At 63.5% G+C, this 55,689-nt stretch carries 55 protein-coding genes and 1 other RNA gene (1 of these 56 only partly in view); 14 read left to right on the top strand and 42 right to left on the bottom strand.

The annotated features are described in order from the left end of the window. Positions 1–183 precede the first annotated feature (183 nt). From F6X61_RS20430 to colR, 5 genes are all read right to left on the bottom strand, one after another. Complete coding sequence (locus F6X61_RS20430) at positions 184–414, bottom strand: hypothetical protein (RefSeq protein WP_125462744.1); 231 nt, start codon at positions 412–414, stop codon at positions 184–186. Further along, positions 411–1,112 (bottom strand): lipopolysaccharide kinase InaA family protein, encoded by a 702-nt coding sequence (locus F6X61_RS20435; RefSeq protein WP_153788183.1) that lies wholly within the window; start codon positions 1,110–1,112, stop codon positions 411–413. Before F6X61_RS20435 ends, F6X61_RS20430 begins: the two co-directional genes overlap by 4 nt. A 6-nt stretch (positions 1,113–1,118) precedes the next feature. After that, on the bottom strand, positions 1,119–1,799 hold the full coding sequence (locus F6X61_RS20440) for a class I SAM-dependent methyltransferase (RefSeq protein ID WP_125462742.1): 681 nt from the start codon (positions 1,797–1,799) through the stop codon (positions 1,119–1,121). Between the two features lie 107 nt (positions 1,800–1,906). Then, positions 1,907–3,235 carry a HAMP domain-containing sensor histidine kinase gene (locus F6X61_RS20445; protein ID WP_153788185.1) on the bottom strand — a complete coding sequence of 443 codons (1,329 nt, stop codon included), beginning with the start codon at positions 3,233–3,235 and terminating at the stop codon, positions 1,907–1,909. Next, positions 3,225–3,908: a two-component system response regulator ColR gene (gene colR / locus F6X61_RS20450; protein ID WP_153788186.1), complete on the bottom strand. Its 684-nt coding sequence runs from the start codon at positions 3,906–3,908 to the stop codon at positions 3,225–3,227. The genes F6X61_RS20445 and colR overlap by 11 nt, the downstream gene beginning before the upstream one ends. 170 nt (positions 3,909–4,078) lie before the next feature. Between colR and F6X61_RS20455 the strand changes: the two genes are divergently transcribed. After that, positions 4,079–4,807 (top strand): phosphatase PAP2 family protein, encoded by a 729-nt coding sequence (locus F6X61_RS20455; RefSeq protein ID WP_153788188.1) that lies wholly within the window; start codon positions 4,079–4,081, stop codon positions 4,805–4,807. A 178-nt stretch (positions 4,808–4,985) separates the two neighbouring features. Here F6X61_RS20455 and groL read toward each other — a convergent pair whose 3' ends face one another. The 5 genes from groL to F6X61_RS20480 form a co-directional block, all read right to left on the bottom strand. Next, the gene (gene groL / locus F6X61_RS20460) at positions 4,986–6,626 is read right to left on the bottom strand and encodes a chaperonin GroEL (RefSeq protein ID WP_125462739.1); all 1,641 of its coding nucleotides are present in this window, start codon (positions 6,624–6,626) and stop codon (positions 4,986–4,988) included. Positions 6,627–6,674: 48 nt separating this feature from the next. Next, positions 6,675–6,968 (bottom strand): co-chaperone GroES, encoded by a 294-nt coding sequence (locus tag F6X61_RS20465; RefSeq protein ID WP_016488938.1) that lies wholly within the window; start codon positions 6,966–6,968, stop codon positions 6,675–6,677. Positions 6,969–7,257: 289 nt separating this feature from the next. Continuing rightward, complete coding sequence (locus F6X61_RS20470) at positions 7,258–7,719, bottom strand: FxsA family protein (protein ID WP_110991597.1); 462 nt, start codon at positions 7,717–7,719, stop codon at positions 7,258–7,260. Between the two features lie 66 nt (positions 7,720–7,785). Next, a complete protein-coding gene (locus tag F6X61_RS20475; protein ID WP_153788190.1) occupies positions 7,786–8,517 on the bottom strand; it encodes a HugZ family protein in 732 nt (243 codons plus the stop codon). Positions 8,518–8,609: 92 nt separating this feature from the next. Then, entirely contained in the window at positions 8,610–9,617 is a 1,008-nt protein-coding gene (locus F6X61_RS20480; RefSeq protein ID WP_153788192.1) for a DUF481 domain-containing protein, read from the bottom strand. A 153-nt stretch (positions 9,618–9,770) separates the two neighbouring features. Here F6X61_RS20480 and F6X61_RS20485 point away from each other — a divergent pair, with 153 nt between their 5' ends. Then, positions 9,771–10,124, top strand: a complete 354-nt coding sequence (locus F6X61_RS20485) for an MGMT family protein (protein WP_153788194.1) — start codon at positions 9,771–9,773, stop codon at positions 10,122–10,124. Between the two features lie 43 nt (positions 10,125–10,167). Next, positions 10,168–11,715: an AmpG family muropeptide MFS transporter gene (locus F6X61_RS20490; RefSeq protein ID WP_110991601.1), complete on the top strand. Its 1,548-nt coding sequence runs from the start codon at positions 10,168–10,170 to the stop codon at positions 11,713–11,715. Positions 11,716–11,807: 92 nt separating this feature from the next. Here F6X61_RS20490 and F6X61_RS20495 read toward each other — a convergent pair whose 3' ends face one another. From F6X61_RS20495 to F6X61_RS20505, 3 genes are all read right to left on the bottom strand, one after another. Further along, on the bottom strand, positions 11,808–13,052 hold the full coding sequence (locus F6X61_RS20495; protein ID WP_153788196.1) for an MFS transporter: 1,245 nt from the start codon (positions 13,050–13,052) through the stop codon (positions 11,808–11,810). A 170-nt stretch (positions 13,053–13,222) separates the two neighbouring features. Then, positions 13,223–14,062: a mechanosensitive ion channel family protein gene (locus tag F6X61_RS20500; protein ID WP_153788198.1), complete on the bottom strand. Its 840-nt coding sequence runs from the start codon at positions 14,060–14,062 to the stop codon at positions 13,223–13,225. Positions 14,063–14,180: 118 nt separating this feature from the next. After that, positions 14,181–14,666, bottom strand: coding sequence for a YajQ family cyclic di-GMP-binding protein (locus F6X61_RS20505; protein WP_153788200.1), 486 nt, complete (start codon positions 14,664–14,666; stop codon positions 14,181–14,183). A gap of 102 nt (positions 14,667–14,768) precedes the next feature. On the opposite strand from F6X61_RS20505, the gene F6X61_RS20510 reads away from it, so the two are divergent. From F6X61_RS20510 to F6X61_RS20520, 3 genes are read left to right on the top strand one after another with little or no spacing between them, the layout of a single operon-like run. After that, a complete protein-coding gene (locus F6X61_RS20510; RefSeq protein WP_153788201.1) occupies positions 14,769–15,686 on the top strand; it encodes a putative 2-dehydropantoate 2-reductase in 918 nt (305 codons plus the stop codon). 36 nt (positions 15,687–15,722) lie between these two features. Next, positions 15,723–17,744, top strand: coding sequence for an ATP-binding protein (locus tag F6X61_RS20515; RefSeq protein WP_153788203.1), 2,022 nt, complete (start codon positions 15,723–15,725; stop codon positions 17,742–17,744). 1 nt (position 17,745) lies between these two features. Further along, on the top strand, positions 17,746–18,309 hold the full coding sequence (locus F6X61_RS20520; protein ID WP_153788205.1) for a cob(I)yrinic acid a,c-diamide adenosyltransferase: 564 nt from the start codon (positions 17,746–17,748) through the stop codon (positions 18,307–18,309). A gap of 98 nt (positions 18,310–18,407) precedes the next feature. Here the strand turns inward: F6X61_RS20520 and F6X61_RS20525 are convergent, their stop codons facing one another. From F6X61_RS20525 to secA, 4 genes are all read right to left on the bottom strand, one after another. Beyond that, complete coding sequence (locus F6X61_RS20525) at positions 18,408–19,352, bottom strand: Nudix family hydrolase (RefSeq protein WP_153788207.1); 945 nt, start codon at positions 19,350–19,352, stop codon at positions 18,408–18,410. Beyond that, complete coding sequence (locus F6X61_RS20530) at positions 19,349–19,981, bottom strand: glutathione S-transferase family protein (RefSeq protein WP_153788209.1); 633 nt, start codon at positions 19,979–19,981, stop codon at positions 19,349–19,351. The genes F6X61_RS20525 and F6X61_RS20530 overlap by 4 nt, the downstream gene beginning before the upstream one ends. A gap of 107 nt (positions 19,982–20,088) precedes the next feature. Beyond that, a complete protein-coding gene (argJ, locus tag F6X61_RS20535; protein WP_125462728.1) occupies positions 20,089–21,306 on the bottom strand; it encodes a bifunctional glutamate N-acetyltransferase/amino-acid acetyltransferase ArgJ in 1,218 nt (405 codons plus the stop codon). Between the two features lie 162 nt (positions 21,307–21,468). Next, positions 21,469–24,204: a preprotein translocase subunit SecA gene (gene secA, locus F6X61_RS20540; RefSeq protein WP_153788211.1), complete on the bottom strand. Its 2,736-nt coding sequence runs from the start codon at positions 24,202–24,204 to the stop codon at positions 21,469–21,471. 362 nt (positions 24,205–24,566) lie between these two features. On the opposite strand from secA, the gene F6X61_RS20545 reads away from it, so the two are divergent. Continuing rightward, on the top strand, positions 24,567–25,022 hold the full coding sequence (locus F6X61_RS20545) for a DUF721 domain-containing protein (RefSeq protein ID WP_153788212.1): 456 nt from the start codon (positions 24,567–24,569) through the stop codon (positions 25,020–25,022). 109 nt (positions 25,023–25,131) lie between these two features. Here F6X61_RS20545 and lpxC read toward each other — a convergent pair whose 3' ends face one another. From lpxC to rsmI, 18 genes are all read right to left on the bottom strand, one after another. Next, positions 25,132–26,043 (bottom strand): UDP-3-O-acyl-N-acetylglucosamine deacetylase, encoded by a 912-nt coding sequence (gene lpxC, locus F6X61_RS20550; RefSeq protein ID WP_153788214.1) that lies wholly within the window; start codon positions 26,041–26,043, stop codon positions 25,132–25,134. Between the two features lie 114 nt (positions 26,044–26,157). After that, entirely contained in the window at positions 26,158–27,354 is a 1,197-nt protein-coding gene (ftsZ, locus tag F6X61_RS20555; protein WP_110991615.1) for a cell division protein FtsZ, read from the bottom strand. A gap of 55 nt (positions 27,355–27,409) precedes the next feature. Continuing rightward, complete coding sequence (gene ftsA / locus F6X61_RS20560) at positions 27,410–28,672, bottom strand: cell division protein FtsA (RefSeq protein WP_110991616.1); 1,263 nt, start codon at positions 28,670–28,672, stop codon at positions 27,410–27,412. A 14-nt stretch (positions 28,673–28,686) separates the two neighbouring features. Continuing rightward, the gene (locus F6X61_RS20565) at positions 28,687–29,556 is read right to left on the bottom strand and encodes a cell division protein FtsQ/DivIB (protein ID WP_153788216.1); all 870 of its coding nucleotides are present in this window, start codon (positions 29,554–29,556) and stop codon (positions 28,687–28,689) included. 5 nt (positions 29,557–29,561) lie between these two features. Beyond that, positions 29,562–30,518, bottom strand: coding sequence for a D-alanine--D-alanine ligase (locus F6X61_RS20570; protein ID WP_153788218.1), 957 nt, complete (start codon positions 30,516–30,518; stop codon positions 29,562–29,564). Beyond that, a complete protein-coding gene (gene murC, locus F6X61_RS20575) occupies positions 30,515–31,963 on the bottom strand; it encodes a UDP-N-acetylmuramate--L-alanine ligase (RefSeq protein ID WP_153788220.1) in 1,449 nt (482 codons plus the stop codon). The genes F6X61_RS20570 and murC overlap by 4 nt, the downstream gene beginning before the upstream one ends. Beyond that, positions 31,956–33,035, bottom strand: a complete 1,080-nt coding sequence (gene murG, locus F6X61_RS20580) for an undecaprenyldiphospho-muramoylpentapeptide beta-N-acetylglucosaminyltransferase (protein ID WP_153788221.1) — start codon at positions 33,033–33,035, stop codon at positions 31,956–31,958. Before murG ends, murC begins: the two co-directional genes overlap by 8 nt. Further along, a complete protein-coding gene (gene ftsW, locus F6X61_RS20585; RefSeq protein ID WP_110991621.1) occupies positions 33,025–34,239 on the bottom strand; it encodes a putative lipid II flippase FtsW in 1,215 nt (404 codons plus the stop codon). Before ftsW ends, murG begins: the two co-directional genes overlap by 11 nt. Beyond that, positions 34,236–35,582 carry a UDP-N-acetylmuramoyl-L-alanine--D-glutamate ligase gene (gene murD, locus F6X61_RS20590; protein WP_153788223.1) on the bottom strand — a complete coding sequence of 449 codons (1,347 nt, stop codon included), beginning with the start codon at positions 35,580–35,582 and terminating at the stop codon, positions 34,236–34,238. Before murD ends, ftsW begins: the two co-directional genes overlap by 4 nt. 6 nt (positions 35,583–35,588) lie before the next feature. After that, positions 35,589–36,671 carry a phospho-N-acetylmuramoyl-pentapeptide-transferase gene (mraY, locus tag F6X61_RS20595; RefSeq protein ID WP_110991623.1) on the bottom strand — a complete coding sequence of 361 codons (1,083 nt, stop codon included), beginning with the start codon at positions 36,669–36,671 and terminating at the stop codon, positions 35,589–35,591. Further along, entirely contained in the window at positions 36,671–38,038 is a 1,368-nt protein-coding gene (gene murF, locus F6X61_RS20600) for a UDP-N-acetylmuramoyl-tripeptide--D-alanyl-D-alanine ligase (protein WP_153788225.1), read from the bottom strand. Before murF ends, mraY begins: the two co-directional genes overlap by 1 nt. After that, positions 38,031–39,521, bottom strand: a complete 1,491-nt coding sequence (locus F6X61_RS20605; RefSeq protein ID WP_371923737.1) for a UDP-N-acetylmuramoyl-L-alanyl-D-glutamate--2,6-diaminopimelate ligase — start codon at positions 39,519–39,521, stop codon at positions 38,031–38,033. The genes murF and F6X61_RS20605 overlap by 8 nt, the downstream gene beginning before the upstream one ends. Beyond that, positions 39,518–41,251 carry a penicillin-binding protein 2 gene (locus F6X61_RS20610; RefSeq protein WP_178125865.1) on the bottom strand — a complete coding sequence of 578 codons (1,734 nt, stop codon included), beginning with the start codon at positions 41,249–41,251 and terminating at the stop codon, positions 39,518–39,520. Before F6X61_RS20610 ends, F6X61_RS20605 begins: the two co-directional genes overlap by 4 nt. Then, on the bottom strand, positions 41,251–41,544 hold the full coding sequence (gene ftsL / locus F6X61_RS20615; protein ID WP_153788229.1) for a cell division protein FtsL: 294 nt from the start codon (positions 41,542–41,544) through the stop codon (positions 41,251–41,253). Before ftsL ends, F6X61_RS20610 begins: the two co-directional genes overlap by 1 nt. Further along, complete coding sequence (gene rsmH / locus F6X61_RS20620) at positions 41,541–42,488, bottom strand: 16S rRNA (cytosine(1402)-N(4))-methyltransferase RsmH (protein ID WP_371923738.1); 948 nt, start codon at positions 42,486–42,488, stop codon at positions 41,541–41,543. Before rsmH ends, ftsL begins: the two co-directional genes overlap by 4 nt. Then, complete coding sequence (gene mraZ / locus F6X61_RS20625; protein ID WP_021784148.1) at positions 42,485–42,940, bottom strand: division/cell wall cluster transcriptional repressor MraZ; 456 nt, start codon at positions 42,938–42,940, stop codon at positions 42,485–42,487. The genes rsmH and mraZ overlap by 4 nt, the downstream gene beginning before the upstream one ends. Before the next feature lie 309 nt (positions 42,941–43,249). Next, an RNA gene (gene rnpB / locus F6X61_RS20630) (RNase P RNA component class A) lies at positions 43,250–43,609 on the bottom strand. Between the two features lie 67 nt (positions 43,610–43,676). Next, complete coding sequence (rsmI, locus tag F6X61_RS20635; RefSeq protein ID WP_178125863.1) at positions 43,677–44,519, bottom strand: 16S rRNA (cytidine(1402)-2'-O)-methyltransferase; 843 nt, start codon at positions 44,517–44,519, stop codon at positions 43,677–43,679. Between the two features lie 221 nt (positions 44,520–44,740). Between rsmI and F6X61_RS20640 the strand changes: the two genes are divergently transcribed. From F6X61_RS20640 to F6X61_RS20660, 5 genes are all read left to right on the top strand, one after another. Continuing rightward, positions 44,741–46,558, top strand: a complete 1,818-nt coding sequence (locus F6X61_RS20640) for a penicillin-binding protein activator (RefSeq protein ID WP_153788233.1) — start codon at positions 44,741–44,743, stop codon at positions 46,556–46,558. Next, the gene (locus F6X61_RS20645; RefSeq protein WP_153788235.1) at positions 46,558–46,929 is read left to right on the top strand and encodes a YraN family protein; all 372 of its coding nucleotides are present in this window, start codon (positions 46,558–46,560) and stop codon (positions 46,927–46,929) included. Before F6X61_RS20640 ends, F6X61_RS20645 begins: the two co-directional genes overlap by 1 nt. Before the next feature lie 86 nt (positions 46,930–47,015). Next, positions 47,016–47,609: a phosphoheptose isomerase gene (locus tag F6X61_RS20650; protein ID WP_011535550.1), complete on the top strand. Its 594-nt coding sequence runs from the start codon at positions 47,016–47,018 to the stop codon at positions 47,607–47,609. Beyond that, on the top strand, positions 47,606–48,184 hold the full coding sequence (locus F6X61_RS20655) for a BON domain-containing protein (RefSeq protein ID WP_153788237.1): 579 nt from the start codon (positions 47,606–47,608) through the stop codon (positions 48,182–48,184). Before F6X61_RS20650 ends, F6X61_RS20655 begins: the two co-directional genes overlap by 4 nt. Positions 48,185–48,245: 61 nt before the next feature. Continuing rightward, positions 48,246–48,464 carry a YgdI/YgdR family lipoprotein gene (locus F6X61_RS20660; protein WP_110991629.1) on the top strand — a complete coding sequence of 73 codons (219 nt, stop codon included), beginning with the start codon at positions 48,246–48,248 and terminating at the stop codon, positions 48,462–48,464. Positions 48,465–48,619: 155 nt separating this feature from the next. On the opposite strand, the gene F6X61_RS20665 is transcribed toward F6X61_RS20660, so the two are convergent. The 7 genes from F6X61_RS20665 to rplM form a co-directional block, all read right to left on the bottom strand. After that, on the bottom strand, positions 48,620–49,051 hold the full coding sequence (locus F6X61_RS20665) for a ClpXP protease specificity-enhancing factor (protein ID WP_153788238.1): 432 nt from the start codon (positions 49,049–49,051) through the stop codon (positions 48,620–48,622). 12 nt (positions 49,052–49,063) lie between these two features. Then, the gene (locus tag F6X61_RS20670; RefSeq protein ID WP_110991631.1) at positions 49,064–49,687 is read right to left on the bottom strand and encodes a glutathione S-transferase N-terminal domain-containing protein; all 624 of its coding nucleotides are present in this window, start codon (positions 49,685–49,687) and stop codon (positions 49,064–49,066) included. Between the two features lie 117 nt (positions 49,688–49,804). After that, positions 49,805–50,584: a cytochrome c1 gene (locus tag F6X61_RS20675; RefSeq protein ID WP_125857530.1), complete on the bottom strand. Its 780-nt coding sequence runs from the start codon at positions 50,582–50,584 to the stop codon at positions 49,805–49,807. Then, positions 50,584–51,795, bottom strand: coding sequence for a cytochrome bc complex cytochrome b subunit (locus F6X61_RS20680; protein WP_110991633.1), 1,212 nt, complete (start codon positions 51,793–51,795; stop codon positions 50,584–50,586). Before F6X61_RS20680 ends, F6X61_RS20675 begins: the two co-directional genes overlap by 1 nt. Beyond that, on the bottom strand, positions 51,795–52,388 hold the full coding sequence (gene petA / locus F6X61_RS20685) for a ubiquinol-cytochrome c reductase iron-sulfur subunit (RefSeq protein WP_125462712.1): 594 nt from the start codon (positions 52,386–52,388) through the stop codon (positions 51,795–51,797). The genes F6X61_RS20680 and petA overlap by 1 nt, the downstream gene beginning before the upstream one ends. A gap of 261 nt (positions 52,389–52,649) precedes the next feature. After that, positions 52,650–53,042: a 30S ribosomal protein S9 gene (gene rpsI / locus F6X61_RS20690; protein ID WP_003260797.1), complete on the bottom strand. Its 393-nt coding sequence runs from the start codon at positions 53,040–53,042 to the stop codon at positions 52,650–52,652. Positions 53,043–53,056: 14 nt separating this feature from the next. Continuing rightward, positions 53,057–53,485, bottom strand: a complete 429-nt coding sequence (gene rplM / locus F6X61_RS20695) for a 50S ribosomal protein L13 (RefSeq protein WP_003260798.1) — start codon at positions 53,483–53,485, stop codon at positions 53,057–53,059. Positions 53,486–53,742: 257 nt separating this feature from the next. Here rplM and F6X61_RS20700 point away from each other — a divergent pair, with 257 nt between their 5' ends. Next, positions 53,743–54,783, top strand: coding sequence for an NADP(H)-dependent aldo-keto reductase (locus F6X61_RS20700; RefSeq protein WP_153788240.1), 1,041 nt, complete (start codon positions 53,743–53,745; stop codon positions 54,781–54,783). A 200-nt stretch (positions 54,784–54,983) separates the two neighbouring features. Further along, a protein-coding gene (locus F6X61_RS20705; RefSeq protein WP_178125866.1) for a GlxA family transcriptional regulator crosses the window boundary here: on the top strand, positions 54,984–55,689 show its 5' portion. The gene runs 191 nt beyond the window's last position; only the first 706 of its 897 coding nucleotides appear in the window; it begins with the start codon at positions 54,984–54,986; its stop codon lies beyond the right edge, outside the window.

Here is a 55,689-nt window from a genome sequence, read left to right on the forward strand (position 1 = left end):
TGGTTACTTTGGCCAAGACCAAAGTAACCCGCCGTAAGGGCGGAAAGGTGACTACGCGTCGACATCACAAATGAATGCACATACAACTTTCAATACAAACACCAAAAACCAAAAACCAAAACGCCAGAAGTCCACATAAACTTCTGGCGCCTAAATCAAACAACCAAACAACCAAACAACCCATCAACCAAACGGCCGCAGCCCCTGCCTCATCCCAAACAGAAACAACAAAAAATCATGATCCGGCTTAACGGACACCTGCTCGACCTTCGCCTCCCGCGGCAGCGGGCACAAACCACCGACCTCGGCCTTGCTGAACACCGTCAGCCCCGGCTGCTCCCAGGCAGCCGCAGCCACCGTGGTCACCGCCAGTGCCCCAACAAGAAACAAAGCTCGAGCGATTTCTAGTTTCATTGCTCTAACCCTTTGACAGCGCTGCCAAACGCCATCTGGTAAAAATAGAGCAAGGTCTGCCATTCCGCGTCGGTGATCGACGAATGGCGCCGCAACTGACGCAAATCGTTGTACGCCGCCCGTTGGCAGCTGATTCGCCGCCGGCACTTCTCCAAGTCGAGCAAGGCCACTTCAACCCGGGCCTGCTCACCCGTGCCGATCACCTTGACGAACACATGCTTGCCATAGAGGCAGCCATGCTGCCAGTGCCCCAGGTGCATGCGCGCCAGGTTGTCGGCAAGGTCCTTGAACATCCGCTCATGGACAGCCTGGGGATAACGTTCACGTGCGCCTTCGCCGTACCAGGTATCCAGGTCGACAAAACCGTCCAACGCTTCGCTGACCAGCAGCGCACGCCACTGGTGATCGGCATCGCGCTCGGCACCGGCAAACACGATACGTGGCACGCGCACACCCAACTGCTCGAAACTGTTCAAGGCATCGAGTTCGCGCAACACCGTGGGCCGACCGAACGGGTGCAGCAGGCTCCGGTAGATATGGCCGACCTGGCGCTTGGCGTACAACAGCTGGCCGCTGGCGTCGCACAGACGTTGCACGCCGCTTTCGCCACCACGCCGCTGGTTGGGTTCCTCGACCCATTCGCCCTGCTGCTGCCAGTAGAAATCAAACTGCCCGGACTCGTTCTGCACTGCCGCCATCTATCACTACCCCTTACGTAAAACGTATACGCGCCACATCGCGTAGAACGGCAGAAAGTCGAGCCGCTCCTGAATTCTGAAACCTGCAGCCGTAAATTCTTCTTCTACTGTAGCCGCCGGTAACACAAAGCGGTTCTGGTAGCTGTCCTGCTGGGCTCTGACACTGCGTCGAGCTTCAAGTTTCTTGCGTCGCCATGCTTTGAAGTTGCCATCCACCCACAGTGACAGGATGACACTGTCACGGCTAACCCTTTGAAATTCAGAGAGAATTGTTTTGCGGTGGGCCGGGTCACCAATATGGTGGAACAGCCGCATGCAGAAGATGCTGTCGACCGCGTTGTCTGGCAAGTCAATGGCAAAGGCGGAAGTCTGCAAAGGGCGTACCCGTGCCACCACCTCTGGCGGTTGTGCTGCACAGGCTGTCTCGATCATCGCCGCGGAATTGTCAGCACCAATGATCACCCGGTTGGGCTTTTCCGCTAACAGGGGCCAGAAACGCCCGGCACCGCATGGCAAGTCCAGAACCAGGCCTGGCTCGCCGGCCAAGGCCAAGGCATGTCGGGCCATCTGCTCATCGCGCTTGTGCGACAGCCGCCTGGCCAAGCCATCCTGATGCTTGAGGAAGTAGTCGCGGGCATGATCCCGATCATACTTTTCGGAAAATTCGAGTTTGATGGGGCTACGCATCGAGCATCTCCTGATTCCAATGCGTGCACGTTAGGCAGGTACGCGTAGGAATCAGGTCATGCCGATGTGAAAAATCTGTGATCAAACAGAACAGGTGTTACAAGACGTTAATTCGGATCCAGAACCTTACTGTCGCCCTGGCCCTCGTCGAGCACCTTGCTGCCTTGGCTCAGGTCTACCTGGAAGCGGCAACCGTGGGGCAGCGTGGTGCTCAGGGTGACCCTCCAGCCCTGGTCATCGCAGATCCGCTGCACCAACGACAGGCCCAGGCCCAAGCCCTCGCCACGGCGCTCGTCACCGCGCACAAACGGGCGGAACATCGCTTCGCGCTGCTCTTCCGGGATACCCACCCCACTGTCCTCGACACTGAACCCGTTGGGCTCCAGGCTCAGGCGGATATAGCCGCCATCGGTGTAATGGGCGGCGTTGCGCAGCAGGTTGCCCATGACCGATTGCAGGAAGGTGGCGTTGTACAGCGCCGGACCGGCACTCACCCGACCATCGTAGTAAAGGGCCAGTCCCTTCTGCTCAATGGTGTCACGCCATACGGCGGTCAGATCATCGGCCACTTCACGCAGGGTCGCCTGGGCGGCGATTGCGCCTTCATCACGTTGCGCGCGGGCCAGCATGAGGAAGGTCTTGACCAGCTCACGCATCTCCTCGATGGCCCGTGCGATGCGCTCGACCTGGCTGCGCGCACGGCTGTCCAGGTTGGGGTTTTCAATCAGCAGCTCGCACGAGGTGGCCAGCACCATCAATGGCGTACGCAGTTCATGGCTGACGTCGCTGGTAAACAGCCGTTCACGGGTCAGCGCATCACGCAGCCGGCCCAGGGTATCGTCGAAGGCCACCGCCAGCTGACCTACCTCGTCCGCCGCGTAATCCGGCGCCAGCGGTGGCGCCAGGCCGAGCAACTGGTCGCGATGACGCACCTGGCGAGCCAGGCGGATCACCGGCGCCATCACCCGTCGCGCCAACACCCAACCGAGAATCACCGCCAGCGCCAGGCTGAGCACGAAGCCCACCACCACCACGGCGAACAGCACCCGCTCACGCTCCTCGAAATCGCTCTGGTCCTGCAGCAGCACATAGCGCCGGCCATCGACGATCTCGACCATCGCGTGATACGACAACTGGTCGCGGAACACCTCATGGAAGCCCGCTTCCAGATGCCGCAAGTCCTTGGGCAGCTCGAAGTCATCCCGCCCGCCGCTGAAGTAGAACAGCTGGTCCGGGCGCGGCCGGTGGCTCCAGTCGCTGACACTGTCCATGCGCAACAGACGCTGCAGGTCGCCGCCGAGCACCGAGGAAATCAGGCGCTCCTCGACCAGGTGCACGGTGGCGACAATGCCGAAGGCAAAGGCCCCGGCCACCAGCGCGCTCATTAACGCAAAGGCGATGATGATGCGCTGGGCAAGGCTCTGCTTAAACTCCATCGCGGCCCTCGGCGAGGCGATAGCCGACGCCATGGACGGTATGCAGCAGGGGTTTGTCGAACGGTTTGTCGATCACCTGGCGCAGCTGATGGACGTGGCTGCGCAGGCTGTCGCTGTCGGGGCAATCATCGCCCCACAGGGCCTCTTCCAGCACTTCGCGGCGCAGCACGTGGGGGCTTTTCTGCATCAGCACGGCGAGCAGCTTGAGGCCCACCGGGTTGAGCTTGAGCAAGCGGCCCTCACGGGTCACTTCGAGCGTGTCGAGGTCATAGCTCAGGTCGGCCACCTGCAAGGTACGCCGACCGCCGCCCTGAGCCCGACGCAGCACCGCTTCAATGCGCGCTGCCAGTTCGGACAAGGCGAATGGCTTGAGCAGGTAATCATCGGCACCGGAGCGGAAGCCCTGCAGACGATCATCCAGCTGGTCGCGGGCGGTGAGCATGATCACCGGGGTATCGCGCCGGGCATCCTCGCGCAGGCGCTTGCACAGCGTGTAGCCGTCGATGCCGGGGAGCATGATGTCGAGCACGATCAGGTCGTAATGCTCGGTGGCGGCCAGGTGCAGCCCCGACAGACCATCCTGGGCGCAGTCCACCGTGTAGCCCTTCATGCCCAGGTAGTCGGCCAGGTTGGCCAGGATGTCGCGGTTGTCTTCAACCAAAAGAATACGCATCGGGGTCTCCTGTACCGCGCTTCGCTCGGCGGCAGCTTAAGGCCATCGCCCGCGCTGTGCCAGCCCTTGGCAAAATTCACCAGGCTTGACAGTTTTTTCACCGAACCTTCACGGACACAGGATAGCGGGCACCCGACAATGCCCGGTCTTTTTCCACCCCTGGAGCTGTCATGCAGGAAACCATTCGCCCACGCCCGATCAATCCGTGGCTCTACCTGGGCATCCCTTTCGTCACCATCGTCGCGTTGATCCTGCTGGAATGGACATCGGTAGACATGGACCTGGCCAACCTGTTCTTCGACCGGGCTGCCGGGGAGTTCATCGGTCGCCACAGCTACGTGCTGGAAACCATCCTGCACGACCGGGTCAAGCAGGTGGTCATCGCCTTGAGCCTGGTGGCCGTCGCAGCGTTCATCGCCAGCTTCTTCTGGCAACGCCTGCTCGGCTGGCGTCGTGAACTGGGCTGCCTGGTGCTGGCACTGAGCCTGTCCACGGCCTTCGTCACCCCGCTCAAGCAACTGACCCAGGTGCAGTGCCCGTGGAGCCTGAGCCAGTTCGGCGGTAGCGAAACCTACAGCAAGCTGCTCGAGCCACGCCCGGCGACCGACAAGGCTGGCCTGTGCTGGCCGGGTGGCCATGCGGCGACCGGTTTCTGCCTGTTCGCGCTGTTCTTCGTGCTGCGCGATCGTCGGCCGCGCCTGGCCAAGGCGGCGCTGGGGCTGGCGTTTGTGGCAGGGTCGGTGCTGTCGGTGGGCAGGATGATGCAGGGTGCGCACTTTCTCTCGCACAACATCTGGACCGCGGTGTTCTGCTGGCTCATCGGGCTGGGGTGTTACTACCTGGTGCTGTATCGCCGGGGGATGGCGCAGGCGCCCGTTGGCGAGCGCAGCGTTGCCTGATGCGGAGGCCGCTTCGCGCCCCATCGCCGGCAAGCCGGCTCCCACCGGTCAAGATCTGCGCGGTCCGTGTGGGAGCCGGCTTGCCGGCGATGGGCTGCGCAGCAGCCCCAAAGACAGCTTCAAACAAAAAGCCCCGCACTAGGCGGGGCTTTTCATTACAGCTGGGGGTAAGGCTGGCTTACATCATGCCGCCCATGCCACCCATGCCGCCCATGTCAGGCATGCCAGCAGCTGGCTTGTCTTCCGGCAGGTCGGCAACCATGGCTTCGGTGGTGATCATCAGACCGCCGATCGAAGCTGCGGCTTGCAGAGCCGAACGGGTGACCTTGGCTGGGTCCAGGATGCCCATCTCGATCATGTCGCCGTATTCGCCGGTAGCGGCGTTGTAGCCGTAGTTGCCCGAACCTTGCTTGACCTTGTCGGCCACAACGCTTGGCTCGTCGCCGGCGTTGGCAGTGATCTGGCGCAGCGGGGCTTCGACAGCGCGACGCAGCAGGGCGATACCGACGTTCTGATCTTCGTTGTCGCCTTTGAGGTCAGCGATGGCCGACAGGGCACGCACCAGGGCAACACCGCCGCCAGGCACCACGCCTTCTTCGACGGCTGCACGGGTAGCGTGCAGGGCGTCTTCAACGCGGGCTTTCTTCTCTTTCATTTCAACTTCGGTGCCAGCACCGACCTTGATCACGGCAACACCGCCAGCCAGTTTGGCCAGACGCTCTTGCAGCTTCTCACGGTCGTAGTCCGAAGAGGTTTCTTCGATCTGGGCACGGATCTGTTTGACGCGGGCTTCGATCTCGGTGTCGGCGCCAGCACCATCGATGATGGTGGTGTTTTCCTTGGACAGGATGACGCGCTTGGCGTTACCCAGGTGCTCCAGGGTGGCGGTCTCCAGGGACAGGCCGATTTCTTCGGAGATGACCTGGCCGCCGGTCAGGACGGCGATGTCCTGCAGCATGGCCTTGCGGCGGTCGCCGAAGCCCGGTGCCTTGACCGCAGCAACCTTGACGATGCCGCGCATGTTGTTGACGACCAGGGTAGCCAGCGCTTCGCCTTCGACGTCTTCGGCAACGATCAGCAGCGGGCGGCCGGACTTGGCAACGGCTTCCAGTACTGGCAGCAGTTCGCGGATGTTGGAGATCTTCTTGTCGACCAGCAGCAGCAGCGGGCCTTCCAGCTCGGCAACCATGGTGTCCGGCTTGTTGATGAAGTACGGCGACAGGTAGCCGCGGTCGAACTGCATGCCTTCTACGACGGACAGTTCGTTTTCCAGGCCCGAGCCTTCTTCAACGGTGATCACGCCTTCTTTACCGACTTTTTCCATGGCTTCGGCGATGATTTCACCGATGGAGTTGTCGGAGTTGGCGGAGATGGTGCCGACCTGGGCAATGGCCTTGGAATCGGCGCACGGCTTGGACAGGTTCTTCAGCTCGGCGACGACGGCGGCGGTGGCCTTGTCGATGCCGCGCTTGAGGTCCATCGGGTTCATGCCGGCAGCGACGGCTTTCAGGCCTTCGTTGACGATGGCTTGAGCCAGGACGGTAGCGGTGGTGGTGCCGTCACCGGCAGCGTCGTTGGCCTTGGAAGCGACTTCCTTGACCAGCTGGGCGCCCATGTTCTCGAAGGCGTCTTTCAGTTCGATTTCTTTGGCGACGGAAACGCCGTCCTTGGTGATGGTCGGGGCGCCGAAGCTCTTGGCCAGGACCACGTTGCGGCCTTTCGGGCCCAGGGTCGCTTTTACCGCGTCAGCCAGAACGTTGACACCAACCAGCATTTTCTTACGGGCGGAATCGCCGAATTTTACGTCTTTAGCAGCCATGATCGTTTAATCCTTGGAATTCTTTGGAGTAACGGGAAGTCGGGGAAATCAGCCTTCGACAACGGCCAGGATTTCGTTTTCGGCCATGACCAGCAGGTCTTCGCCATCGACTTTCACGGTGTTGCTGCCCGAATAAGGGCCGAAAACCACTTTGTCACCCACTTTCACGGCCAGCGCGCGAACTTCGCCGTTGTCCAGGATGCGACCGGTGCCGACAGCGACGACTTCGCCGCGGTTCGGTTTTTCAGCGGCCGAACCCGGCAGGACGATACCGCCAGCGGTTTTCGATTCTTCTTCGCTGCGACGGATAACGACGCGGTCATGCAGAGGACGAAGCTTCATTGTCGATCTCTCCCAAATAGTGGTTTTCATCGGCCGGTGTCAGCACCGGCGGGTTGATGCGGTCCGGCGTTGCCGGGGGTGGCCCGCGAAGGGCGAACCACCTGTGTCATGTCTGGTGTCACCACCAGAAACCTTGCGGTGACCACATACATGAGGCCGGCTTATTCGATTACAAGGCTTGCAACGCAAAATTTTTACCAAGGTTCGCAAAATCAATCGTGGGAGCGGGCTTGCCCCGCGATCAAGCCTGAAGAGGCCCCATCGCGGCAGCTGCCGAGCGTTGATTGGCTTACTTGTCGCGGCGCTCGTACTCGCCTTCGATCACATTGGGGCGGTGGCCGGGATCTCGGGGCTGGGCCTGGAATGGGTCGTCCTGGAACGCCCGCTGGCGCAGGGCCTGCTCTTCGGCGCGGCGGCGCAGCTTGCCGGCCACCAGGCGGCGGGTGAACGGCAGCAGGCACAGCAGGCCCAGCACGTCACTGATGAAGCCCGGCAGCAGCAACAGGCCACCACCCACCGCCATCATCAGCCCCTGGAACATTTCTTCGGCGGGCAACTCGCCGCGCTGCAGGCTCTCACGGGCACGCAGGGCGGTCGCAAGGCCGGCGACGCGCATCACCAGCACACCCAGTGCGGAACCGGCGATGATCAGCAGCAGCGCCGGAAAGAAACCGATGGCGGCGCTGACCTTGACGAAGACGAACAGCTCCAGCACAGGGAAAAGGAGAAACAGCAGTAAAAAGGCACGCATCACGAATTCCTCGACGGAAGAACATCTTCCTGTAGGAGCATCAGATGGATGCGTGCAGGCGTTTTTTCAACCCTCGGCGCGCGCCAGCGTCGGCCACTGTTCGGCGCGAGCCAGCAGCACCAGGGCTTCACGGACTTGTGTCGGGGTATTACAAGTTGTTGGGAAGGCCAGCCAGTACACCGCCTGGCCGATACGCAGGTGCATGCCTTCGCTGTCGATGCCGACCATTTCAGCCGCTGTCGTGCTCGGCAGGCCGCTCAGCGCGACGTAATGGGCGATCGCATTGGCATGGTCGCTGTTCATGTGCTCGATCATGCTCGCTTCAGCAGCGCCGGCGAAGGGGTTGGCCAAGGTGACCTGGTCAAGCCAGTGAATCGCGCCGAAACCGCCGATGTAGCGGTGGCGCACCGGTAGCAGGACCCAGAAGTCGAAATCGTGGGCCTTGTGGTAGTTCGCCGACTCCGGAAAGTAGCGGTAGTAGCGCGCGGCGGCTGCTTCGATGGCCGCCTCGTCGCTGAGCTTGTGCGCCTCGGCCATCACCGTCAGGCGCCCTACTGCCTGCACGTCCTCGGCCTCACGTTCGCCCACCAGCAGCGAACACTTCGGGTCCTTCTGCAGGTTGTGGGTGTGCTGGGCGATGCGGCTGATAAGAATGACGGGGTGCCCATCGGCGTCCAGGCAGTAGGGGACCACCGAACCGAACGGGAAGCCCGGCATCGACTTGGAATGGGTGGAGAGCACGCCACGGTACTCCTTGAGCAGCAGTTCCCGGGCTGGGCGAAGGGCGTTGGTACTCACGAAGGGGCTCCTGGCGATGGGCGGGGTGACAGACAAGATAAGCATTATCACCGCCAGGTGCCAGACAGGCCGGTCGCGTACCGGCCCGGGACCTACCAGGTCACGCCGAAACCGGCGGTGTAGCGGGTCTTGTCGAGATCACGATCATCGGTGCCCTTGATCAGGTCTTTTTCCGCCTTGAGGTTGAGCGAAGCCCATTCGGTGACCTTGTAGCGCAGCCCCATTTCCGCATCGAGGGCGTAGTCGGCGACGCCACCAAACGGCTTGCCGACCTCGCCATTGGTGAAGAACTGCACTTTCTTACCGATCAGGTAGCGGATGTAGTCCCACTTCACGGCTGCGGCGTAGAAGTTGTCCTTGCCGCCATCGCGATACTGGTAATCGGTGCGGTTGATCAGCGAGCCCAACGAGAACGCCCCCAGTTCGTCATCCCAGAACTGATAGCCCGGGCCGGTACCGACGGTGCGCTGGCGCGCCAGCTCTTCGATCTGGTCGCGCTTGTACTCCAGGCGCCCCTGCCAGAACCATTTATCGGTGATGAACCGGTCTAGGGCATATTCCGCGCTCCAGTTGTTGGCGGTGGTCGCCTCGTCCTTGCTCTCGCGGTTGTATTCGCCTTCGGCGTTGTGCCGCCAGCGACCGTGGCGCGCGGTGGTCTTGAAGCTGACGTCGTAGTCATCGGTGTCGTTCTCGGCGCGCTTGTAGTCCAGCGCCACGTCGACATTGCCTTTCCACAGGAAGTCCTCGACCAGCGGGCGGGGCTTCATGATCTGCTCGATGCTGGCAAGCTCCACGGTCTTGGGTGCATCACCGTTGGCCAAGGTTACCTTGCCCGGTTCAGCAGCCTTGAGCGACTTGGCCTTCTCGCCGCTGTAGGCGTCCTGCTTGACCAGCAGTTCCTGGTCGCTCTCAAGGGTCTTCACCTGTTTCCAGTCCAGGGCGATCGAACCACCGTATGAGGTCTCCAGCAGCAACTTGCCGCCGTCGAAGACGGTGATCTTGCCACTGAGTCGATCGCCGTTCTTCATCCACACGGTATCGGCCAAGGCCGAGGTGCAAAGCGAAACAGCGAAGAAGCAGAGCAGAATTCTTGAGAACATAAGTGGACTACGGATTCGATTTGCCGAAAAAAGCCGGGCATTATCCAGATGCCCACGCCATGAGCAAGGACAGACCCAGACCATGCCGATGAGTTCCACTCTTGTTTGCCGTTGCCATCCGTCCGGTTTCATCTACAGGCCAGGGGGGCTCTGATGTCTGCCACCTCTGCTCCCCCACCGGAAGATGCCGAAGCCCGACGAATGGCTCTGTATTCGGTGCTCGGCCAGGTACCGCCGGGCAAGGTGGTCAGCTACGGCCAGCTCGCCGAGCTGGCGGGCCTCGGCCGCGCGGCACGCTGGGTTGGCCGCACCCTCGGGCAACTGCCCGCGGACACCCGCCTGCCGTGGCACCGGGTGCTCGGCGCGGGGGGGCGCCTGAGCCTGGCCCTAGGCACCCCATCCGGCGACGAACAGCGTGCCCGTCTGCGCGCAGAAGGCGTGAATGTAGCCAATAATCGTGTGGATATGGCGCGCCATGGCTGGCGCCCGATGGAGCACAGCGGTTAGAGTGCGCGCTTTGTTTTCGCAAACTTGAGGCAGATGTTGGCCCATGCCCCGTAAAACCTGGCGCGCTGCGCTCGCTGCCTATGCCAGCCCGTCAACCTTGGTACTTCTGCTGCTCGGATTCGCCGCCGGCCTGCCGTACATGCTGGTGTTCTCGACCCTGTCGGTCTGGTTGCGCGAGGCGGGTGTGGCGCGCGAAACCATCGGTTACGCCAGCCTGATCGGCCTGGCGTATGCCTTCAAGTGGGTGTGGTCGCCCCTGCTCGACCAATGGCGCCTGCCGCTGCTCGGCGGCATGGGCCGGCGCCGTTCGTGGTTGCTGCTGTCGCAGGTGCTGGTGGTGCTGGGCCTGGTCGGCATGGGCTTCTGCGACCCGCAGAAACACCTGTCGTGGCTGGTTGCGCTGGCCGTGCTGGTGGCTTTTGCCTCGGCTACCCAGGACATCGCCGTCGATGCCTATCGCCTGGAAATCGCCGACGACCAGCGCCAGGCTGCTTTGGCCGCCAGCTACATGGCCGGCTACCGGGTCGCCGCCCTGCTGGCCACGGCCGGCGCACTGTTCTTCGCCGAGTGGTTCGGCTCTACCGGTTTCAGCTACCTGCATCAAGCCTGGACCGGCACCTACGTGCTGTTCGGCGTGCTGATGCTGCCGGCGGTGTTTACCACGCTGATCATGCGTGAACCCCCAGTTCCGCTGCGCACCCAGCTGTCGGCGGCGCGCTACGGGCTGATGCACCAGTTGGCATCGGTGTTCGTACTGATCATCCTGCTGGTATCAGTACCCGCCAGCTTCACCCAGATGTTCAACACCGACTGGGCAAGCGTGCTGTTCGGCGACGCCACCCCGCTCGACCTGCTGCTCGAAGACCGCGCCTTCCTGCGCCTGCTGCTCTATGCACTGCTGAGCTGGGCGTGCCTGTCGTCCCTCGGTCGTCGCGGCCTGGCCCCGGTGCTCACCCCGGTCAACGACTTCATCAGCCGCTACCGCTGGCAGGCCCTGTTGCTGCTCGGGTTGATCGCCACCTACCGCATGTCCGACACGGTGATGGGCGTGATGGCCAACGTGTTCTATATCGACATGGGCTTCACCAAGGACCAGATCGCCAGCGTCAGCAAGATCTTCGGCCTGATCATGACTCTGGTCGGTGCCGGTGCCGGCGGCCTGCTGATCGTGCGCTTCGGCATCCTGCCGATCCTGTTCATCGGCGGCGCGGCGTCGGCGGCGACCAACATCCTGTTCCTGATGCTGGCCGACATGGGGCCGAACCTGGAAATGCTGGTGGTGACCATCTCGCTGGACAACTTCAGCTCGGGCCTGGCCACCTCGGCGTTCGTCGCCTACCTGTCGAGCCTGACCAACCTGAAGTTCTCGGCCACGCAATATGCCCTGCTCAGCTCGATCATGCTGCTGCTGCCGCGCCTGATCGGCGGCTATTCAGGGGTGATGGTGGAGAAGTTCGGCTACCACGACTTCTTCCTGATCACCGCCCTGCTGGGCGTGCCGACCTTGATCCTGATCGCCTTGCAGTGGCGGCAGGAAGCCGGTCGGGGAAAGCCGGTGCCGGTGGAGAGCCCGGCAGCTGAACAGAACTAGGCCTTCAAGGGCCTCATCGCGGGGCAAGCCCGCTCCCACGCTGTGAGCCTTTAGGATTGCTAGCGTGGGAGCGGGCTTGCCCCGCGATGCTTCTACCGTGCCACGGCCCCTTCATCAGGACGGCCACCCACCACGAACCACAACGGCCACAGCGCCAGCGCCCCTGCAATGCCTGCTGCCAGGGCAAAGTGCATCAGGCTCGCGCCCGCACCCAGCATAGCCAGCAGTGCGCCTCCCAACCCCAGCAAGGCAATGGTGATCATCCCCAGCATCGCCGACACCAGCCCCTTGCTCTGTTCGCTGGCGAACAACGTCATGCGGTACAGCACCGCGTTGGCCACACCCAGCCCCAGCGCGTACAGCGACATGCCGGCGACCACGCTGGTCACTGTCGGCCAGTACCAGGTTGCCGCGACCATCAACGACAGGCCCGCCAGGTAAGGCCAAAGGGCCCCGCGCACCAGTGCCGGCAGCGGGTAACGGTCTGCGATGCGGTTGATGATCAGGTTGCCGAGGATCAGCCCGGCGAACACCGGCAACTGCCACAGCGCGTATTCCATCGTGCTCAGGCCTTCGTCGTGGATCAGCAGCACCGGCGACAGGCCGATCCAGCCGATTAGGGGCAACCCGACCAGGCCCAGCGCCGCGCTGCCCGCGACAAACCGGCGGTTGGCCAGCAACTGGCCATAGCCGGCCAACAGCGGCAGCAGGTGGATCGGCGTGAACGGCAGGCATGAGCCGTCGCGGCGTTCCACCCCCAGGGTTTCCGGCATCAAGCGGTACAGCAACAGCCAGCACAGCACCGCGCCGACGGCGAACGCCACGAACAGCCAGCGCCAGTCCAGCCACTGCAACATCAAGGTGCCCACCAGCGGCCCGAGCAGCGGCGACAGCAGTGCAATGTTGGCCAGCAACGCCATCATGCGCACCGCGTCGGCCTCGCTGAACGCCTCGTTGAGGGCCGGGTAGCTGACCGTGACCACGAAGCCCAGGCCGATGCCCTGCAACAGGCGCAGCAGGTTGAACAGGCCGATGTCATGCACCCAGAACGTCGCCAGGCAGGCCACGCCGAAGAACAGGCAGCCCGTCAGCAGCAGCGGGCGCCGGCCGTAACGGTCGGCGAGCGGGCCGATCAGCCATTGCAGCACCACCCCGCCCAGCAGGTACAGGTTGAGGGCGTGGGGGATGAATTCCGGGCTGGCGTCCAGGTCGCCGACCACGACCGGCATGGCGGGCATGACGGCATCGCTGGCCAGATAGGTCAGCAGCTCGAACAGCGCCAGGGTCAGGCCGAACAGCAAGGCTCGCAAGGGGGTGATGTACAGCAGTGGTTTCATGATCGGTATCAGGTGTGCACGGGTGGGGTCAGGCTATATGCCAGAAATGACGGCGGATTGCTGTGAGCAAGTGTAAGGGGAGCAAAAAGCATCGCGGGGCAAGCCCGCTCCCACGCCCCTTACAAGGTGCGTGGGAGCGGGCTTGCCCCGCGATTGGTGTCGCTGCCGGGTTACTGCAGGGCAGTCTCCTGCACCACACGGATCACCCGCTGCGGAAAGGGAATGTCGATCCCCTCGGCCTTGAGACGGTCACGGGCATGCTCGTTGAGCATGAACATCACGTCCCAGTAGTCGGCAGTCTTGGTCCAGATGCGCAGCGACACGGTGATCGAACTGTCACCCAGGGTCGACACCACCGCCTGCGGCGCCGGATCCTGCAGCACACGCGGGTCCTGGGCCAGCTCCAGCAGCACATTGCGGGCCTTCTGCAGGTCGGCGTCATAATCGACACCCACGTCGAACACCACCTTGCGGGTCGGCTGACGGTTGGTGTTGGTGATGATGCCGTTGGACAGGCTGCCGTTGGGCATGATCACCGTCTTGTTGTCACCGGTACGCAGCACGGTGTGGAAGATCTGGATGCTGTCCACGGTGCCGGCGACGCCCTGGGCTTCGATCCAGTCGCCGATGCGGAACGGGCGGAACATCAGGATCAGCACACCCCCGGCGAAGTTCGCCAGGCTGCCCTGCAAGGCCAGGCCGATGGCCAGGCCGGCGGCACCGATGGCGGCGACGAACGAGGTGGTCTCGATGCCGATCATCGACGCCACGCTGACCATCAACAGCACTTTCAGCACGATGTTGGCCAGGGTGCTGATAAAGCCCTGCAACGCCGCGTCGGCCTTCAGGCCAACCAGTTTGCCCAGCCGCTCGCTGACCCGGCTGATGATCCACCAGCCAATCGCCAGCGTCAGCAAGGCCAGCAGCAGGCGGCTGCCGTATTCCATGATCAGCGGTAGCCAAGTCTGCGACTGGCGAACCAGCTGGTCGACCTCTGCATTCAAATCCATCGTTATCCACTCCTGATGCCAAGCGGCAAAAAACATATTGAAACGGGCCGCACAGCATTCAGCGACCGCAGGAACCGATGGACATCATTGAGCCATCAAGGTTCCTGCCCTGTCCCGATCAGTCGCGGAAGTTGTTGAACTGCAGCGGCATGTCGAACTCCTTGGCGCGCAACGCAGCGATCGCCTCCTGCAGGTCGTCGCGCTTCTTGCCGGTGACGCGTACCTGCTCGCCCTGGATCGAAGCCTGGACCTTGAGCTTGGCGTCCTTGATGTGGGCAACGATCTTTTTCGCCAGGTCCTTGTCGATGCCTTCGCGGAACTTGGCTTCCTGCTTCATCTCCTTGCCGGACGGATAGGCGTCCTTCACTTCAAGGCACTTGACGTCGATCTTGCGCTTGACCAGGGCCAGACGCAGGATTTCGACCATCGCCTCGAGCTGGAACTCGGCTTCGGCGGTCAGCAGCACGGTCTGCTCCTTGTCCTTGAACTCGATGGTGCCCTTGCCCTTGAGGTCATAGCGGCGGTCCAGTTCCTTCACCGCGTTGTCCACCGCGTTGGTGACTTCGTGCTTGTCCAGTTCCGATACCACGTCGAACGAAGGCATGGGGGTTCTCCATAAAAAAACAGCGCGCTCAGCTTGAAGATGGAGCGCGTCGGGGTTAGGGGGTTAAAATGCGGGCTCATTATAACGGGTTGCGAAACGCAGATGAGCAGCACCTGGCATATTCTCGGCGCCGGTAGCCTCGGCAGCCTCTGGGCCTGCCGCCTGGCCCGCGCCGGCAAGGCGGTCCGCCTGATCCTGCGCGACCAGCAGCGCCTGGCGGCCTACCAGGCCGTCGGCGGGCTGACCCTGGTCGAACAGGACCGCAGCAGCCTCTACGCGATCCCCGGCGAAACCCACGATGCCCCCGGCCCAATCCACCGCTTGCTGGTGGCCTGCAAGGCCTATGACGCGGCCCCCGCCGTGGCACGCCTGGCCCCGCGGCTGGCCGAAGGTGCCGAGCTGGTGCTACTGCAGAACGGCCTGGGCAGCCAGGATGAAGTGGCCGACCAGGTGCCCCATGCCCGTTGCATCTTCGCCTCCAGCACCGAGGGCGCGTTCCGCGAAGCGGACTGGCAGGTGCGCTTCGCCGGCCATGGTTTCAACTGGCTGGGCAACCCGCTCAACCCCGCCGTGCCGGAGTGGTTCGACGACCTCCACGACGCCGGCATTCCTGCCCAGTGGAGCCTCGACATCCTCTCGCGGCTGTGGCGCAAACTGGCGCTCAACTGCGCCATCAACCCCTTGACGGTGCTGCACGACTGCCAGAACGGCGGGCTGCTCGGGCACCTGACCGAAGTCGACCAGCTGTGCGACGAGCTGGCCAACCTGCTGCTGCGCTGCGGCCAGCCCGAGGCCGCCAACGACCTGACGGAAGAAGTGCAACGGGTGATCCTCGCCACCGCCGCCAACTACTCTTCCATGTACCAGGACGTGCGTCATGGCCGGCGCACCGAGGTCCATTACCTGCTGGGCCACGCCTGTCGCGTCGCCGCCCGCCACGGGGCAAGCGTGCCGCAGCTGGAACACCTGCAACGGCGCCTGGTCGATAGCCTGAAGGCCCGCGGCCTGCCCAGCGACTGACTGGCCCATCCACCGGACATGGATACCCCCTGACTCATGAGCCTGCGCCAACGCCTGGAAAACCTCCCGGTCGGGCAGAAACTGCTGGCGGCCCTGCTGGTGCTGCTGGTCACCATATTGCTGGTCGCTAACCTGGCGTTCATCAGCGCCGCCTACTGGATCACCCAGGAAAGCATGGCGCCCCAGGCGCTGCAGACCATCGGCAAGCTGGTGTCCAACCCGCAGTTGTCCTCCCGGGCCGGCGACTCCCCGGAGACCGCCAGCGCCCTGCTCAAGGAGCTCGACAGCTACTCGCCGTTGCGCGCGGCGGCCATCTACGGTGGCGATGGGCAGATGCTCGCCCAGCTCCAGCACGGCGACGCCCTCACCCTGCCCAAGCGTTATCGCAACATCGACGGCTGGCGCCTGATGGAGTTTCGCAGTACCCAGCTGATCCGCCTGCCGCGCAACGCCAACCCGCCCGCGCACCTGCTGCTGGTGGCCAGCAGCGAGCTGCCGATGGCGTTCTACACCGGCACCCTCTCCGCCAGCCTGGCGATCCTGGTATTCAGCATCCTGCTATGGCTGGTCATCGCCCGGCAGATCAAGCGCTTGATCACCCTGCCGATCAACAACCTCGAAGAACTGTCGCGCCAGGTCACCCGGGAAGAGAGCTACGCCCTGCGGGCCCAGCGCGGCAACGATGACGAGATCGGCAGCCTGGCCGATGCCTTCAACACCATGCTGTCGCGCATCGAAGCCCGCGAGCAGCAGCTCAAGGGTGCCCGCGACGAGTTCCAGCAGGCCTACGACCAGGCCCAGGGCCTGGCGGAAGAAACCCGCCACACCAACCGCAAGCTGGAGCTGGAAGTCCAGGTGCGCAGCAAGATCGAAAAGAAACTCACGGGCTTCCAGAACTATCTGAACAGCATCATCGACTCCATGCCCTCGGCGCTGATCGCCCTCGACGAGCAGCTCTACGTCACCCAGTGGAACCACGAAGCCACGGTGCTTTCCGGCACGCCGCTGGACGAAGCGCTGAACCAGCCGATCTTCCTTGCCTTCACGCCGCTCAAGCCGTTCTTGCCGCAGCTCAAGGAAAGCGTCGAGAAGCACCGGGTGGCGAAGATCGAGCGGGTCACCTGGCCCAAGGGCGATGACCTGCGCCACTACGCCCTGACCTTCTACCCACTGACCGGCGGCGGCGGCCGTGGCGTGGTGATCCGTATCGACGACATCACCCAGCGCCTGTCGCTGGAAGAAATGATGGTGCAGTCGGAGAAGATGCTCTCGGTCGGTGGCCTGGCGGCGGGCATGGCCCATGAGATCAACAACCCGCTGGGGGCGATCCTGCACAACGTGCAGAACATCCGCCGGCGCCTGTCGCCGGAGCTGCCGCGCAACCTGGAACAGGCCACCGAGCTGGGCCTGGACCTGCCGGCCGTCAACCGCTACCTGGACAGCCGCGAAGTGCCGCAACTGCTCGACGGCATTCAGCAGGCCGGTGCCCGGGCGGCGAAGATCGTCACCCACATGCTCAGTTTCAGCCGCCTCAGCAACCGTCAGCTGGCGCCTTGCGACCTGCCGGCGCTGATCGACCAGGCGGTGGAGATCGCCGGCAACGACTTCGACCTGGCCATCGGCTTCGACTTCAAGGGCCAAGCCATCGTCCGCCAGTTCGACCCGCAGCTCGGCGCTGTGCCCGGCACCGCCAACGAGCTGGAGCAGGTACTGCTCAACCTGCTGAAGAACGCCGCCCAAGCCATCCACCAGCGCCCGCAGCCCAGCGAGCCGGGGCGCATCACCCTGCGCACCCGGCTTAACCCGCCCTGGGCGGAAATCCAGGTGGAGGACAATGGCGTGGGCATGCCCGAGGCCGTGCGCAAGCGCACCTTCGAGCCGTTCTTCACCACCAAGGAGATCGGCCAGGGCACCGGCCTTGGGCTGTCGGTCTCGTACTTCATCATTACGAACAACCACAAAGGGCAGATGGAAGTGCACTCCACGCCCGGCCAGGGCACCTGCTTCACCCTGCGCCTGCCCCTCGGCCTGCCGGCCACCAGCAAAACGGAGACGTGATATGGGCTATCGCCTGTCGAAGATCTACACCCGCACCGGCGACAAGGGTGAAACCGGCCTGGGCGATGGCCGCCGGGTGCCCAAGGACCATCCGCGGATCGAGGCGATCGGCGAGGTGGACAGCCTCAACAGCCAGCTTGGGGTGTTGCTGGCAGGATTGGCGGAGGCCGGGCTGGATGAGCTGGTCGAGGTGCTGGCGCCGTGTCAGCACCGCTTGTTCGACCTGGGGGGCGAACTGGCCATGCCCAGTTATCAGGCATTGAACGCTGCCGAGGTCGAGCGCCTCGAAGCGGCCATCGATCACTGGAACGACGAAGTGGGGCCGTTGAAGAACTTCATCTTGCCGGGCGGTTCGACGCTGGTGGCCCAGGCGCATGTGTGCCGCAGCCAGGCGCGGGCGGCGGAGCGGCGGTGTCAGCAGTTGAATGCGGTGGAGCCGTTGGAGGGCGTGGGGTTGGCGTATATCAACCGGCTTTCCGATCTGCTGTTCGTCGCAGCGCGGATCATCGGGCGGCGGCAGGGTGTAGCCGAAGTGCTGTGGCAGGCAGCCACAAAGCCTGCCTGAAAAGCATCGCGGGGCAAGCCCGCTCCCACGCTAGAGTGTGTAACTAGCGTGGGAGCGGCGGTTCGGCGCCCCGACTTGCCCCGCGATTGCCAGCGCACTCAGATCTCAGGCCAGAACGCCCGAATCCCCGCTACGCCCTGAGCACCGGCATCCCATGCCTGCTCCCGCTCACCCGGCCCGACCCCACCCAACAGGAACACCGGGCGGCTGATCGTGCCAATCAAGCGCTGCGCCTCATCCCAACCGAGCGGTGTGGCATCCGGATGGGTCTGGGTCGCCTGCACCGGCGACAGGGTGACGAAATCCACGCCCATCTGCTCGGCCAGCGCCAGCTCTTCGGCGCTGTGGCAGGACGCCGCCAGCCAGCGGTTCTCCGGGAACGGTCGGCCCTTGGCGGCGTACTTGCGCAGCTGCGCCGCAGTCAGATGCCAACCTGCCGCCGGGAAGTCGCCCAGCCACTCCAACGGCCCCTTGAGCATCAGCTGTGCCTTGCCTGCGCACAGGCCGACCGCATCCACGGCAACGTCACGGTACTTGGGGTCGTACATGTCCGGGGCACGCAGCTGGATCAGCTTGATCCCACTGGCCACGGCCTTCTGGATGCCCTTGAGCAGCTCCGGCACCTCCAGCCCGTCCGGCGTGATCAGGTACTGATCCGGCAGGCGCGCGGCGGCGACGATCGGCTTGTTGGCTTCAGGGAAGTCGTACTGGCCCAGGTCGCGTGGCGCCACCCAGGCCAACGGCTGGCCTTCCGCGCCATGGGGCTCGCCGGTGAAGGCATCCACCTCGCGCACGTCCAGCAGCACCTGCTTGTCCGGGTAGTCGTGGCTGACCTTGATCAGTGGCCGCGAACGGCTGACCTCGATACCCAGCTCTTCACGCAGCTCACGGGCCAGCGCCGCCTCGACGCCCTCGCCCTCCTCCAGCTTGCCGCCGGGAAACTCCCACAGGCCGCCCTGGTGCTGGGTGTCGGCACGGCGGGCGATGAGAATGCGCCCGTCGGCGCCACGAATGACCGCTGCCACTACATGAATCCGTTTCACCCTTCACGCTCCGCCAGGCCAGCTTTCTGCCAGGCCTGGAAGGCTGGCCATTGGTAAATGGTCTCGATGTAGGCGGCCGCTTCGGCGGGCACTTCAACGCGGTAGGTGCGCAGGCGCACGGCCACCGGGGCGAAGAACGCATCGGCCAGGGTCGGGCGGCCAAACAGGAACGGACCATTGTCCTTGGCCACCACGCGGCATTCGCTCCACAAGGCGACCATGCGGTCGATATCGACCTGCACGTCCAGTGGCAGCTCATCCAGCGCCTGATCACGGGCCAGGTCGAACGGCATGGTACCGCGCAGGGCGAAGAAGCCGCTGTGCATCTGCGCGCAGGCCGAACGCGCCTGGGCACGGGCGGCAACGTCCTCGGGCCAGAGCCTGGCCTCGGGGTGCTGCTCGTTGAGGTACTCGGCGATGGCCAGGGAATCGGCGATCACACCGTGTCCGGTCTTGAGCAGCGGCACCTTGCCGGTGGCCGAGAACGCGAGAATGCGCTGACGGGTATCGGGCTGATTGAGTTTGATCAGGGTTTCTTCGTAGGGGACGCCGGCCAGTTCGAGGGCCAGGGCGCCGCGCAGCGACCAGGAGGAATATAGCTTGTCGCCGATGATCAGGTGATAGCTCATGGGGCGGCTCCATGTTGCATGGCAGAGGGAGCATCGCGGGGCAAGCCCGCTCCCACGCTAGAGTGGGTAACTAGCGTGGGAGCGGGCTTGCCACTCGATGGGGCGGATCAGGTGCGGTATTCGGCGTTGATCTTCACGTATTCGTGGGACAGGTCGGTAGTCCAGATGGTTTCGCTGCACTGGCCACGGCCCAGCTCGATGCGGATGGTGATCTCTTCCTGGGCCATCACTGCCGAACCCTGCGCCTCGGTGTAGCTCGGGCTGCGACCGCCCTGGCTGGCGATGCACACGTTGTCGAGGTACACGTCGATCAGGCTGACATCCAGCTCTGGCACACCGGCACGACCTACGGCAGCAAGGATGCGGCCCCAGTTCGGGTCGGAGGCGAACAGCGCGGTCTTGATCAGCGGCGAGTGGGCCACAGCGTAGCCGACGTCCAGGCATTCCTGGTGGTTGCCGCCGCCATTGACTTGCACGGTGACGAACTTGGTGGCGCCTTCGCCGTCACGCACGATGGCCTGGGCCACGTCCATGCACACTTCGAACACGGCCTTTTTCAGCGCCTCGAACAGTTCGCCGCGGGCTTCGGTCACTTCCGGCACGTCGGCCTTGCCGGTGGCGATCAGCATGCAGCAGTCGTTGGTCGAGGTGTCGCCGTCGATGGTGATGCGGTTGAACGACTTGTTGGCACCGTCGAGCATCAGGTCCTTGAGTACCTGCGGTGCGACCTTGGCGTCGGTGGCGATGTAGCCGAGCATGGTGGCCATGTTCGGGCGGATCATGCCGGCGCCTTTGCTGATACCGGTGACGGTGATGGTCTTGCCGTCGAATTGGAACTGGCGGCTGGCCCCCTTGGGCAGGGTGTCGGTGGTCATGATGCCGGTAGCGGCTTCGGCCCAGTGGTTCTCGGACAGGTTGTCGAGGGCTGCCTGCAACGCGCCTTCGATCTTCTCGACCGGCAGCGGCTCACCGATCACGCCGGTGGAGAACGGCAGTACCGACTCGGCAGGCACGCCGGTCAGTTCGGCCAGTTTGGCGCAAGTGCGCTCGGCGGCCGCCAGGCCTGGGGCGCCGGTGCCGGCGTTGGCATTGCCGGTGTTGGTCAGCAGGTAGCGCACGGTGCCCTGCACGCGCTGCTTGGAGAGGATCACCGGTGCGGCGCAGAACGCGTTGAGGGTGAACACGCCAGCAACGCTGGAGCCTTCGGCACAGCGCATCACCACCACATCCTTGCGCCCAGGGCGCTTGATGCCCGCCGAGGCGATGCCGAGTTCGAAACCGGGAACCGGGTGCAGGGTGGGCAAAGGACCAAGACCAACAGCCATTAGAGCGCTCCTAGAAAATACGTGGGGAATTGGGGCCGTTGTGCGGCCCTTTCGCGGCACAAGGCCGCTCCTACAGGGTTGTTGCGATTCCTGTAGGAGCGGCCTTGTGTCGCGATGGGCTGCGACGCAGCCCCGGGATCTCAAGCCAATGATGAGATCAGATCACTCGATCTGACCATGGCAGTGCTTGAATTTCTTGCCCGAACCACACCAGCACGGCTCGTTGCGGCCCAGCTTGAGGTCGTTGCGCACAGGCGCGGCGGCCACGGCGACTTCGGCGCCTTCTTCAGCATGTTGCTCGCTTTCCAGGCCAGGGGCGGCAGCGTGCTGGAACTGCATGCGGCTGGCCAGCTCCTCGGCTTCGCGGCGCAGGCGGGCTTCTTCTTCGACCGGGTCTTCGCGGCGTACCTGAACGTGCGACAGCACGCGGATAGTGTCGCGCTTGATCGAGTCGAGCAGTTCCTGGAACAGGGTGAACGACTCGCGCTTGTACTCCTGCTTCGGGTTCTTCTGCGCATAACCGCGCAGGTGAATGCCGTGACGCAGGTGGTCCATGGTCGACAGGTGGTCTTTCCACAGGTCGTCCAGGACACGCAACAGGATCTGCTTCTCGAAGGTACGCAGCGCGTCTTCGCCAGCCTGGTCCTCTTTCTCGTTGTAGGCGCTGGTGATCTCGGTGATCAACTTCTCGCGAAGGGTTTCCTCGTAGAGATGATCGTCCTCGTCCAGCCACTGCTGGATCGGCAGCTTGATCGCGAAATCGCTGGCCAGCGAAGCCTCGAGGCCGGCAACGTCCCACTGCTCAGGCAGCGACTGCGGCGGAATGTGCTGGCTGATGGTGGCATCGAGCACTTCCTGGCGGAATTCGGCGATGGTGTCGCCGATGTTTTCGGCGGCCAGCAGGCTGTTGCGCATGTGGTAGATCACCTTGCGCTGTTCGTTGGCCACGTCGTCGTATTCGAGCAGTTGCTTACGAATATCGAAGTTGCGGCCTTCGACCTTGCGCTGGGCCTTTTCGATGGCGTTGGTGACCATGCGGTGCTCGATGGCTTCACCGGACTGCATGCCCAAGGCCTTCATGAAGTTCTTCACCCGGTCGGAGGCGAAGATGCGCATCAGGCTGTCTTCGAGCGACAGGTAGAAGCGGCTGGAGCCGGCGTCGCCCTGACGACCGGCACGGCCACGCAGCTGGTTGTCGATACGGCGCGATTCGTGGCGCTCGGAGGCGATCACGTGCAGGCCACCGGCTTCCAGGACCTGCTGGTGACGCTTCTGCCAGTCGGCCTTGATCTTGGCGATCTGCTCGGCGCTCGGGTTTTCCAGGGCGGCGACTTCGGCCTCCCAGTTACCGCCGAGCAGGATGTCAGTACCACGGCCGGCCATGTTGGTGGCGATGGTCAGCGCACCCGGGGCACCGGCTTGGGCGATGATCTCGGCTTCTTTTTCGTGGTACTTGGCGTTCAGGACCTTGTGATCGATACCTTCCTTCTTGAGCAGGTTGGACATGTGCTCGGAGGTTTCGATGGTCGCGGTACCGACCAGCACAGGGCGGCCCTGGGCCATGCTTTCCTTGATGTCGGCGATGATCGCGGCGTACTTCTCATCGGCGGTCAGGTACACCAGGTCGTTGAAGTCCTTACGGGCCAACGGCTTGTTCGGTGGGATTACCATCACGTTGAGGGCGTAGATCTGGGCGAACTCGAACGCTTCGGTATCGGCGGTACCGGTCATGCCGGACAGCTTGGTGTAGAGGCGGAAGTAGTTCTGGAAGGTGGTCGACGCCAGGGTCTGGCTTTCGGCCTGGATGTTCAGGTTTTCCTTCGCTTCGATGGCCTGGTGCAGGCCTTCGGACAGGCGACGGCCCGGCATGGTACGGCCGGTGTGCTCGTCGATCAGGAGGATCTGGCCTTCCTGGACGATGTACTCGACGTTGCGGTGGAACAGCTTGTGCGCACGCAGGCCGGCGTAGACGTGGGTCAAGAGGCCCAGGTTATGCGCGGAGTACAGGCTCTCGCCCTCGGCCAGCAGGCCGGACTGGGTGAGCATGTCCTCGATGAACTGGTGGCCGGCCTCGTTGAGTTCGACCTGGCGGCTCTTCTCGTCGATGCTGTAGTGGCCCTCTTGGGTCACCTGGCCTTCGACTTCCTCGATGTGCTGGGTGAGGCGCGGGATCAGGCGGTTGATCTCGATGTACAGCTTGGAGCTGTCTTCGGCCTGACCGGAGATGATCAGCGGGGTACGCGCTTCGTCGATGAGGATGGAGTCGACTTCGTCGATCACGGCGAAGTTCAGCTCACGCTGGAACTTCTCGTCGACGCTGAACGCCATGTTGTCGCGCAGGTAGTCGAAGCCGAATTCGTTGTTGGTGCCGTAGGTGATATCGGCGGCGTAGGCGGCGCGTTTTTCTTCCGGCGGCTGGAATGCCGAAACGATACCCACGGTCAGGCCGAGGAATTCGTACAGCGGGCGCATCCAGTTGGCGTCGCGGCGGGCCAGGTAGTCGTTGACCGTGACCACGTGCACACCCTTGCCGGACAGCGCGTTGAGATAAACGGCCAGGGTACCGACCAAGGTCTTGCCTTCACCGGTACGCATTTCTGCGATCATGCCTTCGTGCAGGGTCATACCGCCGATCAGCTGAACGTCGAAGTGACGCATGCCCATCACGCGCTTGCCGGCCTCACGGGCCACGGCGAACGCTTCAGGCAACAACTGGTCGAGGGTTTCGCCTTTGGCCAGGCGCTCTTTGAACTCTGCGGTCTTGCCCCGCAGCTGTTCGTCGGAGAGGGCCACCATCTTCTCTTCGAAGGCATTGACGGTGCTCACCGTCTTGAGCAGGCGTTTGATCTCGCGCTCGTTCTTGCTTCCAAAAAGTTTCTTTAACAAAGGCGCAAACATATCGGCAGGATCTTCCACACGTAGGGATGGAGGGCGGCCCCATGAGTCGCCCGTGCAGCCCAGAGGCCGCATGCGAACGAGCATTCTACCCGGAAACGATTGTGAGGAAAGTGGTGGATTTCCACGATACTGGCACAGCGTATGTATGGGGCCTGCCTAACATAAGGGCTTTTTCGCCAAGTTCAAGGTGGCGGAAGATGAAACGTATCGAGAATGACTTGCATCAATAATTGACTGCCACTGCCTGATCGAACGCTATCGCGGGGCAAGCCCGCTCCCACGGTGACGCGTGGGAGCGGGCTTGCCCCGCGATGAGGCCGCAACTGTTAGACTGCCGCTCTTGCAACCCTTCGCGTGCCCCCATGGCCTACAAACCCTCCCCCGCCCGCCCGCCCGCCGACCTGCTGCGCAAGGCCCGGCCACTGCGCCTGTTGCTCAACCAGGCCGAGCGCCTGGAACATCTGCAGCGTCTGCTGGAAAGCCAGTTGCAACCGGCCGCCCGCGAGCATTGCCATGTGGCGTCGTGGAAAGAGGGCACCTTGCTGCTGGTGGTCACCGACGGCCACTGGGCCACCCGCCTGCGCTACCAGCAGAAGCGCCTGCAGCGTCAATTGCTGGCGCTGGAAGCCTTTGCCAACCTGACGCGGATCCTGTTCAAGGTGCAGCCGCCGCTGGTGTCGGCCAAACGCAAGGGACAGGGACCGGAGCTGTCGGAGAATGCCGCCGAAAGTATCCGCTGCTCAGCCGAAGGCATCAGCGACCCGAGGCTCAAGGCCGCACTGGAACGACTGGCCGCGCACGCCCAGAACAAAGACTGAAAACGCCCGAGCTGACCGCGAGGCCTGCAGGAGCCGTGCAGCGACTGGAAGAAAAATAAAAAAGGCCACCCGAAGGTGGCCTTGATCAACAACTAGAGAGTGTTCGAACTTACACAGCCGCAACAGGGCGCATGTACGAGATCGGTGCCGTGCTGGCATCTTCGAAGAACACCACTTCCCAGGCGTCGGTTTCAGTAATCAGCTTGCGCAGCAGCTGGTTGTTCAACGAGTGACCGGACTTGTAGCCCTTGAACTCGCCGATCAGGCTGTTGCCCAGCAGATAAAGGTCGCCGATGGCATCGAGAATCTTGTGCTTGACGAATTCGTCTTCGGAGCGAAGGCCGTCTTCGTTGAGGACGCCGGTCTCATCGACCACGATGGCGTTCTCGACACTGCCGCCCAGCGCAAGGTTGTGCTTGCGCAGGTACTCGATGTCACGCATGAACCCGAAGGTCCGGGCGCGGCTGACTTCCTTCACGAACGAGGTGCTGGAGAAGTCTACAGACGCGCTCTGGGTCTGGCACTTGAGGACCGGGTGATCGAAGTCGATCTCGAAGCTCACCTTGAACCCGTCGAACGGCAGGAAAGTGGCGCGCTTGTCGCCCTCTTCCACTGTCACTTCGCGCAGGATGCGAATGAACTTCTTCGGTGCGTCCTGTTCTTCCAGGCCGGCCGATTGGATCAGGAATACGAAAGGTCCGGCGCTGCCATCCATGATCGGCACTTCCGAGGCGGAGAGCTCGACGTAGGCGTTATCGATGCCCAGGCCCGCCATGGCGGAGAGCAGGTGCTCGACCGTATCGACTTTGACGTCACCGTTGACCAGCGTCGTAGACATGGTGGTCTCGCCGACGTTGGCCGCGCGCGCCGGGATTTCGACCACAGGGTCGAGGTCGGCGCGGCGGAAGACGATGCCGGTGTCGACAGGCGCAGGCTTGAGGGTCAGGTAGACCTTCTCCCCGGAGTGCAGGCCGACGCCCGTGGCACGGATGGTATTCTTCAGGGTGCGTTGTCTAATCATGGCATTGGCCGCTTCAGCGCAAATAATGCGAACAGGTATCAACAAAGGCTGGGGATGATAACAGACCCGGCCTTTGCTGAACACCAATCACCCTTATACCCCTGATAAATTCCATCAATCGGCCTGACGACGCAGGAACGCAGGGATATCCAGGTAGTCCAGATCGTCCTGTGGGTTGAGTTTAGCGGCCGCCGCGGCACCTGCATGGGCCTGGTTGCGCATCACGGTCGGACGCTCCAGGTCACGGTAGTTCACCGCTGGCTGCTCCTGGCGAACCGGGGCCGGGTTGGAGGACTCGTAAACCTGCTGAGCGGTCTGCAGGGTGTTGTCGACCACCTTGACCGGCTTCTCGATGCGCGCACCCAGGCCAGTGGCGACCACGGTCACGTGCAGTTCGTCGCGCATGTCCGGATCGATCACGGTACCCACCTTGACCATGGCGTGGTCGGAGGCGAAGGCTTCGATGATGCTACCCACGTCGGAGTACTCGCCCAGCGACAGGTCCGGGCCGGCGGTGATGTTCACCAGGATGCCGCGGGCGCCCTGCAGGTTGACGTCTTCGAGCAGCGGGTTGCGGATCGCCGCCTCGGTGGCTTCACGGGCGCGGTTCGGGCCGCTGGCGCAACCGGTACCCATCATGGCCATGCCCATTTCGCTCATCACGGTGCGCACGTCGGCAAAGTCGACGTTGATCATGCCAGGGCGCTTGATGATGTCGGAGATACCGCGCACGGCGCCGGCCAGCACGTCGTCGGCCTTGGCGAAGGCGGACAGCAGGCTGGCATCCTTGCCCAGGATGGTCAGCAGCTTCTCGTTGGGGATGGTGATCAGCGAGTCGACGCTGTCAGCCAGCATGCGGATGCCTTCGTCGGCGATCTGCATGCGCTTGCGGCCTTCGAACGGGAACGGACGGGTCACCACCGCAACGGTGAGGATGCCCATTTCCTTGGCCACTTCGGCGATGATCGGCGCAGCACCGGTACCGGTACCGCCACCCATGCCGGTGGTGATGAACACCATGTTGGTGCCCTGCAGCACTTCGGCGATGCGCTCACGGTCTTCCAGCGCGGCCTGACGGCCGACTTCCGGGTTGGCACCTGCACCCAGGCCCTTGGTCACGCCGGTACCCAGTTGCAGAATGGTGCGCGCGCCGATGTTTTTCAGCGCCTGGGCATCCGTGTTGGCGCAGATGAACTCGACGCCTTCAATGTTGCTTTTGACCATGTGGTTGACGGCGTTGCCGCCGCCACCGCCCACACCGATCACCTTGATGACCGGGCTTTGCGGGACGTTGTCTACGAGCTCGAACATTTTCCCTCTCCTTACAGTTCTCTAGTTGTTGCGCCTACCACTACTGCTTTGAAACTTAGAAGTTGCCCTGGACCCAACGCTTGAGTCGTTCAAGCACCGGAGCCTTCGGTTCATCGCCATAGCTGTTGTTGCTGCTGTTGCTGATACCGGTCAGGGACAGGTCCTCGGACTGCTTCTGCAGCCCGTAGGTAAGCAGGCCCACGCCGGTGGAATAGATCGGGTTGCGCACCACGTCGCTCAGCCCCCGAACGCTGTGCGGTACGCCCAGGCGTACCGGCATGTGGAAGATTTCCTCGGCCAGTTCCACGGCGCCTTCCATCTTCGCGGTACCGCCGGTGAGGACGATGCCGGCCGGCACCAGGTCCTCGTAGCCGCTGCGGCGCAGCTCGGCCTGGATCAGGGTGAAGAGCTCGTCGTAACGGGGCTCGACGACCTCGGCCAGGGCCTGGCGCGACAGCTCGCGCGGTGGACGGTCGCCCACGCTCGGCACCTTGATGGTCTCGCCGGCGCCAGCCAGTTTGGCCAGGGCGCAGGCATAGCGGATCTTGATTTCCTCGGCGTACTGCGTGGGGGTGCGCAGGGCCATGGCAATGTCGTTGGTGACCTGGTCGCCAGCGATCGGGATCACCGCGGTGTGGCGGATCGCGCCTTCGGTGAAGATGGCGATGTCGGTGGTGCCGCCACCGATGTCCACCAGGCACACGCCCAGCTCTTTCTCATCGTCGGTCAGCACCGAGTACGCCGAGGCCAGTTGCTCGAGGATGATGTCGTCGATTTCCAGGCCGCAGCGGCGCACGCACTTCTCGATGTTCTGCGCGGCGTTGACCGCGCAGGTGACCACGTGGACCTTGGCCTCCAGACGCACGCCGGACATGCCCAGTGGCTCGCGCACGCCTTCCTGGTTGTCGATCACGTAGTCCTGCGGCAGGGTGTGCAGCACGCGCTGGTCGGCCGGAATCGCCACGGCCTGGGCCGCGTCGAGTACGCGCTCAAGGTCGGCAGTGCTGACTTCGCGATCGCGGATGGCGACGATGCCGTGGGAGTTCAGGCTGCGGATGTGGTTGCCGGCCACGCCGACGAACGCCGAGTGAATGCGGCAACCGGCCATCAGCTGGGCCTCTTCCACGGCGCGCTGGATCGACTGCACGGTGGACTCGATGTTCACCACCACGCCCTTCTTCAGGCCGCGGGACGGGTGAGTACCGATACCGACGATTTCCAGGGTGCCGTCTTCGCCGACTTCACCCACCAGCGCCACCACCTTGGAGGTGCCGATGTCCAGCCCGACGATCATTTTGCCGCTATGCGCGTTTGCCATGGTCCTGCCTCTCTCTAATTCTTCGCAACGGCGGGTTGGGCCGTCGTCGGTGCAATCGGTTCCCGCCAACCAACGGCCAGACCGTTGGCGTAACGCAGATCGATGCGGGCAATAGTGGTGATCTGGTCTTTAAGCGTTTTGTCGTAAATGGCAATGAAACGGCGCATTTTCTCCACCAGATGGTCGCGCCCCAACAGCAGTTCGATGCCTGGCCCGGCGCTGCCCGCGCCAGTGGTCAGGAACCAGCTGCCTCGCTCGCGCAGCTCCAGGCGAGCGATGGAAAAGCCCATGGGGCGCAGCATCTGGCTCAATACCTGATACTGCTGCATGACTTGTTGCTGAGCCCGCTGCGGCCCGAACAGCTGCGGCAGATGCTCGTAGTTGGCCAGCTCGCGCGGGGTGAAGGCCTGGCCCTGGTTGTTGAGCAGGGCCTCGTCCCCCCAGCGCGCCACCGGCAACTGTTCTTCCAGGCGGATCACCACTTCGTCCGGCCAGACCCGGCGCACTTCGGCGTGGGCGATCCACGGCATCTGTTCCAGCTCGACGCGCATGGCCGTCAGGTCGACGGTGAAGAAGCTCGCCGCCACGTAGGGCGCGATACGCTGCTGCACCGCCTGCTGGCTGATGTAGCTGAGGTCGCCCTGCACGGCGATCTTGGTGATCGGCCGGTCGGCATACGGCATCAGGCGGATGGCGCCTTCATAGGCGCCGAAGCCTGCAGCCACCAGCAGCACCGGCCACAACAGGCGCTTGAGGCCGCCGAAGTTGGGACGGGGCAGGCGCGCCGATACGGGCTCGTCGGCCACCAGTCGGCTGGCACCGCGCGGCACCGGCTTGCTGCGGCCGGGGACGGGTTGCTGCTGACGTATCATCGCGCCTTGCATGGCTGTTAACCTCGCGTCGCTACGCTGTCGGCCAGGATCGCCAGCACCAGCTGCTGGAAGTCCAGGCCGGCCGCGCGGGCCGCCATGGGCACCAGGCTATGATCGGTCATGCCAGGTGCGGTGTTGACTTCGAGCAGCCAGAACCGGCCCTGCTCGTCCTGCATCACGTCCAGCCGGCCCCAGCCTTCGATGCCGATGGCATCGCAGGCACGCGCGGTCAGGTCGATCAGCTCTTGTTCCTTGACGCTGTCCAGGCCGCACGGGATGCGGTACTGGGTGTCATTGGCGATGTACTTGGCGTCGTAGTCGTAGAACACGTGCGGGGTGCCCAGCGCGATCGGCGGCAGCACCTGGCCACGCAGCACGGCGACGGTGAACTCCGGGCCGTGAATCCATTGCTCGACCAGTACTTGCGAATCGTATTTGGCGGCGTCTTGCCAGGCGGCGATCAGTTCCTGCTCGCTGTTCACCTTGGCCATGCCGATGCTCGAACCTTCATGGGCAGGTTTGACGATCAGCGGGAAGCCCAGTTCCGCACTGGCGGCAACACAATCCTGCTCGCTGGCCAGCACGGCGTGGCGCGGGGTTGGAATGCCCAGGCTCTGCCACACCTGCTTGGTGCGCAGCTTGTCCATGGCCAGGGCCGAAGCGAGGATGCCGCTGCCGGTGTAGGGAATACCCAGGCACTCGAGCAGGCCTTGCATGCTGCCGTCTTCACCGCCACGACCGTGGAGGATGATGAAGGCACGGTCGATCTTCTCGTTCTGCAGGCGCGCCAGCAGGTCATCGCCCACGTCGATGCCGACCACGTCGACACCGGCGCTGGTCAATGCCTCGATCACTGCGGCGCCGGACTTGAGCGACACCGCGCGCTCGGCGCTCTTGCCGCCGTACAGCACGGCGACGCGGCCGAAGGCTTTTACGTCGAGGGTGGAATGCAGCGTGTCGTAGGCGCTGGTCATTTCGACTTCTCCTGCTTGGCGCCAGCGAACAGCGGGCTTTTCATCAGTTGCGGGGCCAGCCCGCCGACGTCACCGGCACCCTGGCAGATCAGGATGTCGCCGGCGCGCAGCAGCGGCTGCACCAGCGGCGCCAGCTCGGCGCCACGTTCGATGTAGATCGGGTCGAGCTTGCCGCGCTGGCGGATGCTGTGGCACAGCTGGCGGCTGTCGGCGCCCGGGATCGGCTCTTCGCCGGCCGGGTAGACCTCCATCAGCAGCAGCACGTTGGCATCGCCCAGCACCTGCACGAAGTCGTCGTACAGGTCGCGGGTACGGCTGTAGCGGTGCGGCTGGTAGACAATCACCAGGCGGCGGCTTGGCCAGCCACCGCGCACGGCCTTGATCACCGCGGCAACTTCGGTCGGGTGGTGGCCGTAATCGTCGACCAGCATCACGCTGCCGCCTTCGACTGGCAGCTCGCCGTACACCTGGAAGCGGCGGCCGACGCCCTGGAAGCCGGACAGGCCCTGGACGATGGCCTCGTCGCTGATGCCTTCGTCAGTGGCGATGGCGATGGTGGCCAGGGCGTTGAGCACGTTGTGGTTGCCCGGCATGTTCACCGACACCTCGAGCGGCTCGCAGTCGCGGCGCAGCACGGTGAAGTGGGTCTGCATGCCCTGCTGGCGCACATTGATGGCGCGGATGTCGGCCTCTTCGCTGAAGCCGTAGGTGACCGTCGGGCGCTTGACCTGCGGCAGGATCTCGCGCACCACCGGGTCGTCCAGGCACATCACGGCCAGGCCGTAGAACGGCAGGTTGTGCAGGAACTCGACGAAGGTCTTCTTCAGCTTGTTGAAGTCGCCTTCGTAGGTCGCCATGTGGTCGGCGTCGATGTTGGTGACCACCGCGACCATCGGCTGCAGGTGCAGGAAGCTGGCATCGCTTTCGTCGGCTTCGGCGATCAGGTAGCGGCTGGTGCCCAGCTGCGCATTGGTGCCGGCGGCGGTCAGCCGGCCACCGATGACGAAGGTCGGGTCCAGGCCACCGGCGGCGAACACCGAGGCCAGCAGGCTGGTGGTGGTGGTCTTGCCGTGGGTGCCGGCCACGGCGATACCGTGGCGATAGCGCATCAGCTCGGCGAGCATTTCGGCACGCGGCACCACCGGGATGCGGCGTTCGAGCGCCGTGGCGACTTCCGGGTTGGCCGGGTTGATCGCGCTGGACACCACCAGCACATCGGCGCTGGCGGCGTTCTCGGCGCGGTGGCCGACGAAGATCTCGGCGCCGAACGATTCCAGGCGCTCGGTGACCGGCGAGGTCTTGAGGTCGGAACCGGACACTTCATAGCCCAGGTTCAGCAGCACTTCGGCAATACCGCACATGCCCACGCCGCCGATACCGACGAAGTGGATACGGCGGATACGGCCCATCTTGGGCTGCGGCATGGCTTTCTGGCTTTCAACCATGGGCCACCTCCAGGCAGATATCGACCACGGTGCTGGTTGCGGCAGGTTTGGCCAGGCGACGCGCAGTGCCGGCCATGGTGTTGAGTTTCTCGGGTTGCATCAGCACCTCGTTCAGGCGTTCAGCGAGCTGCGCTGCGCCAGTTGTCGCTTGCGGCATCAGGAAGGCGGCGCCTTCACGAGCCAGATAGTGGGCGTTGTGGGTCTGGTGGTCGTCGATGGCGTGGGGCAAGGGCACCAGCATCGAAGGCAGGCCTGCCGCCGCGAGTTCGCTGACGGTCAGGGCACCGGCCCGGCAGACCACCATGTCGGCCCAGCCATAGGCGTGGGCCATGTCCTTGATGAACGGTTCTACCTGCGCTTCGACCCCCGCCTCCTGATAACGCTCGGCGGTGATCGGCGCATGGTGCTTGCCGGCCTGGTGGAACACCTCGGGCCGCAGGTTCGCGGGCACCTCGGACAGGGCCTTAGGCAACAATTTGTTCAATGGTTCCGCACCCAGACTGCCGCCCATGACCAACAGGCGCGCGCGGCGATCGGCCAGGGGTGCGCGCTGCGCATCCATGAACAGTTCGGCACGCACCGGATTGCCGGTGGTACGCAGCTTGTCGCTGGCGGCAAAGGTGCCCGGGAACGCCTCGCAGACCCGCGCCGACAGCGGCACGAGCAGACGATTGGCGGTACCGGCGCGGGCGTTCTGTTCGTGGATCACCAGGGGCACGCCGCACAGCCGCGCGGCCACGCCGCCAGGGCCGGTCACGTAGCCGCCGAAGCCGATCACGCAGACCGGCTTGAGCTCACGGACGATACGCCGCGCCTGCAGCACGGCCTTGACCAGGGTGAACGGCGCCTTGAGCAGCGACAGCTTGCCTTTGCCACGCAGGCCGCTGACCTGGATCAGGTGCAACGGCAGGCCGGCCTGGGGCACCAGCTCGTTCTCGATGCCGCGCGGGGTGCCCAGCCAGTGCACGCTGTAGCCACGGGCCTGGAACTCGCGGGCACAGGCCAATGCCGGGAACACATGGCCGCCGGTACCGCCGGCCATGATCAATACGTTCTTGCCGTCAGCGGCCATGACTGGTCTCCTCGGCAAAGTCGTGTTCGTTGAACTCGTGCTCCTCGCTGCCCAGGTGCGTGCGGCTCTCCCACTCGATGCGTAATAACAAGCCTACGCAGGCGCAGCAGATCACCAGCGAACTGCCCCCGTAGCTGAGGAACGGCAGCGTCAGGCCCTTGGTCGGCAGCAGGCCGACGTTCACGCCGATGTTGATCAGGAACTGGCCGATCCACAGGAAGGCCAGGCCGAACGCCATGTAGGCGGCGAAGAACTGCTTGGCCTTCTCGGCCCACAGGCCGATGTACAGGGCGCGCACCGTGACGAAGACGAACAGCGCGACGGTCAGCAGCGAGCCGACCACGCCCAGCTCTTCGGCCAGCACCGAGAACACGAAGTCGGTGTGCGCTTCGGGCAGGTAGAACTGCTTCTGCACGCTGTTGCCCAGGCCCACGCCCAGCCACTCGCCGCGGCCGAAGGCGATCAGCGCCTGGGTAAGCTGGTAGCCGGAGCCGAACTGGTCGGACCACGGGTCGGTAAAGGTGATCAGGCGCGCCATCCGGTACGGCTGGGCCTGGACCAGGACCACCACCGACACCACCGCCAGCACCACCATCAGCGAGAAGCGGAACAACCCCACCCCGCCGAGGAACAACATGGCCGCAGCGGCGCCCATCATCACCACGGTGGCGCCGAAGTCCGGCTCCATCAGCAGCAGGACGGCCATCGGCAGCAGCACGATGAACGGCTTGAAGAAGCCCATCCAGGTTTCGCGCACTTCGGTCTGCCGGCGCACCAGGTAGCCGGCCAGGTAGATGACCACGAACACCTTGGCGATCTCGGACGGCTGGACGTTGAAGAAGCTGAAGCCGATCCAGCGCATCGAACCGTTCACTTCGCGACCGATACCGGGCACCAGCACCATCACCAGCAGGCCGAAGGCGCAGATCAGCATCATGAAGCCCATGCGCTGCCAGGTGGCGATCGGCACCATCATGGTCATCACCCCGGCGCCCAGGCCGAGGACGACATACACCAGGTGGCGGAACATGTGATAGAGCGGGTTGCCCGACTGCACCGCGGCCACTTCCGAGGACGCCGAGGTGATCATCACCAGGCCCAGGCCGAGCAGCGCCAGGCAGCCGGCCAGCAGCGGGAAGTCGAGGTCGATGCCACGGCCGCTGATCAGCGGCGACGGGTACGGCTTGAGGATGCCGAAGATCATGCCAGCCCCTCCGCCGCCTGGGCGAACAGGCGCCCGCGTTCTTCGAAGTTCTTGAACATGTCGAGGCTGGCGCAGGCCGGCGACAGCAGCACGGCATCACCGGGCTGGGCCAGTTCGGCGCAGCGCTGCACTGCTTCGTCGAGGGTTTTCACCCGCACCTGCAGCACGTCATCGCCCAGGGTTTGCGCCAGGCGCTCGGCATCGCGGCCCAGCAGCACCACCGCGCGGCAGTGTTGCGCCACCGGCGCGCGCAGGGCGGCGAAGTCGGCACCCTTGCCATCACCGCCGGCAATCAGTACCAGCTTGCCTTCGATATCGGCGCCCAGGCCTTCGATGGCAGCCAGTGCGGCACCGACGTTGGTGGCCTTGGAATCGTCGTACCAGTTCACACCGTTGCGCTCGCGGATCCACTGACAGCGATGGGCCAGACCCTTGAACTCGCGCAGGGCTTCAAGCATGGGCGCGAACGGCAGCCCGGCGGCGTGGCCGAGGGCCAGGGCAGCCAGGGCGTTGCTCTGGTTGTGGGCACCGCGAATCTTCAGCTCGCGCACCGGCATGAGCGTCTGGAATTCGAAGGCCAGGTATTTTTCGCCGTCGACTTCGCGCAGGCCAAAGGCCTTGAAGTCCGGGGTATTGAGGCCGAAGGTCCAGCACGGCAGGCCTTCCACCGGCAATGGCCGGCTCAGCGCGTCCTGGCGGTTCACCACCACCTGGCGGGCGCCGCGGAAGATCCGGTGCTTGGCCAGGTGATAGGCCGGCAGGCCGCTGTAGCGGTCCATGTGGTCTTCGCTGATGTTCAGCACCGTGGCCACTTCGGCATTGAGCTGGTCGGTGGTTTCCAGCTGGAAGCTCGACAGCTCGAGCACGTAGAGCTCCACGCTGTCATCGAGCAGGTCCAGCGCCGGCGTGCCGAGGTTGCCGCCGACCGCCACACGTTTGCCCGCCTTGGCGGCCATTTCACCGACCAGGGTGGTAACCGTGCTCTTGGCGTTGGAGCCACTGATGGCCACGATCGGCGCCTTGGCATAACGGGCGAACAGCTCGATGTCACCGGACAGGGTCACGCCACGTGCCGCTGCCTGCTGCAGCGCCGGGGTGGCCAGGGCCAGGCCGGGGCTCACGTACAGCGTGCTGGCGCGGCACAGGAAGTCCACGTCCAGCTCGCCACAGCGCACTTCCACCTGCGGGTAATCACGGCGCAGGGTGTCCAGTTCCGGCGGTTGCTCGCGGGTGTCGGCGACCGCAAAGGCAATGCCCCGGCTCGCCAGGAAGCGAACCAGGGACATGCCGCTCTTGCCGAGGCCGACAACGATGCGGAATTGGTCGGAAGCGATCAGTGACACGCTCGTTTACCTCAGTTTCAGGGTGGCAAGGCCGATCAGCACCAGAATCACGGTGATGATCCAGAAACGGACGATCACCCGTGGCTCGGGCCAGCCCTTGAGTTCAAAGTGGTGATGGATCGGCGCCATGCGGAACACGCGCTTGCCGGTCAACTTGAAGGACGCGACCTGGATCACCACCGACAGGGTTTCCATCACGAACACACCGCCCATGATGAACAGCACGATTTCCTGGCGGACGATCACGGCGATGGTGCCCAGTGCGGCGCCCAGCGCCAGTGCGCCGACGTCGCCCATGAACACCTGGGCCGGGTAGGTGTTGAACCACAGGAAGCCCAGGCCGGCACCGATCAGCGCGCCGCAGAACACGATCAGCTCGCCCGAACCCGGGACGTAAGGGATCAGCAGGTATTCGGCGAACTTCACGTTGCCCGACAGGTAGCAGAAGATGCCCAGGGCGCCGCCGACCATCACCGTCGGCATGATCGCCAGGCCATCGAGGCCGTCGGTCAGGTTGACCGCGTTGCTCGAACCGACGATCACGAAGTAGGTGAGCACGATGAAGCCGGCACCCAGCGGGATGGTGAGGTCCTTGAGCATCGGGATGATCAGCGTGGTCTCGACGCTGGTCGGCGCGGTCTTGTAGAGGAAGATCGCCGCAGCCAGGCCGAATACCGACTGCCAGAAATACTTCCAGCGGCTTGGCAGGCCGCGCGAGTTCTTCTCGATCACCTTGCGGTAGTCGTCGACCCAACCGATGGCGCCGAACGCCAGGGTGACGATCAGTACCACCCAGACGTAGCGGTTGGTCAGGTCGGCCCACAGCAGGGTGCTGATGGCGATGGCGGAAAGAATCAGAGCACCGCCCATGGTCGGGGTGCCGGACTTGGACAGGTGCGATTGCGGGCCGTCGTTACGCACGGCCTGACCGATCTGGCGGATCTGCAGGGTACGGATCATCCACGGGCCCAGGCACAGGGCCAGGGTCAGCGCGGTCAGTACACCCAGGATCCCGCGCAGCGAGAGGTACTGGAAGACCGCGAAGCCCTTGTAGAACTGTTGCAGATACTCAGCCAACAGCAGCAGCATTAATGTTTCTCCCCGCCGGTTTCGCACAGTGCAGCCACGACGTTTTCCATCGCAGCGCTGCGCGAGCCCTTGATCAAGATAGTGGTGTCGCTGGCGGTCTCGACGCGGACGGCATCGATCAGCTCAGCTTGTGTAGCGAAATGGCGGCCATTGGCGCCGAAAGCCTTAACCGCATGGGCCATGTTGGTGCCCACTGCGTAAAGCGCATCGACCTTGCCGCGGGCGTAGTCACCTACCTGGCGATGGCCTTCCTCGGCCCATTGCCCCAGTTCGCCGATATCCCCGAGCACCAGAACGGTGCGCCCGGAAAAGCCGGCGAGTATATCAATGGCCGCACACATCGAGGTGGGATTTGCGTTGTAGCTGTCATCGATCACCCGCACACCGTTCGGCGCGATTTGCGCCACGGTGCGGCCCTTGACCGGTTGCACGGCCTCGAGGCCGGCTTTGATACCGCTCAGGCTCAGACCAACGGCATGGGCGGCGGCGGCGGCGGCCAGGGCATTGCTGACGTTGTGGGTGCCGAGCAGGTTCAACTGCACCGGCACGCTGCCATCAGGCCCATGCAGGGTGAACGACGGGCAGCCACGGGCATCACGGCCGATGCCGCTGGCGTAAAAGTCAGCCTGCGGGTTATCCAGGGCGAAGCTCAGGATGCGATGCGCGCCGGCACGCTTGCGCCAGATTTCGAAGGCTTTGTCGGCCAGGTTGAGAATGGCGGTACCGCCCTCGCCCAGGCCTTCGAGGATCTCGCCCTTGGCCTCGACGATTTTTTCCGGGCCGCCGAACTCGCCCACATGGGCAGTGCCGGCGTTGTTGATGATCACCACCTGCGGCTGGGTGAGGCCGACGGTGTAGCGGATCTCGCCAATGCGCGAAGCGCCCAGCTCGATCACTGCGGCGCTGTGCTCGGGGGCGATCTCCAGCAGCGTCAGCGGCGCGCCGAGGTCGTTGTTCAGGTTGCCACGGGTGGCATGGACCAGGCCCTGGGTACGCAGGATCGCGGCGAGCATTTCCTTGACGGTGGTCTTGCCACTCGAGCCGGTGATGGCGACCACGGGTTTGTCGTAGCCGGCACGGTTCAGCGCACCGAGCTGGCCGAGGGCCACACGGCAGTCGGCGACCAGCAACTGCGGCAGGTCGACATCGGCGATTTCCCGCTCGACCAGGGCCGCGACCGCCCCCTTGGCCTTCACGTCAGCCAAGTAGTCGTGGCCATCGAAACGCGGCCCGGTGAGCGCGACGAACAGTTGACCGGCAGCCACGCTACGGCTGTCGATGCTGACGCCGGTGAAGCTGGCGTCGCTACCGACCACGCGCGCACTCAGTGCTGTGGTCAGCTGGCTGAGGGTCATGGGCTTAAGCATGTGGAGCCTCCCAGGCGGCCAGTGCCTTCTCGGCCTCGACCAGGTCGGAGAAATCATGGCGCTCGCCATTGATCTCCTGGTAATCCTCGTGCCCCTTGCCGGCCAGGACGATCACGTCGTTGGCGCTGGCGGTAGCGATCAGGTGGGCGATGGCCTCGCCACGGCCGGCGACGAACTCGACACTGGCGGGCTGGGCGAAACCGGGGCGAATATCGTCGAAGATCCGCTGCGGATCTTCAGTGCGCGGGTTGTCGTCGGTAACCAGCACGCGGTCGGCCAGGCGCTCGGCCACTTCGGCCATCAGCGGGCGCTTGCCGCGATCGCGGTCGCCGCCACAGCCGAACAGGCACAGCAACTGGCCGTGGGCGTGCGGGCGCAAGGTTTCGAGGACTTTTTCCAGCGCATCTGGGGTGTGCGCGTAATCGACCACCACCAAGGGTTTGTCGCCGCCACCCAAGCGCTGCATGCGGCCCACCGGGCCCTGCAGTTGCGGGGTGACCTTGAGAATCTCGTCCAGCGAATAATCCAGCGCCAGCAGCGCTGCCACGGCGGCGAGCATGTTGCTCAGGTTGAAGCGACCCAGCAGTTGACTGCGCAGGGTGCGCTCGCCCTGGGCGGTGACCAGGGTGGCGCGCACGCCATCGTCATTGAAGCTGGCTTCACGGCAGAACAGCGAGGCGTCCGGGTTTTCCAGGCTATAGCTGAGCAGCCGGGTCTCGCTATGATCGCTGCTGGGGCGGCGGGCAAAGTCATCCGCCAGGCGGCGGCCAAACGCATCGTCCAGGTTGACCACCTGACAACGCAGGCTCGGCCAGGCGAACAGCTTGGCCTTGGCGGCCTCGTAGGCCTCCATGCTGCCGTGGTAGTCGAGGTGGTCGCGAGACAGGTTGGTCATCACCGCGATGTCGAATTCCAGCGCAGCGACGCGCCCCTGCTCCAGGGCATGGGAGGACACTTCCATGGCCACGGCCTTGGCGCCGCCCTTCTTCAGGTCGTTGAGCGTCGCCTGCACGGCAATCGGATCCGGGGTGGTCAAACGACCACTCTGCAGCTCGCCATAGAAGCCGGTACCCAAGGTGCCGATCAGGCCGCAACGCTGGCCGAGGGCATCGAGGGCCTGGGCCAGCAGCTGGGTGACACTGGTCTTGCCATTGGTGCCGGTGACGCCCACCAGGTTCAGCTGGCGGCTCGGCTCGCCATAGAAGCGTCCGGCAATCTGCGACAGCTGGCCGATCAAACCCTTGACCGGGATCAGCGGCGCGTCGGTGATCGGCAGTACGCTGGCACCTTGCTCTTCGTAGGCGACCGCGGCGGCGCCACGGGCAAGGGCATCGGCGATATGGTCACGGCCATCGACCTTGGCGCCGGGCACAGCGAGGAACAGGTCGCCCGGGCGAACGGCACGGCTGTCCAGGGTCAGTTCCCGGATCAACGGGTCGCGGCTGGCGTTGGCGAATAGCTTGCTCAATGGCATCGTCATCATCCACGCCCTCCCTTGGCGGGTACTGCACTGACTTGCTGTTGTTCGGTGGCCGGCGGCAGGTTGTCCGGCGGCACGTTCATCAGGCGCAGGGTGCCGGACATGACCTTGCTGAATACCGGCGCCGATACCAGGCCACCGAAGTAGCCGCCTTTGCTCGGCTCGTCGATGACCACGACGATGGCGTAGCGCGGGTCGCTCATCGGGCCGAAACCGGCGAACAGCGAACGGTAGGCGTTCTCGGTGTAGCCCTTGGAGCCGACCGTGGCTTTACGGGCGGTACCCGACTTGCCACCCACGTGATAGAACGGCACCTGCGCACGGAACACCCCGCGCGGCGCTTCGATCACCTGCTGCAGCATGGCCTGCACGGTCTCGGCGGTTTCCTTGGGGATCGCCTGCACGGCTTCCGGCGCCTTGTCGACCTTGAGGATCGACAGCGGCACCATCTTGCCGTCGTTGGCCAGAGCCGCGTAGGCATGCACCAGCTGCAGCGCGGTCACCGATACACCGTAGCCATACGACAGGGTCGCGGTCTCGGCCTTGCGCCACTCGCGGTGGTTGGGCAGGTTGCCGACGCGTTCACCCGGGAAGCCCAGGCCGGTGTATTGACCAAGCCCCACCTGGGACATCACCCGGTAGATGGCCTCGCCGCCGATATCGAAGGCGATCTTGCTCATGCCCACGTTACTGGAGTTGATCAGGATGCCGGTGAGGTCGAGGATCGGGCCTTCGCTCTTGGACACGTCCTTGATGGTGTAGCGGCCGATCTGCAGGCTGCCCGGGTACACCTCGACCTTGTCGGTGGGTTTCCAGCGACCGCTCTGCAACGCGGCGCTCATCGAGATCGGCTTGACCGTCGAGCCCGGCTCGAACACGTCGATGATCGCCCGGTTGCGCATGGCCGCCGGGAACATGCTGCGGCGGTTGTTCGGGTTGTAGGTTGGCTGGTTGACCATGGCCAGCACTTCACCGGTCTTGACGTCCATGATCACCAGGCTGCCGGCCTTGGCTTCCTGCTCGGCGATGGCGTTGCGCAGCTCACGGGTGGCCAGGTACTGCAGGCGCAGGTCAATCGACAACGCCAAGGTCTTTCCGGCCTTGGCGTTCTTGGTTACCTGGATATCCTTGATCAGCCGGCCGCGTCGGTCCTTGATCACCTGCCGCTTGCCGGGCACCCCGGCGAGCCATTCGTCATAGGCCAGCTCCACCCCTTCGCGACCGTGGTCGTCGAGGTCGGTGAAGCCGACCATATGGGCGGTGACGTCGCCTGCCGGGTAGAAGCGGCGGAATTCTTCAAGGCCGTAGACACCAGGCACTTTCAGGTCGAGCACATGCTGACCCTGCTCCGGGGTCAGGCCGCGGACCAGGTAGATGAATTCCTTGCTGGCCTGCTGGGTTAGGCGCTCGGTCAATTGCTGGGGGTTCTGCCCAAGCGCTGCAGCCAGTTGCGGCCAACGGTCCTTGGCAACCTGCATTTCCTTGGGGTTGGCCCACAAGGTGGTGACCGGCGTACTGACCGCCAGGGGCTCGCCGTTACGGTCGGTGATCAGGCCGCGGTGCGCCGGGATAGGAATATGGCGCAGGCTGCGGGCATCGCCCTGGCCTTTGAGGAAGTCGCGGTCGACCACCTGCAGGTCGATGATGCGCCAGCAGATGGCACCGGCCATCAACGCCAACAGGCCGATGACCACACGGAAGCGCCAGGGATAGAGTGCACCTTCGAGCTTCATCATGGCGCCACCATCCGCACTTCGTCAGCGGCCGGCACACGCATCTTCAGTTGCTCGCTGGCGAGGTTCTCGATACGGCTGTGGGCGGTCCAGGTGCTCTGCTCCAGAATCAGGCGGCCCCATTCGGCCTGAGCCTTGTCGCGCTCGTTCAACTCGCCGTACAGGGTGTTGAGCAACTGGCGGTTCCAGTGGGCGCTGTAAGACACGGCAATGGCCGAAACGAGCACAGCCACGAACAGCAGAAGCATCAGGAAGCTTCCGCCTGGTAAAGGTTTGGCAAACAGCCGGCTCACCGAAGCTTCTCCGCCACCCGCATCACGGCGCTGCGCGACCGCGGGTTGGCCTTGAGCTCTTCGGCGGAGGCGAACTGCGCCTTGCCGATGAGCTTGATCTTCGGTTCAAAGACTTTGTGCTGCACCGGCAGGTTGCGCGGCAGATTGTCGGCCTCGCCTTTGACCAGCTTGCGCATGAACAGCTTGACGATGCGGTCTTCCAACGAATGGAAGCTGATAACCACCAGGCGACCACCGATCTCCAGGGACTCCAGGGCGGCCTCGAGGCCAGCCTCCAGATCGCCCAGCTCATTGTTGACGTGGATACGCAACCCCTGGAACGCGCGGGTGGCCGGGTTCTTGCCCTTCTCCCAGGCGGGGTTGGCAACCTTGAGCACTTCGGCCAGGTCACCGGTTCGGGTGAACGGTTGCTTTTCGCGACGCTCGACCACCGCACGGGCCATGCGGCCGGCGAAACGCTCCTCACCGTATTCCTTGAATACCCGGGCGATTTCTTCCACTGAAGCGGTGGCGATGAATTCGGCGGCGCTCACACCCTTGTCAGGGTTCATGCGCATGTCCAGCGGGCCGTCGTTGAGGAAACTGAAGCCACGCTCGGGATCGTCCAGCTGCGGCGAGGACACGCCCAGGTCGAGCAATACGCCACTGACCTTGCCGTCCAGGCCGCGCGCGCGCACCTCGTCGCCCAGCTCGGCAAAGCTGCGCTGCACAATGACAAAGCGGCCGTCTTCGGCCGCCAGCGCTTGCCCGGTGGCAATCGCTTGAGGGTCCTTGTCGAACCCCAGCAACTGGCCCTGCGGCCCGAGCTTGCTGAGGATCAGGCGGCTGTGCCCGCCACGCCCGAAGGTGCCGTCCAGATAGCGACCGTCGGCGCGCAAGGCCAATGCCTCGACAGCTTCGTCGAGCAGGACGGTGATGTGGTTGAAGCCGCTATCTATGGTCACAGGATCAGGTCACGCAGTTCATCGGGCATGGCGCCCGGTTGTTGAATAGCTGCAAGGTCGGCTGCCGAAACCACGTTCCAGGCATCCTCATCCCACAACTGGAATTTGTTCAGTTGCCCCACCAGCATCGCCTTCTTGTCGAGCTTGGCGTATTCACGTAAACGGGGCGGTACCAGGAAACGCCCACTGCCATCGAGCTCCAGGTCAACCGCATTGCCGATCAGCAAACGCTGCAGGCGGCGGTTTTCCTCACGCAACGACGGCAAGGCACGCAACTTGGCTTCAATCTGTTCCCACTCATCGAGGGGATAAACACACAGGCAGGGATCCACCGCGTCGATGGTCACGATCAATTGACCATTGCAACGCGAATCGAGCTCGTCACGGTACCGGCTCGGCATGGCGAGACGGCCCTTTGCATCGAGGCTGACGGCGTTGGCTCCGCGGAACACGGCTGCGATTCCCCACAATGTTAGCGTTTTTGCGCCAGAAAACCCACTTCATCCCACTTTCTGCCACTTGCGCACACTATAGGAATCCGCCCGCCACACCGTCAAGGCACGTTCATAAGGAAAACCCTTACAGGACGTGGATTTAGCGCAACAAAGGGAAGAGAGAGGATTACTCGTGAAGAAAAATGACGGGAAAAATCAAGCGAACTCAGGTGGATAGAGTTCGAAGTTAAAGTGATTTATTAAGAGTAAGATTTTTTTGGTATTACCAGAGGCATCTGCTATCGAAACAAGCAGAGGAAGGAGGGGGTGGAGAGTCGATCTGTAAGCCGGGTTTTGTCGAGGACAGTCATTCCTCTACGACGGCCATCACTGGACGCCTCTAGCAACCTACCCGGTTCCGACGCGGGCCACGCCGTATGGAACCCTATTTGGTCTTGCTCCGAGTGGGGTTTACCTAGCCACGAACTGTTGCCAGCCGTGCGGTGCGCTCTTACCGCACCTTTTCACCCTTACCGGCACCGAAGTGCTTAGGCGGTTATTTTCTGTGGCACTTTCCGTAGGCTCGCGCCTCCCAGGCGTTACCTGGCACTCTGCCCTGCGGAGCCCGGACTTTCCTCCCCCGCCTTTTGCGGAACAAAAGACGGCAGCGACTGTCCGATCGACTCTCCGCCGACAAGGTTACCGGCAGCGGCGCTCAAGAACAAGCGAGACGACAAACAATATCAGTTTGCCATCATTCGCGTTGCTGTTTTTCCAGCGCCAGTTGATAGAGCAAGTTCTTGCGCACCCCGGTAATCTCCGCCGCCAACGCCGCCGCACGCTTGAGCGGCAATTCCGCCAGCAGCAGGTCGAGCACGCGCTGCGCTTCGACACTGATCGCCTGCTCATCATCGGGCGCGACCCAACCGGCCACCAGCACTACACACTCGCCACGCTGCTGATTGCTGTCGCCCTGCACGAATGCGCGCAGCTCGGCCAGCGGCAGGCCCTTGAGCGTTTCGAACGTCTTGGTGATCTCACGCGCCAGCAATGCCGGGCGCTCACCGCCGAACACCGCTTCCATGTCTTCCAGGCATTCCAGGATGCGATGTGGCGCCTCATAGAAGATCAAAGTGCGCGGCTCTTCCCTGACCTGCTCCAATCGCGCGCGCCGCCCTGCCGTCTTGGCTGGCAGGAAACCTTCGAAAATGAAGCGATCGGACGGTAAACCTGCGGCCGACAATGCCGCAATCAAGGCGCAGGCCCCCGGCACCGGCACCACCTGCACACCCGCCGCACGGGCCTGGCGCACCAAGTGATAGCCCGGATCGGAAATCAGCGGCGTACCGGCATCGGACACCAGCGCCACGTCGTCACCCGCCAGCAGCCGGGTGATGAAGCGCCCACCCTCGTCACGCTCGTTGTGCTCATGACAGGCCGCCAGCGGCGTATCGATGCCGAAATGCTGGAGCAGACGCACCGAATGGCGAGTGTCTTCGGCAGCGATAAGGCTCACGCTCGCGAGCACCTTAAGTGCCCGCGCACTCATGTCGTCAAGGTTGCCGATGGGTGTGGCAACCACATACAGCGTTCCCATCGTGGATTTCGAAGCCCCTGCAACATCAGTCACTGCGCACACCTGCATACCGGATCAAAGCCGCCATTGTAGCCCGAGCACCGGCAACAGGGCGCAAAGAACTTCGCCCCCCTCACGCCCGCAGCCACCTATAGTGAAGGATCATCATCGGCGATGATCGCGCCACGCCCGTTGCTTGGGTACAATTGCCGGCCAACTTGATCGAGTAACAGGACCTTTACATGATCGCTTGTCTGCGGCTGTTCACAGCCCTCTGCCTCGCTGCCCTGCTGGCAGCCTGCGCCAGCTCGCCCTCATCCAGCCTGGGCGAACTGCCACGCACCCCGGATGCCAGCATCGAACAGCTGCTCGACAAGGCAGCCACCAGCAAGTCTGCCGAGGATGCAGCCCTGCTGCGACTGAGCGCCGCCGACCTGGCCTACAAGCAGAAAGATTACCCACGCTCGGCGCGCATTCTCGAGCAGGTCCCGCTGGATGCGCTCAAGCCGGCCCAGCAGGTCTTCGCCAGCACGCTGACGGCAGAGCTGGCCATGACCCGCAACCAGCCCAAGGCAGCCCTGGCAGCACTTGCCCACCCAAGCCTGCAACGCGTCGACGAACTGCCGGAACAACAGCAGGCGCGCACCTACAGCGTTCACGCCGCCGCCCTCGAGGCCGACGGCCAGGCCCTGGCCGCCGCACAGCAGCGAGTGCTGCTGACACCACTGCTCAGCGGCCAGGCGGCAAGCGCCAACAATGACGCCATCTGGGCGCTGGTTGCCTCGCTGCCAGCCGAACAACTGCAACAACCGGCCAGCAACGAAACGCTCGCCGGCTGGACCAGCCTGGCCCTGGCCGTGAAGCGCGCAGGCACCCTGGAGCAGCAACAGGCCGCGATCGACACCTGGAAAGGCCAACACCCCGACCATCCGGCCGCCAAGCAACTGCCGGTCGCCCTGGTCAAGCTCAAGGAGCTGGCCAGCCAGCCACTGACCAAGATCGCCCTGCTGCTGCCCCAGGAAGGGCCACTGGCAGGCGTCGCCCGCGCCCTGCGCGACGGTTTCATGGCCGCACACTTCCAGGCCCAGCAAGGCGGCCAGCCAGCCCCTGCCGTGCAGGTGTTCGACAGCTCGCGCATCACCTCGCTCGATGACTTCTACCGCCAGGCCCAGGCCGCCGGCGTGCAACTGGTCGTAGGCCCGCTGGAAAAACCACTGGTGAAAAAGCTCGCGGCCTACCCGCAACTGCCCATCACCACCCTGGCCCTGAACTACGCCGATGCTGGCCAATCGGCCCCGCCTCAACTGTTCCAGTTCGGCCTTGCGGCCGAGGACGAGGCCCGTGAAGTCGCCCGCCGCGCCCGTGCCGACGGCAAGGTCCGTGCGGTAGCGCTGGTACCCCGCGGCGAATGGGGCGACCGCGTCCTGGCAGCCTTCCGCAAGGACTGGGAAAGCAATGGCGGCACCCTGCTGGCCGCCGAGCGCATCGCTCAGCCAGTAGCCCTCGCCCAACAGATCGCCGACCTGTTCCAGCTGCGCCAGAGCGAAGGCCGCGCCAAGAGCCTGCAAAGCACGGTCGGCAGCGACATCGCCGCCCAGCCGTCGCGCCGCCAGGACATCGACTTCATCTTCCTTGCCGCCACCCCGCAACAGGCCCAGCAGATCAAGCCGACGCTGAACTTCCAGTACGCCGGTGACGTGCCGGTGTACGCCACGTCCAACCTGTACAGCGCCAGCGGCGACATCAACCAGTACAACGACATGAACGGCATCCGCTTCTGCGAAACGCCGTGGCTGCTCGACACCACCAACAGCCTGCGCCAGCAGGTGGTGCAGCAGTGGCCGCAAGCGGCCGGCAGCCTCGGCCGCCTGTACGCCATGGGCGTCGACGCCTACAGCCTGGCGCCACGCCTGAGCCAGCTCAAGGCACTGCCGGACAACCGCGTCGAAGGCCTGTCTGGCAGCCTGAGCATGAACCCGGCTCAACGTATCGAACGTCAGCTGCCATGGGCCGAGTTCTCCGGCGGCCAGGTCAAACGCCTGCCGGACACGCCGCGCTGATGCCCGGCGCATCGCCCAGCCACGCAGGCCAGGCCGCCGAAGACCAAGCCCTCGACTACCTCCGAGGGCAAGGTCTGCAGCTACTGACGCGCAACTGGCGATGCAAGGGCGGTGAGCTCGATCTGGTCATGCTCGATGCCGATACAGTAGTATTCGTCGAAGTCCGCTACCGGCTACACGCGGACTTCGGCGGCGCGCTCGGCAGTATTGACGGGCGCAAGCAGAAGCGACTGGCGCTGGCCGCCAACTTATTCCTGCTCGATGAACCCCGCTGGGCCGCTCAACCCTGCCGCTTCGACGTTGTCGCCCTGCAGGGCCAAGGCCATGCCGGGGAACCGCTTCTTTGGCTGAAAAACGCCTTCGAGTGCTGAACCTGTACCGAATTTTTCGCTCTATGTTTCGCGGGCGGATCCCTGGCGCGCGCCGCGCCGGCCACCGCCCCATTTAAGGTCACCAGATGGACATGCAATCCCGAATTCGCCGGCTGTTCCAGGCCAGCATCGACACCAAGCAACAGGCAATGGACATCCTGGCACCTCACATCGAGCAGGCCAGCCTGGTCATGGTCAACGCCCTGCTCAGCGACGGCAAGATGCTCGCCTGCGGCAACGGCGGCTCGGCCGGCGACGCCCAGCATTTCTCGTCGGAGCTGCTCAACCGCTTCGAGCGCGAGCGCCCGAGCCTGCCGGCCATTGCCCTGACCACCGACAGCTCGACACTCACCTCGATTGCCAACGACTACAGCTACAACGAGGTGTTCTCCAAGCAGATTCGCGCCCTGGGCCAGCCCGGCGACGTCTTGCTGGCGATCTCCACCAGCGGCAACTCGGCCAACGTGATCCAGGCGATCCAGGCCGCACATGACCGCGAAATGATTGTCGTAGCCTTGACCGGTCGCGATGGCGGCGGCATGGCCTCGCTGCTGCTGCCCGAGGACGTGGAGATCCGCGTACCCTCGACCGTCACCGCACGCATCCAGGAAGTCCACCTGCTGGCGATCCACTGTCTGTGCGACCTGATCGACAGCCAACTGTTCGGGAGTGAAGAATGATCCCCAAGCACCTCGGCCTGATGGCCCTCACCCTGTGCCTGAGCATTACAGGCTGCAGCTCGGTACTGACCTCGGCGCGCAACTCGCCCATCGAGGATGACCGCGGCACCCGCACCATCGGCAGCAAGATCGATGACTCGCTGATCGAGACCAAGGTTTCGGTCAACATCGCCAAGGCCAATCCAGACCTGGACCAGGGCTCGCATATCGTCGTCAGCAGCTACAACGGCGTTGTCCTGCTGGCCGGCCAGACGCCGCGCGCCGACCTCAAGTCGCTGGCCGAGCAGACCGCCGGCCAGGTCCAGCGGGTCAAGAAGGTCCACAACGAACTGCAGGTGATCCAGCCTTCCTCGATCCTGGCGCGTAACAACGATGCCTGGCTCACCACCAAGATCAAGACCCAGATGCTGACGGACGCCAGCGTCCCCGGCTCGCGCATCAAGGTGATCACCGAGAACGGTATCGTCTATCTGCTCGGCCTGGTCACCCAGCAAGAGGCCAACGCTGCCACCAACGTGGTGCAGGGCGTCTCGGGCGTGCAGAAGATCGTCAAACTGTTCGAATACATCGACTGATCCCCCCCGCGAGGGCGAAACCCGCGCCCTCGCCTTTCAACCCCGATCCAGGAAGTACCCCATGAAGAAGTACCTGCTGCCCGCCCTGCTGATTGGCACCTTCGCCACCCTGGCCGGCTGCTCCTCGCCGAGCGTGATCACCCTCAACGACGGCCGCGAACTGCAGACCCTCGACACCCCGCACTTCGATCGTGATTCCGGCTTCTACGAGTTCAAGCAACTCGATGGCAAGCAGAACCGTGTCAACAAGGACCAGGTGCAGAGCATCAAGGACCTGTAAGCGCAAGCGCCATATCTTGTCCTGAAATAGGTTTACACCCTATCCACGCCATCGCGGGGCAAGCCCGCTCCCACGCAATTTGTACTCGGCGTGGGAGCGGGCTTGCCCCGCGATCTGGTACAAAAAAGGCGATCCACAAGGATCGCCTTTTTTTGTTACTTGACCACCTTGAGGCTGGGTCGGCCGCTGGGGCGTGGAGGCTGACTCCCCCCTTCCGGCGGGCCATCGTCATCCGGCTCGACACCCTCATCGTGCAGGTCGTCTTCATCGTCGAGCGGCGGGTCCAGCTCAAAGACCATGCCCTGACCGTTTTCACGAGCATAGATGCCCAGGATCGCGCCGGCCGGCACAAAGAGCGTGTGGGATACACCACCAAAGCGCCCGTCGAAGCTCACCGCATCGTTGTCCATGTGCAAGTTGCGCACAGCACTGGGCGAAATATTCAGGACGATCTGGCCGTCACTGGCAAAACCCTGAGGCACCTGGACCGCCGGATACTCGGCATTGACCAGCATATGGGGCGTGCAATCGTTGTCGACGATCCACTCGTACAGCGCACGAACCAGATAGGGGCGACTGGAGTTCATCAACGGTTCCTCTTAAACCTTGCGCATTTCACGTTCGGCAGCAGACAGGCTCGCCTGGAAAGGCTCGCGGGCGAACTGTCGCTCCATGTAATCCAGCAGCGGCTTGGCCTGCCGTGGCAATTCAATACCCATCACCGGCAAACGCCAGAGCATGGGCAATAGACAACAGTCGACGAGGCTTTGCTCCTCGCTCATGAAACAGGGCATCTCGCCAAACAGCGGCGCTACGCCGGTCAGGCTCTCACGCAGTTCCTTGCGCGCCTGGGTGCGTGCCGCCTCACTGCTGCGCGGGTCGAGCACGGTATCGGCCAGGGCACACCAGTCGCGCTGGATACGGTGCATCAGCAATCGACTGTTGCCACGCGCCACCGGGTATACCGGCATCAAGGGCGGATGAGGATAACGCTCGTCGAGATACTCCATCACCACGGTCGACTCATACAGCGCCAGGTCACGATCGACCAGTGTCGGCAGGCTGCCATAAGGATTCACTTCGACCAGCTTGGGCGGCAGGCGTTTGGCATCGACGTCGATGATCTGCACGGCGATGCCTTTCTCGGCGAGCACCAGGCGTACCCGATGAGAGTAATGATCAGCGGGGTCGGAATAGCAGGCTAACCTGTTGGTTGCGCCCATGTAGCGCCTCCTCGCACGGGATGCTTGTAAAACTGTAAATGAAAACGCGCCCGGGGCGTCCTGGCATTTCTGCCAGGGCGCCCCGGGCGCGTTCAACAACCAGAAACTACTGCGTGATCAGTGCACGTCCTTCCAGTATTCGCGCTTGAGCAAGTAGGCGAACACGAAGAAGAAAGCCAGGTACAGCAACACGTAGGTACCGATGCGCTGGCTTTCCAGTTTGACCGGGTTGGCCGAATAGGCCAGGAAGGTCACCAGGTTCTTGACCTTCTCGTCGAACTGCTCGGGCGTCAGGGTACCGGATTTCTCCTCGACGGTCAGCTGGTCGCACGCTTCATGGGTCAGCGGGCTGCCGGTGAGCGGGTCGAACTGCTTCTTGCCATCGACCACGGTCTGCACCTGCTTGCAGCCGATCACCTGATTACCCTGCAGGCCGACCAGCACGTTGGGCATCCCCACATTGGGGAAGACCTTGTTGTTCACCCGGTACGGCCGCGCAGGGTCCTCGTAGAAGCTGCGCAGGTAGGTGTACAGCCAGTCATTGCCACGCACCCGGGCAACCAGGGTGAGGTCGGGAGGCGCCGCGCCGAACCAGGTCTTGGCATCGTTTGGCTGCATGCCGATCTTCATGTGGTCACCGATCTTGGCACCGGTGAACACCAAGTTCTCGAGCATCAGCTCGTGCGGGATCCCCAGGTCGTCGGCCACCCGCTCATAGCGCTGGAACTTGGCGCTGTGGCAGCCCATGCAATAGTTGGCGAAGGTCCGCGCACCGTCCTGCAGGGCGGCTTTGTCAGTGAGGTCGACATCGACCTTGTCCAGCTCCAGGCTGTGCTCGGCGGCAAACGAAAGGCCAGGCATCAGTGCCAGCAAGCATACTGCAATCAACTTTTTCATCAGCCAGTCACCCTTTCCGGAACCGGTTTGGTCTTCTCGAGCCTTGTGTAGAACGGCATCAGCAGGAAGTAGGCGAAGTACAGCACCGTACACACCTGCGACAGCAAGGTACGCCCCGGGGTCGGTGCCAGTACGCCCAGCACACCGAGGATGACGAAGGCCACGCAGAACACCAGCAGCCAGACCTTGCTCAGCCAACCCTTGTAGCGCATGGAGCGCACCGGGCTGCGGTCAAGCCAGGGCAACACGAACAGCACAGCGATCGCAGCGCCCATGGCGATCACCCCGAACAGCTTGTCGGGCACCGCACGCAAGATCGCGTAGAACGGCGTGAAGTACCACACCGGGGCGATATGCTCAGGGGTCTTGAAGGCGTTTGCCTGCTCGAAGTTCGGTTTCTCCAGGAAGTAACCACCCATTTCCGGGAAGAAGAACACCACGGCGCAGAAAACGAAGAGGAACACCACCACGCCGACGATATCCTTGACGGTGTAGTACGGGTGGAATGGAATGCCGTCCAGCGGGATACCGTTCTCATCCTTTTTCTTCTTGATGTCCACACCATCAGGGTTGTTCGAACCCACTTCGTGCAAGGCCAGAATGTGCAGCACGACCAGGCCGAGAATCACGATCGGCAAGGCCACCACATGCAAGGCGAAGAAGCGGTTCAGGGTGATGCCCGAGATCAGGTAGTCACCACGGATCCACTGGGTCAGGTCGCCACCGATCACCGGAATCGCGCCAAACAGCGAAATGATCACCTGGGCGCCCCAGTACGACATCTGACCCCATGGCAGCAGGTAGCCCATGAAGGCCTCAGCCATCAGCGCCAGGTAGATCAGCATGCCGAACAGCCAGACCAGCTCGCGCGGCTTCTGGTAGGAGCCGTAGAGCAGGCCGCGGAACATGTGCAGGTAGACAACGATGAAGAACGCCGAGGCGCCGGTGGAGTGCAGGTAGCGCAGGATCCAGCCGTACTCGACGTCACGCATGATGTACTCGACTGAGGCGAAGGCCTCTTCCGCCGAGGGGGTGAAACTCATGGTCAGCCATACGCCGGTAACGATCTGGTTGACCAGCACCAGCAGCGCCAGCGAGCCGAAGAAGTACAGGAAGTTGAAGTTCTTGGGCGCGTAATACTTGCTCAGATGGTCTTCCCACATCTTCGTGGCGGGGAAGCGCGCATCGATCCACTCCATGAACTTGCTCATCATGCTTTCTCCTGATCGATGCCGATGACGACAAGGTCGTCCGACTCGTACGAGTGCGGTGGCACTGGCAGGTTCAGAGGCGCCGGCTGGGCTTTGTAGACACGACCCGCCAGGTCGTAGTGCGAACCGTGGCAAGGGCAGAAATAGCCACCGACCCACTTCGGCCCAAGGTCGGCCGGGGCGACTTCGGGACGGAACGTAGGCGAGCACCCCAGGTGGGTGCACAAGCCGACCAGAATGAGGATTTCGGGCTTGATCGAGCGATTCTGCGGATCGACGTAGGTGGGCTGCACCGATGCCTTGGATTCAGGATCGGAGAGCTCGGCAGTGAGCTTTTTCAGGTTGCCGAGGATTTCGTCCGTTCGGCGCACGATGAACACGGGCTGACCACGCCATTCAGCCACCATTTGCTGGCCTGGTTCGACCTTGGCGATATTGACCTTCACCGGTGCCCCTGCAGCTTTCGCCTTGGCACTGGGAAACCATGACCCCACGAACGGTACCGCAGCCCCCACTGCCCCCGCTGCCCCGACCACGGATGTCGCGGCTACGAGGAAGCGGCGCCGGCCTGCGTTGACGCCGTCATTGCTCATTCAGTCCTCTCCCATCAGCTTGCTTGGCCTGTTTGAACAGGCATCTACTTAGGTACGTCTGTGGCACTAAAAATTGGCCGCCATGGTAAGAAACAAATCCACACACTGACAAGGTGATTACCCGCTCGTCGGGCTACAACCCTCGCTTTGCTTGATCTGTGTCTATACGACAAGTGCCCACCGACTGCTGACAGGTTAGTTCAAGCCATAAAAAAAGCCCGGTTCCAAAGGAACCGGGCTTCTTCGACTGCCGAAGCGAAATTAACGCTTGGAGTACTGAGGACGCTTACGCGCTTTACGCAGACCCACTTTCTTACGCTCGACTTCACGAGCGTCGCGGGTGACGTAGCCAGCACGACGCAGAGCGCCACGCAGGGTTTCGTCGTATTCCATCAGGGCGCGGGTGATACCGTGGCGGATTGCACCGGCCTGACCGCTGACACCACCACCGGAAACGGTGACGTAGATGTCGAACTTCTCAACGGTCTCGGTCAGTTCCAGCGGCTGGCGAACAACCATGCGAGCGGTTTCGCGGCCGAAGAACACGTCCAGGGAACGGTTGTTGATGGAGATGTTACCGGTACCAGGACGCAGGAAAACGCGAGCGGTTGCGGTCTTGCGACGGCCAGTGCCGTAGTTTTGAGTCGCCGACATAATGAACTATCCCGTTAGATCTTCAGTTCTTGAGGCTGCTGAGCAGTGTGAGGGTGAGCAGCACCCGCGTACACTTTCAGCTTGCGGTACATGTCGCGACCCAGCGGGTTCTTCGGCAGCATGCCTTTGACCGCGGTTTCGATGACACGCTCAGGGGCCTTGGCGATCAACTTCTCGAAGTTGATTTCCTTGATACCGCCCGGGAAGCCGGAGTGGGAGTAGTACATCTTGTCGGAAGACTTGGCACCAGTCACACGAACCTGCTCGGCGTTGATAACGACGATGTAGTCGCCGGTGTCAACGTGAGGGGTGTATTCTGGCTTGTGCTTGCCACGCAGGCGGCTAGCGATTTCGGTAGCCAGACGACCCAGGGTCTGACCAGCGGCGTCGACTACGAACCACTCGCGCTTTACTGTTTCCGGTTTAGCAGTAAAAGTTTTCATTCTCTAAAGCCTCAGAGGCCGCCCAGCGAAAAATAGACGGCGAATCTTACTGGATAGTGCACAGCTTGCCAAGGGCAAACGCGCAGCCGAACGCTGACGCTTTTGGGGGCTCGGGTCGGGCACGCCAATGTTCGACAAAGGTTCTTCATTCGTGATGGTGCATCACTTCCGCCACGCGAAGAGCTGCAGAATTATCCAGATTGCGCGAAAAATTTCAACCTGCTTTTATGGGCTTCTTTGCCTGGAGCGTCCCTTCGATGGAATACCGCAAGCTCGGTCGTACCGACCTCAACGTCAGCGCCCTGTGCCTGGGCACCATGACCTGGGGCGAGCAGAACACCCAGGATGACGCCTTCGCCCAGATCAAGCTGGCCAAGGCCGCCGGCATCAACTTCATCGACACCGCCGAGATGTACCCGGTGCCGCCGCGCCCGGAAACCTATGCGGCCACCGAACGCATCATCGGCAACTGGTTCGCCAGGCATGGCGACCGCGACGACTGGCTGCTGGCCAGCAAGGTCGCCGGCCCCGGCAACGGCATCAGCCACATCCGCGACGGCCAGCTCAAGCACAACCGCCAGCACATCGTTGCCGCGCTCGATGCAAGCCTTGCGCGCCTGCAGACCGACCGCATCGACCTGTACCAACTGCACTGGCCCGAACGCAGCACCAACTTCTTCGGCAAGCTGGGCTACCAGCACCTGCCCAACGACATGTTCACCCCGCTCGAAGAAACCCTCGAAGTGCTCGACGAGCAGGTGAGCGCCGGCAAGATCCGCCATATCGGCCTGTCCAACGAAACCCCGTGGGGCACCATGAAGTTCCTGCAACTGGCCGAGGCCCGCGGCTGGCCGCGGGCGGTGTCGATCCAGAACCCCTACAACCTGCTCAACCGCAGCTTCGAAGTGGGCCTGGCGGAGGTGGCGATCCGTGAACAGTGCGGCCTGCTGGCCTACTCGCCGCTGGCCTTCGGCATGCTCTCGGGCAAGTACGAAGACGGCGCCCGTCCGGAAAGCGCCCGATTGACCCTGTTCAGCCGCTTTGCCCGCTACTCCAATCCGCAGACCGTGGCGGCGTGCAGCCGTTATGTGCAGCTGGCCCGCGACCACGGCCTGGATCCGGCGCAGATGGCCCTGGCGTTCGTCACCCGCCAGCCCTTCGTGACCAGCAACATCATCGGTGCGACCACCCTTGAGCAGTTGCAGAGCAACATTGATAGCCAGGGCCTGAACCTGGGCGATGAACTGCTGGCGGCGATCGAGGCAATCCATCAGGAGCAGCCGAACCCGGCGCCTTGAGCAGGCCCCGCGATAGGTAATGCGGGGTAGACACAATCGCCAAAAAATAAGACGATCCAGCCGGTGATTGACCACTCTACCCTATAAGAACAATGACAATGATGTTTACCCAACCCCCCGCGTCGCTGCGGCGCGTCAGCATCCTGGCCATTGATAAAGTGTTCGCTTCGACACTGATGCAGGCCAAGGACTTCTTCCACCTGGCCAGCCTGCGCTACAGCAAGCAACTGGGCCTCGGCCTGCAGCCGATGTTCGAGATCGCCCTGGTGAGCCCGGACGGCCTGCCCGTGGACAGTTTCAGCAATGTGCAACTGCCGGTCGACAGCGGCCTGAACGATGCCGATGTGATCATCCTCCCGGCCTTCTGGGACGATTTCGACAACCTGCTGCAACGCTACCCGCAGGTCTTGCCCTGGCTGCGTGCGCAGCACGCCCGCGGCGCCGTGCTGTGTGCCGAGGCCAGCGGCGTGTTCTGGCTGGCCGAGTCCGGGCTGCTGGACGGCAAGGAGGCGACCACCTACTGGCGCTTCTTCGGCAGCTTCGAGGAGCGCTTCCCCAAGGTGCGGCTGAACCAGGACAAGCACCTGACCGACGCCGACAACCTCTACTGTGCCGGCGGCACCACCTCGGCCTGCGACCTGTACATCTACCTGATCGAGCGTTTCTGCGGCGCCAACGTGGCCCGTGCAGTGGCCCGCGACATCCTCTACGAAGTGCAGCGCAGCTACACGCCCGGGCGCATGGGCTTTGGGGGGCAGAAACTGCACCAGGACCTGATCATCCTGCAGATCCAGCACTGGCTCGAAGAGCACTTCGCCGACAAGTTCCGCTTCGAGGACGTGGCCCGCAACCACGGCATGAGCATCCGCAACTTCATGCGCCGCTTCCAGAGCGCCACCGGTGACA

The organism is Pseudomonas sp. EMN2 (assembly GCF_009650555.1).
Taxonomy (GTDB): Bacteria; Pseudomonadota; Gammaproteobacteria; order Pseudomonadales; family Pseudomonadaceae; genus Aquipseudomonas; species Aquipseudomonas sichuanensis.

Coding starts and splice junctions, on each gene's coding strand:
- F6X61_RS20485 (WP_153788194.1), top strand. CDS start 9,771: ATGTCTGCCACCTCTGCTCCCCCACCGGAAGATGCCGAAGCCCGACGA.
- F6X61_RS20455 (WP_153788188.1), top strand. CDS start 4,079: ATGCAGGAAACCATTCGCCCACGCCCGATCAATCCGTGGCTCTACCTG.
- lpxC (WP_153788214.1), bottom strand. CDS start 26,043: ATGATTAGACAACGCACCCTGAAGAATACCATCCGTGCCACGGGCGTC.
- F6X61_RS20470 (WP_110991597.1), bottom strand. CDS start 7,719: ATGCGTGCCTTTTTACTGCTGTTTCTCCTTTTCCCTGTGCTGGAGCTG.
- F6X61_RS20430 (WP_125462744.1), bottom strand. CDS start 414: ATGAAACTAGAAATCGCTCGAGCTTTGTTTCTTGTTGGGGCACTGGCG.
- murG (WP_153788221.1), bottom strand. CDS start 33,035: ATGGCCGCTGACGGCAAGAACGTATTGATCATGGCCGGCGGTACCGGC.
- F6X61_RS20480 (WP_153788192.1), bottom strand. CDS start 9,617: ATGTTCTCAAGAATTCTGCTCTGCTTCTTCGCTGTTTCGCTTTGCACC.
- F6X61_RS20700 (WP_153788240.1), top strand. CDS start 53,743: ATGGAATACCGCAAGCTCGGTCGTACCGACCTCAACGTCAGCGCCCTG.
- F6X61_RS20655 (WP_153788237.1), top strand. CDS start 47,606: ATGATCCCCAAGCACCTCGGCCTGATGGCCCTCACCCTGTGCCTGAGC.
- F6X61_RS20605 (WP_371923737.1), bottom strand. CDS start 39,521: ATGATGACGATGCCATTGAGCAAGCTATTCGCCAACGCCAGCCGCGAC.
- F6X61_RS20570 (WP_153788218.1), bottom strand. CDS start 30,518: ATGACCAGCGCCTACGACACGCTGCATTCCACCCTCGACGTAAAAGCC.
- F6X61_RS20645 (WP_153788235.1), top strand. CDS start 46,558: ATGCCCGGCGCATCGCCCAGCCACGCAGGCCAGGCCGCCGAAGACCAA.
- F6X61_RS20465 (WP_016488938.1), bottom strand. CDS start 6,968: ATGAAGCTTCGTCCTCTGCATGACCGCGTCGTTATCCGTCGCAGCGAA.
- F6X61_RS20670 (WP_110991631.1), bottom strand. CDS start 49,687: ATGGGCGCAACCAACAGGTTAGCCTGCTATTCCGACCCCGCTGATCAT.
- murF (WP_153788225.1), bottom strand. CDS start 38,038: ATGCTTAAGCCCATGACCCTCAGCCAGCTGACCACAGCACTGAGTGCG.
- rplM (WP_003260798.1), bottom strand. CDS start 53,485: ATGAAAACTTTTACTGCTAAACCGGAAACAGTAAAGCGCGAGTGGTTC.
- F6X61_RS20665 (WP_153788238.1), bottom strand. CDS start 49,051: ATGAACTCCAGTCGCCCCTATCTGGTTCGTGCGCTGTACGAGTGGATC.
- petA (WP_125462712.1), bottom strand. CDS start 52,388: ATGAGCAATGACGGCGTCAACGCAGGCCGGCGCCGCTTCCTCGTAGCC.
- F6X61_RS20510 (WP_153788201.1), top strand. CDS start 14,769: ATGAGCAGCACCTGGCATATTCTCGGCGCCGGTAGCCTCGGCAGCCTC.
- F6X61_RS20515 (WP_153788203.1), top strand. CDS start 15,723: ATGAGCCTGCGCCAACGCCTGGAAAACCTCCCGGTCGGGCAGAAACTG.
- F6X61_RS20490 (WP_110991601.1), top strand. CDS start 10,168: ATGCCCCGTAAAACCTGGCGCGCTGCGCTCGCTGCCTATGCCAGCCCG.
- F6X61_RS20435 (WP_153788183.1), bottom strand. CDS start 1,112: ATGGCGGCAGTGCAGAACGAGTCCGGGCAGTTTGATTTCTACTGGCAG.
- F6X61_RS20505 (WP_153788200.1), bottom strand. CDS start 14,666: ATGCCTTCGTTCGACGTGGTATCGGAACTGGACAAGCACGAAGTCACC.
- F6X61_RS20675 (WP_125857530.1), bottom strand. CDS start 50,584: ATGAAAAAGTTGATTGCAGTATGCTTGCTGGCACTGATGCCTGGCCTT.
- F6X61_RS20445 (WP_153788185.1), bottom strand. CDS start 3,235: ATGGAGTTTAAGCAGAGCCTTGCCCAGCGCATCATCATCGCCTTTGCG.
- F6X61_RS20440 (WP_125462742.1), bottom strand. CDS start 1,799: ATGCGTAGCCCCATCAAACTCGAATTTTCCGAAAAGTATGATCGGGAT.
- colR (WP_153788186.1), bottom strand. CDS start 3,908: ATGCGTATTCTTTTGGTTGAAGACAACCGCGACATCCTGGCCAACCTG.
- F6X61_RS20650 (WP_011535550.1), top strand. CDS start 47,016: ATGGACATGCAATCCCGAATTCGCCGGCTGTTCCAGGCCAGCATCGAC.
- secA (WP_153788211.1), bottom strand. CDS start 24,204: ATGTTTGCGCCTTTGTTAAAGAAACTTTTTGGAAGCAAGAACGAGCGC.
- ftsA (WP_110991616.1), bottom strand. CDS start 28,672: ATGGCAAACGCGCATAGCGGCAAAATGATCGTCGGGCTGGACATCGGC.
- F6X61_RS20520 (WP_153788205.1), top strand. CDS start 17,746: ATGGGCTATCGCCTGTCGAAGATCTACACCCGCACCGGCGACAAGGGT.
- F6X61_RS20680 (WP_110991633.1), bottom strand. CDS start 51,795: ATGAGCAAGTTCATGGAGTGGATCGATGCGCGCTTCCCCGCCACGAAG.
- F6X61_RS20500 (WP_153788198.1), bottom strand. CDS start 14,062: ATGGATTTGAATGCAGAGGTCGACCAGCTGGTTCGCCAGTCGCAGACT.
- groL (WP_125462739.1), bottom strand. CDS start 6,626: ATGGCTGCTAAAGACGTAAAATTCGGCGATTCCGCCCGTAAGAAAATG.
- rsmI (WP_178125863.1), bottom strand. CDS start 44,519: ATGGGAACGCTGTATGTGGTTGCCACACCCATCGGCAACCTTGACGAC.
- murC (WP_153788220.1), bottom strand. CDS start 31,963: ATGGTTGAAAGCCAGAAAGCCATGCCGCAGCCCAAGATGGGCCGTATC.
- F6X61_RS20640 (WP_153788233.1), top strand. CDS start 44,741: ATGATCGCTTGTCTGCGGCTGTTCACAGCCCTCTGCCTCGCTGCCCTG.
- ftsW (WP_110991621.1), bottom strand. CDS start 34,239: ATGATCTTCGGCATCCTCAAGCCGTACCCGTCGCCGCTGATCAGCGGC.
- rpsI (WP_003260797.1), bottom strand. CDS start 53,042: ATGTCGGCGACTCAAAACTACGGCACTGGCCGTCGCAAGACCGCAACC.
- ftsZ (WP_110991615.1), bottom strand. CDS start 27,354: ATGTTCGAGCTCGTAGACAACGTCCCGCAAAGCCCGGTCATCAAGGTG.
- F6X61_RS20610 (WP_178125865.1), bottom strand. CDS start 41,251: ATGAAGCTCGAAGGTGCACTCTATCCCTGGCGCTTCCGTGTGGTCATC.
- F6X61_RS20660 (WP_110991629.1), top strand. CDS start 48,246: ATGAAGAAGTACCTGCTGCCCGCCCTGCTGATTGGCACCTTCGCCACC.
- F6X61_RS20545 (WP_153788212.1), top strand. CDS start 24,567: ATGGCCTACAAACCCTCCCCCGCCCGCCCGCCCGCCGACCTGCTGCGC.
- mraY (WP_110991623.1), bottom strand. CDS start 36,671: ATGCTGCTGCTGTTGGCTGAGTATCTGCAACAGTTCTACAAGGGCTTC.
- F6X61_RS20495 (WP_153788196.1), bottom strand. CDS start 13,052: ATGAAACCACTGCTGTACATCACCCCCTTGCGAGCCTTGCTGTTCGGC.
- F6X61_RS20565 (WP_153788216.1), bottom strand. CDS start 29,556: ATGCAAGGCGCGATGATACGTCAGCAGCAACCCGTCCCCGGCCGCAGC.
- F6X61_RS20530 (WP_153788209.1), bottom strand. CDS start 19,981: ATGAGCTATCACCTGATCATCGGCGACAAGCTATATTCCTCCTGGTCG.
- argJ (WP_125462728.1), bottom strand. CDS start 21,306: ATGGCTGTTGGTCTTGGTCCTTTGCCCACCCTGCACCCGGTTCCCGGT.